The organism is Marinagarivorans algicola, from assembly GCF_001292705.1.
GTDB lineage: Bacteria > Pseudomonadota > Gammaproteobacteria > Pseudomonadales > Cellvibrionaceae > Marinagarivorans > Marinagarivorans algicola.
Window position 1 is genome coordinate 1 of sequence record NZ_LGAK01000013.1, and the last position, 57,671, is coordinate 57,671.

The 57,671-nt window shown below is 45.3% G+C and carries 42 protein-coding genes (1 of these 42 running past the window's edge); 27 read left to right on the forward strand and 15 right to left on the reverse strand.

Annotated features, from left to right (window positions below; genetic code table 11):
• Positions 1–231: 231 nt before the first annotated feature.
• Both AC438_RS05695 and AC438_RS05700 read left to right on the forward strand, forming a co-directional pair.
• A complete protein-coding gene (locus tag AC438_RS05695) occupies positions 232–804 on the forward strand; it encodes a YdcF family protein (RefSeq protein ID WP_053980285.1) in 573 nt (190 codons plus the stop codon).
• A 203-nt stretch (positions 805–1,007) separates the two neighbouring features.
• Complete coding sequence (locus AC438_RS05700) at positions 1,008–2,351, forward strand: Do family serine endopeptidase (protein WP_053980286.1); 1,344 nt, start codon at positions 1,008–1,010, stop codon at positions 2,349–2,351.
• A gap of 305 nt (positions 2,352–2,656) precedes the next feature.
• Here AC438_RS05700 and nth read toward each other — a convergent pair whose 3' ends face one another.
• The 4 genes from nth to map form a co-directional block, all read right to left on the reverse strand.
• On the reverse strand, positions 2,657–3,337 hold the full coding sequence (nth, locus tag AC438_RS05705) for an endonuclease III (protein WP_082353991.1): 681 nt from the start codon (positions 3,335–3,337) through the stop codon (positions 2,657–2,659).
• Between the two features lie 73 nt (positions 3,338–3,410).
• A complete protein-coding gene (gene dapC, locus AC438_RS05710) occupies positions 3,411–4,607 on the reverse strand; it encodes a succinyldiaminopimelate transaminase (RefSeq protein WP_053980287.1) in 1,197 nt (398 codons plus the stop codon).
• Positions 4,608–4,657: 50 nt separating this feature from the next.
• Entirely contained in the window at positions 4,658–7,363 is a 2,706-nt protein-coding gene (locus AC438_RS05715) for a [protein-PII] uridylyltransferase (RefSeq protein ID WP_053980288.1), read from the reverse strand.
• A complete protein-coding gene (gene map / locus AC438_RS05720; RefSeq protein WP_053980289.1) occupies positions 7,360–8,136 on the reverse strand; it encodes a type I methionyl aminopeptidase in 777 nt (258 codons plus the stop codon). Before map ends, AC438_RS05715 begins: the two co-directional genes overlap by 4 nt.
• 314 nt (positions 8,137–8,450) lie before the next feature.
• Between map and mpl the strand changes: the two genes are divergently transcribed.
• The 4 genes from mpl to pyk all read left to right on the forward strand — a co-directional run bounded on the left by mpl (position 8,451) and on the right by pyk (position 16,239).
• Complete coding sequence (mpl, locus tag AC438_RS05725; protein ID WP_053980290.1) at positions 8,451–9,836, forward strand: UDP-N-acetylmuramate:L-alanyl-gamma-D-glutamyl-meso-diaminopimelate ligase; 1,386 nt, start codon at positions 8,451–8,453, stop codon at positions 9,834–9,836.
• Positions 9,837–10,413: 577 nt separating this feature from the next.
• Positions 10,414–13,176, forward strand: a complete 2,763-nt coding sequence (locus AC438_RS05730) for a DUF1592 domain-containing protein (RefSeq protein ID WP_053980291.1) — start codon at positions 10,414–10,416, stop codon at positions 13,174–13,176.
• Positions 13,177–13,186: 10 nt separating this feature from the next.
• Positions 13,187–14,587, forward strand: coding sequence for a DUF1552 domain-containing protein (locus AC438_RS05735; RefSeq protein WP_053980292.1), 1,401 nt, complete (start codon positions 13,187–13,189; stop codon positions 14,585–14,587).
• 215 nt (positions 14,588–14,802) lie between these two features.
• Positions 14,803–16,239, forward strand: coding sequence for a pyruvate kinase (pyk, locus tag AC438_RS05740; RefSeq protein WP_274377605.1), 1,437 nt, complete (start codon positions 14,803–14,805; stop codon positions 16,237–16,239).
• A 110-nt stretch (positions 16,240–16,349) separates the two neighbouring features.
• Here the strand turns inward: pyk and AC438_RS05745 are convergent, their stop codons facing one another.
• The 3 genes from AC438_RS05745 to AC438_RS05755 all read right to left on the reverse strand — a co-directional run bounded on the left by AC438_RS05745 (position 16,350) and on the right by AC438_RS05755 (position 21,524).
• Positions 16,350–16,802, reverse strand: coding sequence for a hypothetical protein (locus tag AC438_RS05745; protein ID WP_053980294.1), 453 nt, complete (start codon positions 16,800–16,802; stop codon positions 16,350–16,352).
• An 80-nt stretch (positions 16,803–16,882) separates the two neighbouring features.
• Positions 16,883–18,073 (reverse strand): glycosyl hydrolase, encoded by a 1,191-nt coding sequence (locus AC438_RS05750; protein WP_053980295.1) that lies wholly within the window; start codon positions 18,071–18,073, stop codon positions 16,883–16,885.
• A 310-nt stretch (positions 18,074–18,383) separates the two neighbouring features.
• Positions 18,384–21,524 (reverse strand): response regulator, encoded by a 3,141-nt coding sequence (locus tag AC438_RS05755; protein WP_053980296.1) that lies wholly within the window; start codon positions 21,522–21,524, stop codon positions 18,384–18,386.
• Positions 21,525–21,886: 362 nt separating this feature from the next.
• On the opposite strand from AC438_RS05755, the gene cysM reads away from it, so the two are divergent.
• The 11 genes from cysM to AC438_RS05810 all read left to right on the forward strand — a co-directional run bounded on the left by cysM (position 21,887) and on the right by AC438_RS05810 (position 34,795).
• Positions 21,887–22,798 (forward strand): cysteine synthase CysM, encoded by a 912-nt coding sequence (cysM, locus tag AC438_RS05760; protein ID WP_053980333.1) that lies wholly within the window; start codon positions 21,887–21,889, stop codon positions 22,796–22,798.
• A gap of 419 nt (positions 22,799–23,217) precedes the next feature.
• Positions 23,218–25,470, forward strand: coding sequence for a GTP diphosphokinase (gene relA, locus AC438_RS05765; RefSeq protein WP_053980297.1), 2,253 nt, complete (start codon positions 23,218–23,220; stop codon positions 25,468–25,470).
• 103 nt (positions 25,471–25,573) lie between these two features.
• Entirely contained in the window at positions 25,574–26,383 is an 810-nt protein-coding gene (gene mazG / locus AC438_RS05770; protein ID WP_053980334.1) for a nucleoside triphosphate pyrophosphohydrolase, read from the forward strand.
• A 158-nt stretch (positions 26,384–26,541) separates the two neighbouring features.
• Positions 26,542–27,183 carry an adenylate kinase gene (gene adk / locus AC438_RS05775; protein ID WP_053980298.1) on the forward strand — a complete coding sequence of 214 codons (642 nt, stop codon included), beginning with the start codon at positions 26,542–26,544 and terminating at the stop codon, positions 27,181–27,183.
• A gap of 308 nt (positions 27,184–27,491) precedes the next feature.
• Positions 27,492–28,358, forward strand: a complete 867-nt coding sequence (locus AC438_RS05780) for a hypothetical protein (protein ID WP_053980299.1) — start codon at positions 27,492–27,494, stop codon at positions 28,356–28,358.
• Between the two features lie 152 nt (positions 28,359–28,510).
• A complete protein-coding gene (gene tsaB, locus AC438_RS05785) occupies positions 28,511–29,257 on the forward strand; it encodes a tRNA (adenosine(37)-N6)-threonylcarbamoyltransferase complex dimerization subunit type 1 TsaB (RefSeq protein WP_053980300.1) in 747 nt (248 codons plus the stop codon).
• Between the two features lie 32 nt (positions 29,258–29,289).
• Positions 29,290–30,087: an undecaprenyl-diphosphate phosphatase gene (locus AC438_RS05790; RefSeq protein WP_053980301.1), complete on the forward strand. Its 798-nt coding sequence runs from the start codon at positions 29,290–29,292 to the stop codon at positions 30,085–30,087.
• A gap of 68 nt (positions 30,088–30,155) precedes the next feature.
• Positions 30,156–31,445: a M18 family aminopeptidase gene (locus AC438_RS05795; RefSeq protein WP_274377606.1), complete on the forward strand. Its 1,290-nt coding sequence runs from the start codon at positions 30,156–30,158 to the stop codon at positions 31,443–31,445.
• A gap of 17 nt (positions 31,446–31,462) precedes the next feature.
• Complete coding sequence (trpS, locus tag AC438_RS05800) at positions 31,463–32,467, forward strand: tryptophan--tRNA ligase (RefSeq protein WP_053980302.1); 1,005 nt, start codon at positions 31,463–31,465, stop codon at positions 32,465–32,467.
• Positions 32,468–32,726: 259 nt separating this feature from the next.
• On the forward strand, positions 32,727–33,026 hold the full coding sequence (locus AC438_RS05805; protein WP_053980303.1) for an STAS domain-containing protein: 300 nt from the start codon (positions 32,727–32,729) through the stop codon (positions 33,024–33,026).
• Positions 33,027–33,043: 17 nt separating this feature from the next.
• A complete protein-coding gene (locus AC438_RS05810) occupies positions 33,044–34,795 on the forward strand; it encodes a SpoIIE family protein phosphatase (RefSeq protein WP_053980304.1) in 1,752 nt (583 codons plus the stop codon).
• A gap of 5 nt (positions 34,796–34,800) precedes the next feature.
• Here AC438_RS05810 and bioA read toward each other — a convergent pair whose 3' ends face one another.
• Both bioA and AC438_RS05820 read right to left on the reverse strand, forming a co-directional pair.
• The gene (gene bioA, locus AC438_RS05815; protein WP_082353993.1) at positions 34,801–36,117 is read right to left on the reverse strand and encodes an adenosylmethionine--8-amino-7-oxononanoate transaminase; all 1,317 of its coding nucleotides are present in this window, start codon (positions 36,115–36,117) and stop codon (positions 34,801–34,803) included.
• Between the two features lie 152 nt (positions 36,118–36,269).
• Positions 36,270–37,034 carry a PilZ domain-containing protein gene (locus AC438_RS05820; protein ID WP_053980306.1) on the reverse strand — a complete coding sequence of 255 codons (765 nt, stop codon included), beginning with the start codon at positions 37,032–37,034 and terminating at the stop codon, positions 36,270–36,272.
• Between the two features lie 329 nt (positions 37,035–37,363).
• Here AC438_RS05820 and ttcA point away from each other — a divergent pair, with 329 nt between their 5' ends.
• The gene (gene ttcA, locus AC438_RS05825; RefSeq protein WP_053980336.1) at positions 37,364–38,200 is read left to right on the forward strand and encodes a tRNA 2-thiocytidine(32) synthetase TtcA; all 837 of its coding nucleotides are present in this window, start codon (positions 37,364–37,366) and stop codon (positions 38,198–38,200) included.
• A 126-nt stretch (positions 38,201–38,326) separates the two neighbouring features.
• On the opposite strand, the gene AC438_RS05830 is transcribed toward ttcA, so the two are convergent.
• Both AC438_RS05830 and AC438_RS05835 read right to left on the reverse strand, forming a co-directional pair.
• A complete protein-coding gene (locus AC438_RS05830; protein WP_053980307.1) occupies positions 38,327–39,055 on the reverse strand; it encodes a UDP-2,3-diacylglucosamine diphosphatase in 729 nt (242 codons plus the stop codon).
• A gap of 2 nt (positions 39,056–39,057) precedes the next feature.
• On the reverse strand, positions 39,058–39,549 hold the full coding sequence (locus AC438_RS05835; RefSeq protein WP_053980308.1) for a peptidylprolyl isomerase: 492 nt from the start codon (positions 39,547–39,549) through the stop codon (positions 39,058–39,060).
• Positions 39,550–39,707: 158 nt separating this feature from the next.
• Between AC438_RS05835 and AC438_RS05840 the strand changes: the two genes are divergently transcribed.
• The 5 genes from AC438_RS05840 to AC438_RS05860 all read left to right on the forward strand — a co-directional run bounded on the left by AC438_RS05840 (position 39,708) and on the right by AC438_RS05860 (position 46,629).
• Positions 39,708–41,363 carry a glutamine--tRNA ligase/YqeY domain fusion protein gene (locus AC438_RS05840; protein WP_053980309.1) on the forward strand — a complete coding sequence of 552 codons (1,656 nt, stop codon included), beginning with the start codon at positions 39,708–39,710 and terminating at the stop codon, positions 41,361–41,363.
• Positions 41,364–41,451: 88 nt separating this feature from the next.
• Positions 41,452–42,825 (forward strand): cysteine--tRNA ligase, encoded by a 1,374-nt coding sequence (gene cysS / locus AC438_RS05845; RefSeq protein WP_053980310.1) that lies wholly within the window; start codon positions 41,452–41,454, stop codon positions 42,823–42,825.
• Between the two features lie 75 nt (positions 42,826–42,900).
• On the forward strand, positions 42,901–43,728 hold the full coding sequence (locus AC438_RS05850; protein WP_053980311.1) for an ion transporter: 828 nt from the start codon (positions 42,901–42,903) through the stop codon (positions 43,726–43,728).
• A 26-nt stretch (positions 43,729–43,754) separates the two neighbouring features.
• On the forward strand, positions 43,755–44,408 hold the full coding sequence (locus tag AC438_RS05855; RefSeq protein ID WP_053980312.1) for a DNA-J related domain-containing protein: 654 nt from the start codon (positions 43,755–43,757) through the stop codon (positions 44,406–44,408).
• A 262-nt stretch (positions 44,409–44,670) separates the two neighbouring features.
• Entirely contained in the window at positions 44,671–46,629 is a 1,959-nt protein-coding gene (locus tag AC438_RS05860; RefSeq protein WP_082353994.1) for an Ig-like domain-containing protein, read from the forward strand.
• 139 nt (positions 46,630–46,768) lie between these two features.
• Here AC438_RS05860 and hldE read toward each other — a convergent pair whose 3' ends face one another.
• From hldE to AC438_RS05875, 3 genes are all read right to left on the reverse strand, one after another.
• The gene (gene hldE / locus AC438_RS05865) at positions 46,769–48,202 is read right to left on the reverse strand and encodes a bifunctional D-glycero-beta-D-manno-heptose-7-phosphate kinase/D-glycero-beta-D-manno-heptose 1-phosphate adenylyltransferase HldE (protein ID WP_053980314.1); all 1,434 of its coding nucleotides are present in this window, start codon (positions 48,200–48,202) and stop codon (positions 46,769–46,771) included.
• Between the two features lie 45 nt (positions 48,203–48,247).
• Positions 48,248–48,814, reverse strand: coding sequence for a D-sedoheptulose-7-phosphate isomerase (locus AC438_RS05870; protein WP_053980315.1), 567 nt, complete (start codon positions 48,812–48,814; stop codon positions 48,248–48,250).
• A gap of 124 nt (positions 48,815–48,938) precedes the next feature.
• Positions 48,939–49,739, reverse strand: a complete 801-nt coding sequence (locus tag AC438_RS05875; RefSeq protein WP_053980316.1) for a hypothetical protein — start codon at positions 49,737–49,739, stop codon at positions 48,939–48,941.
• Between the two features lie 313 nt (positions 49,740–50,052).
• Between AC438_RS05875 and queA the strand changes: the two genes are divergently transcribed.
• From queA to secF, 4 genes are all read left to right on the forward strand, one after another.
• Complete coding sequence (gene queA, locus AC438_RS05880) at positions 50,053–51,105, forward strand: tRNA preQ1(34) S-adenosylmethionine ribosyltransferase-isomerase QueA (RefSeq protein ID WP_053980317.1); 1,053 nt, start codon at positions 50,053–50,055, stop codon at positions 51,103–51,105.
• An 8-nt stretch (positions 51,106–51,113) separates the two neighbouring features.
• A complete protein-coding gene (gene tgt / locus AC438_RS05885) occupies positions 51,114–52,274 on the forward strand; it encodes a tRNA guanosine(34) transglycosylase Tgt (protein ID WP_053980337.1) in 1,161 nt (386 codons plus the stop codon).
• Between the two features lie 264 nt (positions 52,275–52,538).
• Positions 52,539–54,419 carry a protein translocase subunit SecD gene (gene secD / locus AC438_RS05890; RefSeq protein ID WP_053980318.1) on the forward strand — a complete coding sequence of 627 codons (1,881 nt, stop codon included), beginning with the start codon at positions 52,539–52,541 and terminating at the stop codon, positions 54,417–54,419.
• A gap of 125 nt (positions 54,420–54,544) precedes the next feature.
• Entirely contained in the window at positions 54,545–55,465 is a 921-nt protein-coding gene (gene secF, locus AC438_RS05895) for a protein translocase subunit SecF (protein WP_053980319.1), read from the forward strand.
• Positions 55,466–55,944: 479 nt separating this feature from the next.
• Here secF and AC438_RS05900 read toward each other — a convergent pair whose 3' ends face one another.
• Positions 55,945–57,671: the 3' portion of a hypothetical protein gene (locus AC438_RS05900; protein WP_053980320.1), read on the reverse strand. 508 nt of this gene lie beyond the right edge of the window; 1,727 of the gene's 2,235 nt are visible here — the last part of the coding sequence; its start codon lies beyond the right edge, outside the window; it ends in the stop codon at positions 55,945–55,947.

The following is a 57,671-nucleotide window of genomic DNA, read 5'->3' on the forward strand; positions in this document are numbered from 1 at the left end:
TTCATCAGCACCTTGTTGAGAGATTTTTTTGGTTCGGCTGAATAGTTACGATAAATTTTAATGAAAGAGCACGACTGAGTCAGGTTGAACAAATGCTTCCGATAACGATATGCAAGATTAGATTTTTTAGGATATAAAACCGAAGAACGCAAGGTTACACAGGATTTGAGTAGGCGATTTAATGATTCATGAGTGTCTAACTTCGGTACCCCTGAATGAAGGTATGAAGGTATGAAGGTATTAGCTGTTCTTGCTCATCTTATGTCTAGTGATTGCGTGCTCGATGATGAATCGATCGCTCGAGCTGAGCTCGCAATACATAAATTTAAACAATACGTTTACCCATTAATAGTAACCAGCGGCTGGGCCTACAGATCCGATTGCTCAACGCCAATAGCCGATGTGCTGGCTAACTATATTAGCAGCCACTCTATTATCCCATCTCATAAGATCATAGCTGATACCCGTGCTCGTGATACAGTCGGCGATGCTTATTTTTTACGGAAGCTAGCGCATGAGCGTAATTTTACAGAGATCACTGTAATAACTTCTGATTACCATGTTAATCGATCGACTGTCATTTTTAAGAAAATATTCTGCAATACCGCTACGATTAAAGTGCTGGGCGCGAAGACGTGCCATACGCATGATTCTAAAATAATGAGCCATGAACAGCAATCAGTTCAGGCTTTTGAAAATACCTTTAAAGATACTGATTTTCATCAGCTTGAATCAATTTACCAAGTGATGGTCACAAAACACCCTTATTACAATGGTGATCGCTTCGATAAAATACGGTTTTAATCTGCATGACGATTAGTGTGTCTAGCTGAGCGAGAGCGGGTTAGATTCTATTAGTCAGTTTGACGTTTAGAGTCTGAATGTTAATTGATACAGTGCCTTTTTTAAACCTAAGAGTGTGAACTTTTACACAGTGGCTGAGTCTTTAAATTTCACCTAACGCCCATACTTTAGGGGCTTAACTGGATGACGGAGAGCCGTAATTTATGAAGTACTTTATTGCCTTATTGTTAACCTTGAGTGCCGGCCTGAGCGTCTATGCCTCGCCTGCATTAGCCTTGTGGCCTGCAGCTGATGGAGACGGTAAAGCCCTGCCAACTTTGGCGCCTATGCTAGAAAAAATAAATCCCGCTGTGGTCAACATTGCTACTTATAGCTCGGGAAATAATGAGAACCCTCTTTTACGAGACCCTGCTTTTCGGCGTTTTTTTAATATTCCAGAACAGCCCGAGCGACGCGAGCGTAGCGCAGGCTCTGGTGTAATTATCGATGCGAGTGAAGGTACGGTTGTCACTAACTACCATGTTATTAAAGGGGCCGATGAAATACAGGTATCACTCACTGATGGCCGTACTTTTAAAGCCGAGCTGGTGGGCTCGGACCCAGAGGTTGATATTGCAGTATTAAAAATTAGTAGTGATGGCTTAACCGAAGTAAAACGGGCTGACTCAGAAGTATTGCGCGTCGGTGATTTTGTAGTGGCCATTGGTAACCCTTTTGGCCTAGGTCAAACTGTGACAACAGGTATCGTCAGTGCATTAGGTCGCACGGGCTTGGGTATCGAGGGGTATGAGGATTTTATTCAAACAGATGCATCTATTAATCCCGGTAATTCCGGTGGCGCATTGGTCAACTTAAAGGGTGAGCTTGTAGGAATTAATACGGCGATTATAGCGCCAAGTGGCGGTAATGTAGGTATTGGTTTTGCTATTCCTATGAATATGGCAAATGTGAGTATTGAGCAAATTTTGCACCACGGTGAAGTGAAAAGAGGTCAAATAGGCGTTGGCATACAAGATGTTACGCCCGAGCTGCAAAAGGCATTTGATTTGGCTAATGGGCAGCAAGGGGTGTTGATTACTAATGTTAGCGATGGCTCCGAAGCTGATAAAGCAGGCCTATTGCCTGGCGATGTTGTGATTGCCGTTGACGGTAAAGAAACCAGTAGTGCAAGCCAGTTACGCAACCAAATTGGTATTCGTCGTATTGGTGATAAAGTAAAAATCACATTAATTCGTGAAGGTAAAAAACACACTATGAAGGTGAAGGTGGGTGACCCATTAGCAGGAGCTAACGGCCAATGGCATCCATTATTAGAAGGCGCTAGTTTTGAGCAAGATAAAGAGGGTTACGGCATACTGATTAAGCAATTAACCCGCGATAGTAAAGTTGCTCGCGCAGGCTTGCGTCCAGGTGATGTGATCATTGGTGTTAACCGTATGCGCACGCAAACTATTCAGGACTTCAAAGGTGCTTTGCAGCGTAGTCAAAAACAAGTATTACTGCATGTGCAGCGCGGTATGGGCACGTTTTATATTGTGATTCAATAATAGCTATTGCTCGTATTGAGCATACTACAATTGTACATAAGTACTATTGGTAGCGACTCATACCGGTACGCGTTACCGGTATGAGTAATAAATATCACAGCTATTCAGAGGTGCCGAAATGGGGCGTTAATAAATCATTAGCTGGGGCACTCAAGCTACCCAAGAGCGCTATTTAATGCTCTCAGTACTTCAATGTTCAAGAAATAACGCATCGGCACCCTACAGCGGTGAGGATTGTCAGCTTGGCTAAATAGTGACGAAATATTGACCATCGATAGGAGAGGTCAGCAGGCGCCTACGGTACTCTAAGGCTTTTTTATCATTTTTGCTCGTTTGCGGTTGGGGTAGCAGGCTTTGCACAATGGGCATACGGTGCCGTCACATCCGCGGGCAGTGCAAAACTCGCGGCCATAAAAAATGATTTGTAAATGCAGTTTATTCCATTGCTCTTTTGGGTAAAGACGCTTTAAATCCTTTTCGGTTTGTACAACATTTTTGCCGTTGGTTAAGCCCCAGCGTTGAGCTAAGCGGTGAATGTGAGTGTCCACGGGAAAGGCCGGCACACCAAAAGCTTGCGCCATGACAACACCGGCGGTTTTATGACCGACCCCTGGTAGCTCTTCGAGCGCCTCAAAATTTTGTGGTACTTGACCATTATATTTTTCGACAAGTATCTGCGACAACACGCTAATGGCTTTTGACTTTCGTGGTGATAAACCACAGGGTCGTATGACTGCTTGAATCTCTTCCACAGGAACATGTTGCATATCAAAGGGGTTATCGGCTAATTGCCACAGTAGCGGAGTAATTTTATTTACTCGCTCGTCGGTGCATTGTGCCGATAATAAAACGGCAACTAATAAGGTATAGGGGTCTTGGTGTGTTAAGGGTACTGGCGTTTCGGGATAGTGTTTATTGAGTGTTTTAAACACGAGATCGGCGCGCTCGGTTTTGGTTAAATTGGGTGTGCTTGATGGTGTTGTCATAAAAAAATATCAATGATCAATGAGTGAGGAGTATCGCTGAATGTTTATGATACACCTGCGTGTGCAATAGCGTTTACAAAGATTCAATAAAGTCTTTAATGCGCTGAGCTGCTTCAATACATTGCACAACAGGCGCTACCAAGGCCATGCGTATATGGCCTGCACCCGGATTGCCGGCGACCCCAGTGCGCGCTAAGTACTGCCCTGGTAGCACAGTAATATTTTGCTGGGCAAATAATCCTTGTGCAAAGTCAGTGTCATTGATTGGTGTTTGAGGCCACAAATAAAAGCTCGCCTGTGGAATGGTGACGGGCAAAACAGGGTTTAAAATACGGGTGACTTGGGTGAATTTTTGGCGGTATAAGTCTCTATTGGCTTTAACGTGCGCCTCGTCTTGCCAAGCGGCAATGCTGGCCAGTTGTGTCGGGATTGAAAGCGCGCAGCCGTGATACGTACGGTACTTCAAAAATGTCGCTAGAATATCGGCATCGCCTGCAATAAAACCCGAGCGTAAACCTGGTAAGTTAGAGCGCTTAGAAAGACTATGAAAAACCACTGCACGCTTAAAATTATGGCGTCCGCTATGACTGCAGGCTTGCAATAGGCCTATGGGGGGGTGTTCTTCGTCAAAGTATAGTTCGCTATAGCACTCGTCACTGGCAATAATGAAGTCATATTGCTCGGCAAGGTCTAAGGCTTTTGCTAAATAGGCTTCGCTCATCACAGTGCCGGTTGGATTGCCTGGACTGCATAAAAATAATAATTGGCAGTCTTGCCATGTACTGGGGCTAACGCTATCTAAATCAGGTAAAAAGCCATTGTGTGCTGTGCAATCTAAAAATACAGGCTCGGCGCCGGCTAAAATAGCAGCGCCTTCGTAAATTTGATAAAAGGGGTTGGGCATCAGCACTTTAGGTGCTTTTTGTGTACGATCGATCACTGCTTGAGTAAAGGCAAAGAGTGCTTCGCGAGTGCCTGCAACGGGTAAAACCTGACTATCGCTATCAAGTGTGTGCTGCAAATGAAAACGCGCACTTGCCCACCGTGAGATTGTGCTACGCAGTTCGGGTAAGCCTTTTGTTGACGGGTATTGGGTTAAGGCTTTTAAGTTGCTACTTATCGCTTCTAGCGCAAAATCAGGTGGTGTGTGTTTAGGTTCGCCAATACTCAATGCAATATGCTCGAGGTGTGCCGGCGGTGTTATGCCTGCTTTTAATGCGGCAAGTTTCTCGAAGGGGTAGGGCTGTAGAGCATTGAGGGCTGGATTCATAGTGCTGTCTTTATATCTTCAGTAGTGGCTGCGTGGTGTGAGTGGAAATCTTAAAGCGAGGCTTCAACTTCTTGATCTAATGCTTGGCAAATCGCTTTTTGTAATGCATCACCGGTTGTTTGGTTATTAATAGTATTGCCATTGGCATCGGTAATAAAAAAGATATCCTCAACTCGTTCACCCAGAGTAGAAATCTTCGCGTTACACACCAAAATATCATGATCTAAAAATACTTGGCCAATGGTTGCCAGCAAGTTATGACGATCGGGGCTAATTACTTCTAATGTTGTGTAATTAGCGCCTTCAGCGGTTTCCATTTTAGTGCGTGTAGGTATAGGGAATTGCTTCAATAAGCGTGGCGTACGTTTTTTGATAACATCAGAGTACTCTCCTTGAATCACATGCTTAAGTTCTTCGTGGAGTGCATCAAGAATTTTTTGCTCTTTAGTACTGCCTTCTTCGACAGGTTGATCATTTTCGTCTAAGACATAAAAGGTATCAATAGTATGACCGCTGTCAGAGTTGTAAATGCGCGCATCATGAATATTTAACCCCAATTGCGCAAAGACGGTTGCCGCTGCTAAAAACACATTACCTTGATCGGGCATGCGAATAAAAATTTGAGTAGCGCCGCCCCATTGTAAGGTGGTGTCATCACGGACTAATATTAAAGGTTTGTTGTGATCCGATTGCGTATTGTGTTCAATAATAGCTTCGGTTTGCCAAGCAATATCAATATGCCCTTCGCGGACAAAGTACTCACTGCCCATATCTTGCCAAAGATCTTGGGCTTTTTGTAAATCAACATTACGATCTTGCAGTTTATTTAAGGCATGTTGCTTAGTTTCTTCTATGTATTCGGCTTGATCAAGTGTGTTTTCGAGGCCGCGTCGTAAGGCGCGCTTTGTTTCGGTATACAGTTGTCGCATCAGGCTCGCGCGCCAACTGTTCCAAATGTCGGGGTTGGTGCCGTTCATGTCAGCGACTGTTAGCGCATAGAGATAGTCAAGATTGCGCTGGTTGCCCACCTTTAATGCAAAGGCGTGAATAACATCGGGTTCTGAGGTGTCTTGTTTTTGCGATACATAAGACATCAGTAAATGGCTTTGCACCAGCCAAGCTAACAGCTTGGTATCATTACTCGTAAGACCATGGCTTTGACCAAACTCTATAGCATCTTGTGCTCCGAGTGTCGAGTGATCACCTCCGCGGCCTTTACCAATATCGTGAAATAGCCCAGCTAAATAAAGAATTTCAGGCTTGTTTATGCGCTTTAAAATATGCGCAGCAATGGGGAATTCTTGTTCGGCACTGGGCAGCGTAAAATGTCGCATTTTTTGAATGACCAATAATGTATGATCATCAACGGTGTAGCGATGAAATAAATCGTGTTGCATTTGACCGGTAATTTTACCAAAGGCCGGTAAATAGCGACCCAATATATTATAGCGCTTCATACGTTTAAGCTGTGTGACTAGGCCGCGCTCAACTTTAAACAATTGTAAAAAAAGCTGCTTATTAATAGGGTTTTGTCTAAATTCTTCATCAATTAAAAAGCGACTTTCATTGAGCAGGCGAATCGTGTTGGTACGTACACCCTTAATACTAGGGTTGTTACCCAAGAGCACAAAAATTTCGAGTAAAGCTGGTGGGTATTCTTTAAAAACATTATTGTGTATGACTTCAATGTAGCCATCGCGCAATTGAAAATTGTCATTGAGCGGTTGTATGTTTTGTGCATTTTGATAGTCGTGAATTTTTTCGTTCAAACTTTGCAATAAAACATCATTGAGTTCTCGCAATGCTAATACCGCACGATAATAGGTGCGCATAAACTGCTCGACAGCAAGCCCTTTATCGCTGTCTTCGTAACCAAATAAACTGGCAAGTTCGCGCTGGTATTCAAATAGCAAGCGCTCATCGGCGCGCCCAGCAACATAATGCAGTGCGTAGCGAATTTTCCATAAAGTGGCTTCGCAGGTATTTAGCACACCGTATTCGTACTCGGTAAAAAAGTTCTTATTCTGTAGTTGTTGCAGCGTTTTAACACCGTAGTAGCGTTTGGCAACCCAGTGAATCGTTTGGATATCTCGCAGGCCGCCGGGTGATTTTTTGATGTTGGGCTCAAGATTGTATTCGCTGTCGTTGTGCTTTTTATGGCGATCAATTTGCTCTTGTAATTTGGCATGATAAAACGCGCTAGCGGGCCAAATATGATGCACATTGGTGAGGGTGTGTAGTTGGTCGCGCAGCGCATCACTACCGCATAATCGCCGACAATCTAATAGATTGGTCGCAACGGTAATATCATTTTTGGCCAGTTCTACGCACTGTGAGAGCGTGCGCACACTACTGCCGATATCAAGGCCAATATCCCAACATAGGGTAATAAAGGTTTGTAGCTGTTCAGAATATTTTGTCTCGGCACTATCATCTAGCAAAATAAGGATATCAACATCTGACTTCGGATGTAGTTCACTGCGCCCGTAGCCGCCTACAGCAATCAGGCTGATGTCATCATCAAATGTATTTTGATGCCAAGCGTAGTGCAGCAGTATATCGACAACGTGAGCGCGCTCGGCAATCAAACTGCGCACATCTTCGCCTTCTAAAAATCGATTATCTAGGTGTTCGTTAATTCCAGCGATAGCGTCTTTGAAAACTTTAATCAAAGGTTGGCGCGTTAAATTTTTGCGGAATAAGCGCTGATTGAAACACAGAGGTTGGCAGGCGTAAATGGGCACAGAGTGAGTCATAATGGCAAGCTTTCTTCTTTGCGCGTGGTAAACACTTCGACGCCGGTAGCTGTAACGCCCATGGTGTGCTCCCACTGGGCTGATAGGCGTCCATCTTTTGTTTCTACGGTCCACTGGTCTTTTTTAAGCTTGGTGGCGGCCTTACCGAGATTAATCATTGGCTCAATGGTAAACGTCATTCCTTCTTTTAAGGTAAAGCCAGTATTGGGTTTGCCATAGTGCACAATTTGAGGCTCTTCGTGGAAGACTTTACCAATGCCATGACCACAGTATTCACGCACAACGCTAAAATGGTTTTTTTCGGCATGCTGCTGAATAACATGGCCAATATCACCTAGGCGCACGCCGGGCTTGACCATCTCTATACCCATATATAAGCACTCTTGAGTGACTTTACACAGACGATCGGCAAACGCTGGCACCTTGCCGATATAAAACATTTTACTGGTATCGCCGTGGTAGCCGTCAAAAATAACCGTGACATCAATATTAATGATATCGCCTTCTTTTAATGTTTTTTTCTCGCTAGGAATACCATGACATACCACTTGGTTAACTGACGTGCAAATAGACTTAGGAAAGCCCTTGTAATTGAGCGGGGCGGGAATCGCATTTTGCACCTGCGTGATATAGTCATGGCAAATTGTATCGAGGTGCGCCGTTGTGACGCCAGGCTTTACATATTCGCCAATCATTTCGAGTACTTCGGCGGCCATGCGGCCTGCAACGCGCATTTTTTGGAATTCTTCGGGGGTTTTAATAGTAACAGTCATGGTAAACCTTGATATTTGGCTTGGTCCATCCAAGCACACTCTAAAATAAAATCGCGTACATTTTAAACGACTTGACCTTGCTTAGCACGTTTGGGGCACGCTTATTCCTATCTATTGCACCAGCGATGGCTGCGGGTTAAGGCACAAAGAGCGATAAAGCACTTTATGGTAAGCTCGCCGTTCATGCCTAGGGGCTATTTTTAGTCCTAGTTCTAGGCGCTATTTATAGTTTTATAGTCAATGTTTATCGTTCAATGTACACCTTATTATTATCGGTTGTACATCGATCAATCACTCTTCAACAGGGCATCAGTATGCAACACATTCATATATTGGGTATTTGTGGGACCTTTATGGGCAGTTTGGCGCAGCTTGCTAAAGCACAGGGGTATCGCGTCACAGGTTCGGACGTGAATGTTTATCCGCCTATGAGTACGCAATTGGAGGCTGCCGGGATCGACATTACCCAAGGCTGGGGGTTGGAACAATTAACACCGGTGCCCGATATGATTGTGGTCGGTAATGTCATTAGTCGTGGTAACCCGCTACTAGAGGCCATACTGAATAGAATGCTGCCTTTTACCTCGGGCCCGCAATGGCTTGCCGAGCATGTATTGCAGGGCCGTTGGGTCATGGCAGTGGCAGGCACGCATGGCAAAACAACAACTGCGAGCATGTTAGCGTGTATGCTCGAGTGCGCGGATATGGCGCCGGGTTTTTTGATTGGTGGCGTACCTAAAAATTTTGGAGTGTCGGCACGTTTAGGTGATTCTGATTTTTTTGTTATTGAGGCCGATGAGTATGATAGTGCCTTTTTTGATAAACGCTCAAAGTTTGTCCATTATCGGCCGCATACACTGGTGCTGAACAATTTAGAGTATGACCATGCCGATATTTTTCCTGATTTAGCCGCTATCGAGCGCCAGTTTCATCATGTTGTGCGCACTGTACCGCAAAATGGCTTGTTGGTAGCGCCTAATGATAATGCCGCTTTAAAGCGCGTATTTGCGATGGGTCAATATACCCCGATGCATACCTTTAACGGCAATACGCAAAGCACGGTAGCGCATGAGGCCGATTGGCAGGCGCACAATGTCGCAGCTGATGGTAGTTATTTTGATGTGTATTTTGAGGGTAAGTTAGTCGGTGCTGTGCAGTGGGGCTTAACCGGTCTACACAGTGTTAACAATGCATTGGCCGCCATCGCCGCTGCACGCCACGTGGGTGTTGAGCCTATCATTGCATGTGAAGCATTAGCGGCGTTTGAGAGTGTTAAGCGACGCATGGAGCTACTCGCACACGTTAAAGGTATTAAGATTTATGACGACTTTGCGCATCACCCGACAGCGATTAAAACCACGTTGCAGGGTTTGCGTGCCCAAGTGGGCGATGCCAAAATCACAGCCGTCATCGAGCCTCGCTCTAATACGATGAAGCAAGGCGTGCACAAACAGCAACTACTGGAGGCTTGTGAAGATGCTAGCCAAGTGTGTTGGTATCAGCCCACAGAGCAAGGCTGGTCGTTACGCACGCTCATTACACCGGCGTACCCTCAGCACCATTGCTTTGAAAACTTACAGGCTTTAATGACACACCTTATCCAAAAAGCAGAAGTTGGTGAGCATATTGTCATTATGAGTAATGGCAGCTTTGGTGGTATTCATCAAATGCTAATACGGGCTATAAGCGGCACTCCTTAATGCGCTTTATTGCATCTGTGTGTAGCGTTGCGCTTGGATACTCAGCGAGCCACAATATCAGAGCTGATCTTGAGGTGTTGGTATAAAAAGCCTTTAGAGAGCAACCTACGGGCAGGCACCTCAACAACCAAATCGGAACGTCCCTTTTTATCTTTTAATCCCTATGCCCTGTTAATGGGATCCCTTATCTTTTGATACTTCTTTTTTTAGTGTGAGATAGTTTGCAAAAGTATCAATATTTTTTTGGGACTTATTAATATTTTTTGGGGTTAAAATCACCTAATGTGTTTTTTTTATCGTGATTAATAGCACAATATTCGTTTTTTTGTATCAATAAACATAACGTGGTGTGTCTTTATACTATATGTGGGCTGTTTTTCAGCGTTCCGGTTTCCCTAATTGGGATATTGGTAACCTCTAATGTATGCAGTAAATGTGTATATTGATACCTGTCGACGCGGATATTTCTTATGAAATGACCGGTTTCGGGGCGTTTATTGTTATCACATTTATACGGCTTTTGTTGTAAGTGTGTTGACTAATAAGCAATTACTAGATTTTACAACAGGCCTACATTATGGGTGAGTTAACTCGTTTTAAAGTATTTGGCATTGGGAATCAGGTCGGGCATATGGCCCAAAGGACTTTATTACCTGCTGTTTTTATGGCCTCTGTGTTGCTATCCGCATGCGGCGGTCAAACAGAGCCCAAATCATCTTCACCGGCGGTATCGAGCGCGCCAGTTCAGTCTTCTTCGATCGCAAGCAGTAAGAGTTCGGTAAGCCCGTTGAGTTCAATGGGTCAGAGCTCGTCCGCGGCACCAACGCAAGGTAAAGCACTGTACGACGCGCAATGTGGATTTTGCCATGGCCCCACAGGCCTCGGTAAAAGCTTAAATCCTAACTTACTACCATCGATCAAAAACGGTACGTTTGATCATGCGACTGTGACGCGGATGCCACCACAAGACTTTGATGCCTGTAAAGCCGATTGTGCAGACCAAATTAAAACATGGTTAATTGATACTCATAGCATTACGGACGTAGGCATGGCCTCGAGTAGCGTGTCATCAAGTGCGGGTAATAATCAACCCGCCGAGCCCGATGATCGTTATGTCTCAGTGATCGCCATTAATGTTGGTGGCGGTAATGTCATTTCGAAAGGGGGTGTTAATTTTGCCGCAGATAATGGGTCGACTGGCGGTGATACATCCAATCAAGAGTCTGTTGTTGCCGATGTTGGCAATACCAAAGATGATGCTCTCTTTCATACCGAGCGCTGGGGCGCCTTTAGCTATAGCTTTGCGCTACCCAACGGTTATTACAATATCGAATTAGGCTTTGTTGAGCTAGTCAGTACACATAAAGCTGGTTCTCGGGTGTTTAATGTTGCGTTAGAAGGCGATGTTAAGCTTGAGCGTGTCGATGTAGCGGGCGAAGCTGGTGGACATTACAAAGCATTAATTAAAGAAGTAGCTAACGTTCAAGTGCAAGATGGCATGTTGAATATTGACTTTCAAAAAGTTACACATAATCCAACGGTGTCTTTTATTAATATAAAACGCGCCGAAAACGTGGCCGATCAATATGGCCGGTTGTGTCAATCTTGCCACGGTGGCCCCAATGGCGAGGGGCGCTCAGAACTAGGGGATGCGCTGATTGCCAGCCGTTGCACAAGTTGTGCTAACCGCGACGGGTTAGTGAATTATATCTCAGCCTTGATGCCTTTTCAGTTTCCGACCTCTTGTCAAGGGGAGTGCGCTGCTAACATGGCTGACTATATCTTAGAAAACTTTGCCGGTTACAACACGAATCCAGCCGTTACTTTGCCTGATTTTTTACAAAAAGGCGGTGATGCCGGTGCGTGTAATCAAGTGAATGTTGCGTTTAATGATATGCGTCGTATTGGTCAAGTGGATTACAATCGTATGGTATTTGACTTGTTTAAGCTAGAAGGTGACTTTTCACGCGGTTTTAGTGCTGATCAGTTGGTGGGTAATTTTTATATCAATACTTCGCGTACCCCTGAATTTAGCCAGGTTTCGCAGTATTTTGCTGTGGCTGAAAAAGTGTCTACGCAAGCACTGGCGACTAAAGCACAATGGATGCCGTGTACGCAAACCAATGATGCTTGCGCCACAAAAGTAATAGATACCATTGGTCGCAAAGCGTATCGACGCCCTGTGACTGCCCAAGAAAAAGAAGGGCTCATGCAAATCTACACTGCGGCTAAAGCGGCAGGTGGCTTTGATCGAGGCTTGGCGACACTGCTGCAGGGTCTGTTAGCTTCGCCACAGTTCTTATATTACGTTGAAGAGGGTGTTGGGCAAGGTGACATTGTCCCGCTGAGTCAATATGAAATTGCAGCGCGATTGGCCTTATTTTTCTGGCGTAGCTTGCCCGATGATACTCTATTAGATTTAGCTGAGCAAAATGCACTGACTACTGATGCGCAACTGCGCACTCAAGCTCAGCGTATGCTGAACGACCCACGCGCGCGCGATGTGGTGGGTTTGTTTCATCGCGAATGGATGAAAGTTACGCCCCCTAAACCCGGTACTGCAGACCATGCTGCGCAAAGTGCTGCTGTTGAAGATTTTTCACGGACATTACAGTCATTGGTTTTTGATGATAAGGCGACTTTTAAGTCATTATTTACGGTCGATTACGGCTATCTCAATGCCGATACTAAATCGTTTTACGGGGTGAATAGTCAGCCATTGAGTACAGGTGGCGGTGGGTTTGATAAATACGCGATGGCCGGTGATAAGCGCATTGGACTATTAACTCGCGCGCCTTTTTTACGCAGTAATCATACACCGACTGAGCGCGGTCTGTTTTTACGTGAACAAGTATTGTGTGGTGTTATTCCAAGCCCGCCAGCAACCGCTGCTGATGCTGAGCAAGCAATGGCTGATAATCTCAACCCACGCGAGTTATTTGCATTGCATACGCAAGACCCTGGCTGTGGTGGTTGCCATGCTTTGATGGACCCTCTGGGTTTCCCGCTAGATAACTATGATGAAGAGGGCCATTGGCAAGATCAATACGGTGATGGTTTTAGTGTTGATGCCTCGGGTGAGTTTATTTTAACGGACGTTGACGGTGCCTTTTCGGGCGGGCAAGCATTGCAAGCGAAGCTGGCCAGCAGCCAACAAGTCAAGGAATGTTACACCTATCAATGGTACCAATTTGCGGTGGGCCGTTCGGCCACGCCGAGTGATACCTGTTCACTTGGGCAGGTGAATACGGCGGCCGATGCGAGTGGGGGCTCTGTATTAGATGTAATGACCTCCATTGTTTTAAGTGATGGCTTCCGCCACCGACGTACCGCTCCTTGAGGAAATAACGATGAAAAAACGTGATTTAGTGAATAATTATTCTCGCCGCTCGGTTATTAAAGCTCTGGGTGTGAGTGCAGCAGCGCCTTTCATTCCCGTTTTAGGTGCTGAAGCGGCCGATAATGGTGCGCCCAAACGCTTTTTATTAATAACAACACCCAGTGGCTTGGGAAGTGGTGCCACACCCACAGGCGCCGGTACCAACTATCAAAATGGCCCTGCTTTTAAGGTGTTAGATGAGCATAAAAGTGATATTAATATTTTTAGAGGTATTGACTACAAAGCCTACCTACAGATATTAAAAGATGGCCGAACGTTCAATGTGACCAATAGCCACCCTGCATTAGCGCCGCATTTATTAACGGCGGCCTTTACTAAAAAGAAAGACGCGAGTGCTTTTGATGGTGACCAAGAGGCGGTGTACCACTCTGAAGGTTTATCGATCGATCAAATGATTGCGCAGCGTTTAAATGCTAACCCAGCGACTAAAACCGGTATGGAGTACATTTTTGCAGGTGTAAAAACGCCACAAAATGCATACTACCACCAAGTTTATGATAAGCCTGGAAACTCACTTTATCCGCAAGTGGATGCTAAGATTTTGCATGAAACGATCTTTAATGCCGCTTCTGGTGGTGGTGGCTCTAGCGATGAGGCATTTGCCCGCCGTATTGCTGAGCGCCGCAGTGTGATTGATTATGCAAAAGGTGAAATTACGAAAGTGAGAAAAGTGCTATCTAACGTCGATAAAATGAAGTTGGATGCTCACCTTGAAGCTGTGCGCAAAATCGAAGAGCAATTAGCCTTTCAAGAGCAAGCAGGCAGCCTGTCATGCTCAATACCGACACTGCAACAAGAAGCCGGTGTTTATGATGAGCGCTATCGTATTGATGGTGAAAACATGATGGACCTGATTGTGCAGGGGTTAGCGTGTGATCGCGCTCGTGTAGCAACATTAATGTGGTCGGGGGCGGCTGATAATACTGCTTTCACAACAAAAGGTGTGACAACGCCTCATCATGCGTTAACTCACGGCGGTATTTTTTCAGACGCCAAAGTACAAGCGCGCGATAAAGTCTCTGAGTGGTATGCCGAGCGTTTTAAGTATGTGATTGAGAAGCTTAAAGCGATACCTGAAGGTGACGGTACGATGCTGGATAACACCTTTATTGTGTGGACCAGTGAGCACTCTAACGATACCCGTGAGCATGATCGGACTAATATCCCGTATATCACCGCGGGAAGTTGTGGCGGCGCGGTTAAGACAGGTCAATTCTTTGACTTCACTTCTAACCGTAAGGGTCATGGCGATGTGTATGTCACTGCGGCACACGCCATGGGGTTAACAGATGTTGAATCGTTTGGTATACCCGATGCTTCCGAAGGGCCATTACCGGGTGTTTTAGCTTAATACTTTAATTAGTGACACGAACAAAAAAAGCCGGCCTTGCCCGGCTTTTTTTGTTTCGGCTATCAGGGTTTGTGAGGGGCCTGTTGATGGCGCTGTATGCCTTATATTAGGGGTGTACACGTATGTAATTGGCTTTCCCTTTTATGGTACACCGATTTTATAGCAGCATTTTAGTGCAAAATTGAGTACAATATGCGCCAATTATCCACCCTCTAATGCGCGAGCGGAATATGACTAAAAAGACAAAAATTGTAGCAACTGTTTCTGACCTTAAAGGCGATGTTAATTTTATTGGTGAATTGGCCAAGCGCGGGGTGAATGTGATTCGCCTGAATACTGCTCACCAAACTCCAGAAGATACCCGTAAGGTCATTGAAAACGTGCGCGCAGTTAGTGAGAAGCTAGCGGTATTGGTGGATACCAAAGGCCCAGAAATGCGTACCAATCTTAAAATTGAAGAAGACTTGAGCATTCAGACGGGTCAAAAAGTGACCTTTCGCTCGGACGGGTTAGACGTTGCCACGACTAAAGAGGCTGTGCAGGTTAATTACTTGGGCTTTGTGAACGATGTGCCTGTTGGCGCGCATATTTTGATTGACGATGGTTTACTGGAGTTGGTTGTTGATAGTAAAGATAGCGAAGCGCTTTACACCACAGCTCTTAATAACGGTAAAATCAAAAAGAAAAAAAGCGTCAATGTCCCTGGTGTCGCGATTAGGTTGCCCTCGGTGACTGATCGCGATAAAACGTTTATTGAGATGGCGATAGAAGCCGGCGTTGATTTTATTGCACACTCTTTTGTCCGCAATAAGCAAGATGTATTAGATGTCCAGAACATTCTAGATGCGAAAAAATCACCGATTAAAATCATTGCTAAAATTGAAAATCGTGAAGGTGTTGAAAACCTCGATGAAATTTTAGAGGTGGTTTACGGTGTTATGGTTGCGCGAGGTGATCTTGGGATTGAGATCCCGGGTGAAGAAGTACCTTTAGTGCAAAAATCAATGATTCGTAAGTGTATCGAAGCGCGTGTACCGGTAATTACGGCAACGCAAATGCTTGAGAGTATGATTCAAAACCCGCGCCCAACCCGCGCCGAAATTTCGGATGTGGCTAATGCGGTCCTCGACGGTACTGATGCATTGATGTTATCGGGTGAGTCAGCATATGGCGATTATCCTTTTGAAGCTGTTGAGACTATGGCGCGTATTGCTACTCACGTAGAAGAGCAAACCGCGTACGGCATTAACTTAGAAGGCAAAGCCGATAAAGGAAATTTACAAGAGTATATTTGTCAGCAAGTGGCTAAATCTGCGCGTGATTTAAATGTGGATGCGATTGTGGTGCCTACATCAACGGGCTCTACAGCGCGTCAAATTGCATCACATCGTCCATCGGCACCTTTATATGCTGCTTGCTATAAACCAGAAGCCCTACGCTTATTGTCGTTAAGCTATGGTGTAGAGTCATATTTAATTGAAGGTGCTGTACGTGATACCGTTGTAAAAAATGCGTTAACCCCTTTAATTGAAAGTCAAGCGTTAACGGGGGAAAGCCTTGTGGTGGTGGCTAAAAGTGCGCCCGGCTCACCTAAAGGTGAAACTAATCGCATGGAAATTAATACAGTGAATGCCTTCTTAAATCACGAATAAAAAGCTATGGCATATCCATTGAAATAACTATCGTCTTCGAGACCTCTGAGTGGTTAAAAGGACTTAAGGTTTAAGTCCTTTTGTTGTTTTTGTGTGGGATATTGCATGACTCAGCGCAATTTTGCCGTTTCCATAAGTGCAATAATAATATCATTGACGCATTCGGGTTCACTGCAAAATAATAATGACCCAATAACCCAATAAGAGGCTTTAGGGTGGCTAATAAGATGATAAATCAGTAACGAGCTATCATCGGGTTCACCCGCTCTATAGACTTTATAGCTAACAGGTACATTTTTGTTCGTAGTGTAAGTGTTGCTGTCGATCGTTTCAATGTGATCAAATTCACTGGTTAATGAGCTATCTAATACCGCCCAATGCTCATCATGGGTTTTAAAGGGGGGCTGTTCATCGATAGCGACGGTAAAACTCACTTGATCACCCTCCCAAAAGCAAATAACATTTTCTTCAATACCGAGCTCGGGTAAATTTTGAAATGAAAAGTGATCGCTGATGGAGGTATCTAACGATAAGTATTGAGCAATATTTACGCGGTTAGTCATAGTCTGTCATTTTTTGTTGGCTTAAAAGTAAAAATCCCAGCGTATTGCTGGGATTATATGAAATGATAAAGCGATTAATTTTATTCTTTAAGCCACTCTTTCTCAACAATAGTCTCTGCAGAGGCGACATCGGAAGCATTCATGAGCTTATTCGCTTCTTGGTTGCGATAAATAGAGCGCCGAATATTATCAGTACCTGCATCATCGCTATTATCGGTATCGTGCTCGGCTATCCAGTAGGCAATGTAAGGGTAGCGATCGGTCAGTTCGGTTACATATTTGCTATTATCGAAGGTGCCGTCACTGGTTGTAGGCGCTAAGCGTGTCATGCCCATCGGCTTATCTTGGTCGCGGTATTTATCGTAGTCACTGATGTTGACTTCATCGCTATAGCTAATGCCCGAAATAATATCGAGGTTGGCAGGGTAACCCCATAAAGCCGATACGCGCTGAGACGTGGTGCCCGAGCGCGGCGCATACACCCACAGTACATTGTCAACTTCAGCAGCATTAACGGTTTGGTAAACATGCTTCCAGAGTGCTTTAAATTTGACTTCAGTATTGTCGTCATGGGCACCATACCAATAGGTTTTGGTATTCATTTCGGGAAAGGGAGAAAAGAGTACAGGAATATTTTTATCTTTTAGGGCTTTAAGCTTCTCGATGACCAGTGTTAAGCGATCGTTGAAGGCGACATAGGCTTCGTTGGCGGTATCATCACCGTATAAAACGGCTAGGTCGGAGTCATCAATGGGAGAGAGCTTATCGGATTGTGTATCAACCCAAGGGTTTTGTGGTGTCCAGCTAATGCTAACAAGGCCGCCCTTATCGTGATGTTCAATCAGTACTTCGTTGGCCTCATCGAGTTCGCCACTGGTGAAAAGGGCCGTTTTTTCATAATCAACACTCACGATAGCAACTGTTTTGTCGGTATCGCTAGCAAGTTGCTTTACGAGGGTTTCGTAGTTACGGTATTCATCATTACCATCGGCTTCATTGCCAAAGCCGACGCTTTGACCCGAGAGCACGTAATCTTCTATTTTTTCACAGCTAAGATCAGAGATTAAGTCATACACTTTAACACCTGAGCTACTTAAGCGACTGTTACTGGGGTTACCTGAGCATACCGGAGCGTTCTCATCGGGGTCGCTGTCTTCATAAAGGCGGTTGTAGCCCGATTTACAGCTGAGCAAAAAAGCACAGCTAGCACTTAGGCCAATAGCCCAAAAAAGTTTTTTGAAGTGATCTTGAGTGATGCGGGGTTGTAGCATGCGATGGCTCCTTATAGATATTACGTATGATGCCAGATTGGCCGCTAATTTTCAGTGAATAGTTATGTTTGCGAAGCTTTGATAAAGAATAGAGTAAAAAAATGCGACTTGGTTGCATTGTGTATGCATTTGATACTTATTTCTTCGCTTTGAATGGCCCCTAGCCGTGTAGGGTCAGGTTGCATCATCGGAGCGCTGGTTAAAAAAACGTCATGTCTCGCTAGCCCTTATGCGGTAAGGGCTAGGTTGAGTTATCCACACCTTTTTAAGGTTTGTGTGTATGCTAAATGTGGATGGTTTTAGTGTTGTTTTATATCTGGGTGTCATCAAATAGTGAATCCAAATCGACGCTGTCTTTAAATTCGAGTGCCTTTTGTATTGCAGCGATGAGTATAGTGATAGTTGCTTTTTGCTCATGCGTGAGACCGCTATTGAACGATTGTAAGGCATCATCAGCCAATGCAGAGCTGCGTCTAACTTCCATGAGACCTGTATAAGCGCTACCCCCACGCAGCTTATGAATCACCTCTGACAATGCCACACTGTCGTTGCTGTTCATCGCGACCTTAATTTTTTTATGAGTGGTGGGCAGCTCCTCTAGCAGCATAATGAGCATATCTTTTGCGAGCGAGTAATTGTTTTTCGTTAGATCGAGGCTTTCTTTTAGGCTAAAAACCTTTGCGCTAGGCGCTGGCTCTGCAGCGGCATGCTCACCCACCGTTGTTATTGTCGGCGTCATGGTATACGCAGCGGTAGTACTTGGGTGGCCAGCAGTGGAGTGACGACTTGCGGTGTGGGCTGTGTGTCTGTGCTCGGTTTCGGTTATCGTCTCTTCCGGCGTGGCTTCTTTTGTCATGGCTTCGTCTTTTTTGAGTCCCCCCTCTTTGGTGTCATGAGTAATCGATGCGACAGTGACTGATTTAGTACGAGCTTGTTGAGACTTAGTAGCAAGGGTATGCTCATATGACGATGTGTTTTTGTTGCACCGAGAGTGTGTGTCATCCACGTCAAAATCACAGGGTTCCAGCGCGATGGCATTTGAGGCTTGTCCTGGTGGAGGGCTCATAGGGGCGCTGTGGTGTACATGCTGCCCCCAGCGTTTTAATGCGTTAAAGAGATCATCATCAGTGACGGGTTTGGTGAGGTAGTCGTCCATACCTGCGACTAAAATACGACTGCGTTGCTCGGGCATAGCGTTGGCCGTGAGGGCGATAATAGGGGTGCGTTTTTCGCTCCCTTCGATTTGGCGAATGGTACGCGTGGCTTCTAGACCATCAACATTGGGCATTTGTACATCCATGAAAATAATATCGGGTGCATGCGTTTTAAATTCATGAATCGCTTGCTGTCCGTTTTCGGCTGTTATAAGTGTGTGATTGGGTGAGGCTAAAAACGCGCACACTAATTTGCGATTAGCGGGGTTGTCATCAGCAATTAATATGGTGAGTGGTTGTGATGCTGTTTGAGAGCTGGGCTCACTAGGCAGACCTGATACTTGCTGCATTAACTGAATGACAGCGCTGTTTAGAAGGGGGCGGGTTAAAAAGTGGATCGAGTTCCAATCGCTGTGCTTTTCGAGCTGCCTGCGAATATTAGACGGTGCAATAATCGCAATGTGCAAATTCGGTGTTTCAAGTAGCGCAGTCACATGCTGCGCGAGCGTATCAATATTAAATCGTCGACCGTCTGTAATACAGTCAATAATCGCCAAGTTGATATTGTTGCGCTTAATTAAGCGGGTATAAACATCGGCCTTCGGTGGCTGGCTGCGGTGCTCAGCATTGGACATTAAATAAAAGCTGGGAATACCCCATTGATTGAGTTGTTCGGTAATTTCTTGGCGTCCCCAAGGGTTATTGTCACAGATAAGTGCTTTTATGGTGCGATTATTAAAGGGTAAGGCTAAATCGTAGCTGTTTTCTGTTTCGCCGAGCTCTACGGTAAATACAAAGCTCAAAATTTCTTCACCTTCTTCTATTTCAATAGCACCTTGCATGCGCTCTGTTAAGGCCCTAGCAATGGTCAATCCAATACCCGGCGCATCGCCAATTGATAAATGACTGTTTTGTTTGAGGGCGGTTTGCAACTGTTGTTTATTTTGCGGTGAAATAGGCGTAGTGGGGTTTTTGATAATAAAACGCAGCACCCATTTACTATCATTTTTTTGTTTGACTCGGCTTTCTATAATAAGGTTGCCATTGGGTGCTAAAGCAATCACACACTGGATAAGATTATTGATGACCTGCTTTAAGCGCAACGGGTCACCAAGTAGTGTGGTTGGTAATTTGGGATCGATAAGCTGTATGAGTTTTAAATGACTTTCGTTAGCGCTAGGGGCATAAATTTGCAACACTTCGCTAATCAGATTGCGAATATTGACAGGTTTATATTCAAAAGACATAGAGTCTGACTCTAAGCGTGAGTAATCGACAATATCGTTGATGACGGTGAGCAATCCTTGAGCAGATTGTTCAATAGTTGCAAGATAATCTTTTTGCTGATCGTTAAGTGATGTTTTGAGTAAGAGGTGGGTAAACCCTAAAATTCCGTTCAGCGGGGTACGAATTTCGTGGCTGGTATTGGCGAGTAATTCAGATTTGTTTTCAGAGATTTTAAGTGCATTTTTGCGGGCTAAATCTAGTTCAATATTTTGTATTTCAACGGTTTCTAGTGATTCACGGAGCTCTCTAGTAGCTTGATCGGTATAGCTTTGGATACCCTCTTTTAAGCCTTTATTAATTTCAAGTAGTTGTTGTGAGTGGTGAATCAAATCTGCATATAACGAGGATGTGGGCGGCGTAAGTTCTTGGAGGAAGTTACCGTCAGTCGCGCTTTTGAGTTCGGCAGCTAGTGTATTGAGTGGGTCGATTAGTTGATGGTAGCTGCGTAATGCCAAATACGTAATAAAAAGCCCCATCAGCAAAGCAATTAATAGTCCCCAAAAAAGCATTTGTGTCAAAAGTAGTGCTTTAGGGGTGTTATTAGTACTTGTCACTAACCAATAGCTTTGTTGATTGACGACATCAATCTTGATGGCTGAGTAAGTATGTTTATTGTGGGTTTTTTTCTGATTGTGCTGAGTTATCCATGCGAAGTTTTGCATATCATGAGGTAAGCCGGCATGACTGATGAGATTTTTTTGTTCATCCAGTAAGCTCAGGCTATCGAATAAGCCCATATGCAAAATAATGTTGGCATATGATTGGAAATTTTCTTGTGAGCGGGTGTTGAGTTTAAATACAGTGGTATTGGGTCCAGGTTCTAGTTGCAGTTGTTCGAAATAACTGAGTAAAAATTGATTGTTAGCATAGGTTAAATGTTGTGCGTACGAATTATGCAAAAAGGCCGAGACACTAATACATAACGCACAAGTGACTAATATAGGACTAATGAAGAGTCGTAAAATTTTCTTTTTAGGGGAATCCCATTTGGCTATTTGGGTCAAGGTCACTCCATGCTCCTTAAAAAGGCATAATGCTCAATGAGGGTTAGTATTGTAATAATGAAATGTTGGCTGTCATTAGGGCGCTATTCTATCGCATTATGGTTTTTGAGGTGACGCTGCTGTACTTGCGAGTGAGTGTTCCTTTCTTAAACGTTTCGTGCATTGTAGAATGCGCGGTTTAAATAGAAAAGGCGCCATTAATACTCTGCATAGGGTTGATGCACTGTACACAGAGGCAGCTTTCTTTTTATGATTCCTTTTATTGAGTGGCTTTGTCCGAGTCATCCATTAGCCGTGTGGTAATTTTTATGAATGAAATAACAAAAAAAGCGCAAACAGACGATGGTATTGACAAGCGTAAGTCCCCCATAGAGTTTGCCACCATAGATCAATATATTGGCCAAACGCCACTGGTGCGCTTGCAACGGCTCAACCCTAATGCCAGCAATACGCTCTTGGTGAAGTTAGAGGGAAACAATCCAGCTGGCTCTGTAAAAGATCGTGCGGCTTACTCGATGATTTCACGTGCACAGGCTCGTGGTGATATTTGCCCTGGCGATACTTTAATTGAGGCGACCAGTGGTAATACCGGCATAGCGTTAGCGATGGTTGCTGCGATTAAAGGCTATAAAATCATCCTCATTATGCCAGCTAATAGCACCGAAGAGCGCAAGGCATCGATGGCAGCATACGGCGCTGAGCTTATTTTAGTGAGTAAAGAGCAGGGTATGGAAGGCGCGCGTGATCTGGCTTTGGCCATGCAGGCTCGTGGCGAAGGCAAGGTGCTTAATCAGTTTGCAAATAATGACAATCCTATGGCACATTACACAGGAACTGGGCCTGAAATTTGGCGGCAAACTCACGGTACCGTGACTCATTTTGTCAGCTCGATGGGCACAACCGGTACGATTGTGGGAACCTCTCGTTACTTGAAGGAACAAAACCCTCAAATACAAATCATTGGCTTGCAGCCTGAGGACGGTGCAGCTATTCCTGGTATTCGGAAGTGGCCAAAAGCATATTTACCGTCTATTTTTGAGGATAAAAATATTGATCGCGTCGTCTCAATGGGGCAGCAACAAGCAGAGCGTACGACGTTAGATTTAGCTCGGCGTGAGGGAATATTTTGTGGTATTTCCTCGGGTGGTTCAGTGGCCGCGGCTATTGATTTAAGCCGTACAGTCAATAATGCGGTGATTGTTGCGATTGTCTGTGATCGTGGCGATCGGTATTTATCTTCGGGCTTATTTAATGCCCCTTCGTCGAGCGAGCAAAAATAAAGCGGCTGATACAAGTGTGGGCATCTCTAGTGCTGGCTCCTCTCTAGTACTAGGTGAGTTGCGTGACTAGCTTTTTATGACGAGAATATAGGGAGGCTCTCAAAGCCTAGAGGATCATTAGTATTGAGCCGCTGTCAGAATTCAATTCGGTAGTGGGATATAATAAATCTGTTAAGCATTGCTGAATCCCATTGTATGAGGGAACACTAGCTCTGAGTGTATTTGCGACTAATATGTGCCCTTTTGGGGTTTCGTTGGTGAGGGCATCGTTGATCATAGGCAAGCATTGCTTGATTACTGTTGTGTTATCTCGTTGGTTGTGATTGTAAGCGCATTCGGCAGTAGCGTCGCAATGCTATTGGTCGCTGCTCGGTTTTTGGGCAGTTCTTTATTCTGTGTTGATTAGGTTTGAGTTTTCAATGGTTCAAGTGAGAGAGGATAGACCCGCACTAGAAGACGGTTCATTAAATGTTGAGGCTTGGGTTGACCGAATCGTTGCCTTGGCTGAGCTAGATGTTAGTTATCGCGAAGTAGTGGCCAATGCTTGTTTGCTAGCGCAAAAGTTAGAAAACCAACCCGGTGATAAGCTGACAGGTTGGGGCGAAGGGTACAGTGCTTTTAGTGCCGGTTTAGAAATGGCAGAGATTTTAGCTGAAATGCAGCTTGATCATGAAACACTCGCTGCTGCTATTTTATACCGAAGTATTCGCGAAAATAAAATCAGTCTTGATGCAATAGCACAGCCGTTTGGTCCTGTTGTCAGCCGTTTAATTGATGGCGTGAGGAAAATGGCGGCCATTAGCAGCTTATCAAATAAAAGTGGCGATAAGGTATTTGGCAAAAATTCGACAGAGCATGCCGACAATGTTCGCAAAATGTTAGTCGCCATGGTCGATGATGTACGTGTTGCTTTAATTAAGTTGGCCGAGCGTACCAGTGCTATTCGAGCGGTGAAAACTGCACCCATTGAAAAGCGGCAGCGTGTTGCCCGGGAAGTTGCGGATATTTATGCGCCTTTGTCTCATCGTTTAGGTATTGGGCATATTAAATGGGAGCTCGAGGACGTCTCTTTTCGTTATCTACAGCCTTATGATTATAAATATATTGCCAAACTACTCGATGAACGCCGTTTAGATCGCCAAACCTATATCGATAGCGTGTTGGTGATTTTGCAGCGTGCTTTAGAGTCCGAAGGTATTCGTATTGCCGATATGGATGGGCGCGCAAAACATATTTACAGTATTTGGCGAAAAATGCGCCGCAAAGACATTGGGTTTTCTGAGGTGTACGATATTCGAGCGGTTCGCATACTGGTGGATACCGAGCAGGACTGCTATCGCGCTTTAGGTATTGTGCACTCGCTCTGGCATAATATTCCTAGTGAGTTTGATGATTATATCGCTAACCCCAAAGAAAATGGCTATCGCTCTTTGCATACCGCTGTTAAAGGCCCTGCAAATCAGGTTTTAGAGGTGCAAATTCGTACCGAAAAAATGCACGAAGAAGCAGAATTTGGTGTATGCGCACACTGGCGCTATAAAAATTCGGATAAAGATGACGGCACAGCTGGCTACGAGCAAAAAATTGCTTGGTTGCGTGAAGTGCTTGATTGGCACGATGAAGTCGGGGGTGTTGGCCTTGATGACAGTTTGCCAATGGGGATTGAGCAGGATCGTATTTATGTGTTTACCCCTGAGGGGCATGTGATCGATCTTCCTGAAAATGCAACGCCACTTGATTTTGCTTTTCGTATTCACTCTGATGTGGGTATTCATTGTAAGGGAGCAAAAATTAATGGCCGTATAGTTCCGCTGAATCGGGCATTAAGGAATGCTGACCAGGTTGAAATACTCACAGGTAATCGCGAAGCCCCGAGCCGTGATTGGCTCAATAGTTCGTCGGGTTACATTACAACATCGCGTGCGCGCAGTCGCTTGCAGGCTTGGTTTCGCGAGCAAGATCGCGAGCAAAATATTGATCATGGGCGCGCATCGTTAGATCGTGAATTTTTACGTCTAGCGGTTGATAATATCGATTACGAAAAGCTGGCGCGTAAACTCAACTTACAAACACTCGATGATTTATATGCAGCCGTGGGTACGGGTGATTTGACGGTTGATCGAGTCCTTCAAGCAGCCCAAAGGCTTTTTGCTCCTGAAAATCACTCGCAATTAGCCACACCTATGGTCGGCAAGGCAACACGCGAAGATACTTTTGATGGAGGAGATGTTTATATTAATGGCGTCGGTAACTTGCTGTCTTATATTGCACAGTGTTGCAAGCCTATTCCTGGCGACCGTATATCAGGTTACATTACGCAAGGGCGTGGCGTTTCGATTCATCGACAAGATTGCAGTAATATTTTTCAGCATAGCCAAGAAGAGCCTCAGCGGATTATTGAAGTTGATTGGGCTGAAAAACCCGAGCAAATGTATGCAGTCGAAATTTTAGTTGAAGCATTTGATCGGCATGGTTTACTGCGTGATATCACATCACTTTTGGATCGTGAGCGTATAAACGTCAGTGAAATGCGTACGTTCTCGGATAAGCAGCGTAATACCGTAGAAATGCGGCTTAAGATTGATGTGGCAAGTTTTACCTTGTTGAGTCGATTGTTGGCAAGATTAAGCCATATGCCCAATGTCACGTCGGTGCGCCGCCAGCAATCTTAAAAGATGCAATGAGATCGACTCACAGCGCAGACGGATGGTATGAAAGTCTTTGAAGGCCCGCAGCATTGTGGGCTTTTTTATTGATGCCAATAGGAGCTATTTTATGAACTCGACATATTCATTAGAGGATTTACGCTATTTGATGCAGCGCTTGCGCGATAAAGAAACAGGTTGTCCGTGGGATATTCAGCAGGATTTTCGCTCGATCACGGCCTCTACGATAGAAGAGGCCTATGAGGTAGTTGATGCCATCGAGTACGGCAGCAAAGAAGATGTCAAAGAAGAGTTGGGTGATTTGTTATTTCAAATAATTTTCTATAACCAATTAGCAGAAGAGGAAGGTAGCTTTGGTTTAGAGGATATTATTCACGCACTCACGGCCAAGTTAATCCGGCGTCACCCGCATGTATTTCCCCAAGGCAATTTAAACGCGAAGCGCACTACAGCATTAACTGAGGATGATATTAAAGCTCAATGGGAGGCAATTAAAGCGCAAGAGCGCCAGCAGAAAAAAAAGCCGTCCTTACTCGATGATATTCCCGTCGGTTTACCTGCCATTACTCGCGCGGTGAAACTGCAAAAGCGCGCGACGGCCGTGAATTTAGATTGGCCGTCAGCTTGGGCGGTCTTTGATAAAGTGGATGAGGAAATCACCGAGCTTAAAGAGGCGGTAGCAGCACAAGATGCGTGCGCTATTGAACAAGAGCTAGGTGATGTGCTGTTTAGTGTGGTGAATTTGGCAAGGCATTTAAAGGTGCAGCCCGAAGGCGCATTACGCGCAGCAAATAAAAAATTCAGTGTCAGGGTTGAAGGTGTGCATGCGTTGGCGAAACAAAAAGATATTGACTTGCTGCAAGCCTCAGCCAAAGTGTTAGATGATTTATGGCGGCAGGTGAAAGCAAGTAATCTCTAGGGTGACATTAATTGGCCCCTTTCAGCGGCCTAAGTGGCGCGTTGCTTGAGAATCCTTTGCTCGGAGTGTATCTTACGCGCCATTAACAGCCCTTAGTTAGCGTCACACGAATTAAGGGGAATATTTACCCATTGCGGGTTTTACTTGAGGAGATACTCATGCGGATCATTTTATTGGGCGCACCTGGTGCAGGCAAAGGTACGCAGGCGAAGTTTATTATGGAGGAGTTTTCGATTCCTCAAATCTCAACGGGCGACATGTTGCGCGCAGCGATTAAAGCTGGCACTCCATTAGGGCTTGAGGTTAAAGGTGTAATGGATAGCGGCGGTTTAGTTTCTGACGACTTGATTATTAATCTTGTTAAGGAGCGTATTTGCCAAGATGATTGTAAAAACGGTTTTATGCTTGACGGCTTTCCGCGCACCATTCCTCAAGCTGAGGCGTTGCAATCGGCAGGGGTTGAGATTGACCATGTCTTAGAAATCCATGTGGACGATGAAGAAATTGTTTCTCGCTTGAGTGGGCGTCGCGTGCATGAGGCATCGGGTCGGATTTATCATATCCAATATAATCCGCCTAAAACAGAGGGTGTCGATGATGAAACCGGTGAGACGCTTGTGCAGCGCAAAGATGATACCGAAGAAACCGTACGCAAACGCTTAGGGGTTTATCATGATCAAACGGAACCCCTCATCGCGTTTTATCAAGCCCTTAAAAGCGATAAATTGGCGTACACAAAAATTGAGGGTGTTGGTGAATTAAATGAAATTAAAGCCAATGTAATTGCCGCGCTAAAGTAATTTAGGTGCCGTTTATGGGTTTTTAAAAGCAGGCGAAGGCCTGCTTTTTTTATGTTTGTGATTTTTGATAGGGTTTGTGAAATATTAAATAGAGGGGTAATCAATTATTGTTTTATCTTTTAATGGCTATAAATATGGCCGAATAACTTCATAAAGACTAAAAAAATGATAATTAATCCCTTAAATAGTAAAAAGGACGTGCAAATATTCATTTTTTAAAATAATATTCGCGCAGTGTGCCTTGTGTTTGAAATTTTCTGCTATGGTTTCGAAGAGGTACACCCTATTTCGAGAGAGGAGAAATAATAATGGCGAATGTAGCAAAAAAACGTGGTCGCCCTGCTAAAGCAGCAGCGACTAAAACAGCCCCTAAAAAAATGGCTGGAAAAAAAGCTGGCCGCCCAGCAAAAGCGGCAGCAGCAACAGTCAATCCTGTTGTAGCAAAAGCAGAAGCAACAATCGTTAAAATTGAAGCTTCTATTGAAAAGACAGCAGCAAAACTTGCTGACTTACGTGTTAAAGCGGTTGCGGCTGCAGAAAAAGCAGCAAAAACCAAAACCGCAGCGGCAAAACGCACAGCCGCTAATGCAAAAGCAAAAGTTGCTCCACTCGCTGAGACCGCAAAAGAGTTACGTGTAACCTTAGCAGCAGCGAAACAAGAGTTAACAGTTGCTAAGCGCATGGCAAAGCTTGACGAAGTGAAAGCTGCAGAAGATGCTCGCGTAGAAGCGTTAGAGGCAAAGCTTGCCGCTGCCGCTGACGCAGATTTAGCCAAAGCTGTTGCCGCCTTTACGAAAAAGTGGAACGCTGTACGTGCAGCGGCTAATGCGAAAAAAGTTAAAATGGCTAGCGCAAAAGCAAAAGCAAAAATTGCTGCTGCGACTAAAGCTGCTGGCGCCAAGGTTAAGCCTGCATCAAAAGCTAAGCCGGTTGCAAAAACGGCAGCAAAGCCTGGCCCTAAAGCCGGTGCAAAACGCGGCCCTAAACCTGCGACTAAAGTTGCCTCTGCAACACCCGCTAAGCGTCGTGGTCGTCCTGCTAAAGCTGCAACAGTTAAACCTGCTGCTACGGGTTCAGTCACTAAACGTCGCGGTCGTCCACCTAAAGCTGCTGTCGCACCTGTGAGTGCACCGGTAGAAGCGACTACAACTGTAGAAGCCTCAAGCGCAGAGTAATTCTGATTGGTGTTATTTAAGGCCCGCCATACGGCGGGCTTTTTTGTGCCTGTCATTTTTAGCAGGTACAATGCGGCCTTTTTATCAGTAAGCAACCCATAAAGTGTTGTTGTGCTAAGCACAGTTTTAACTATGACTATTTAGGAGGCTTAATGTCTACAATCCTTGCTTTTGAGGCCAGTGGTGAACAATGCTCAGTCTCATTGAGTGTGAATCATAAGACACAGACTTTAGTCAGTCACCAGCCGCGTGCGCATGCAACGCATTTGCTACCCTTTACCGAACAATTACTGGCTGAGCATCAATATACTTTAAGCGATGTTGATGCTATTGCATGCGCGACGGGACCGGGTTCATTTACGGGTTTGCGCATTGCTTTAAGTGTCGCTCAAGGCTTGGCTTATGCCAGCGATAAGCCAGTGATCTCGGTCAATTCGTTAGCCGCGATGACCGTGCCGTTAAAAGAAAGTCAAGCCGCACTCGTATTACCTTTAGTCGATGCCCGTATGGATGAGGTGTATTGGGGAGCTTATGGTCTTGATGGTCAATCACGTATTGAGCAAAAGGCATTAATGGGAGCGCGAGCAGGTTTTGAAGATGCGTTAAATGCCTTGTTACATAACCTTACTGTCAACGCTTCACAGGTTTTAGCGACGGGACAGGCATGGCACAGTATCGATTATGCAAAAAATGCAGCGCAGGCTTTAGGTATTCGTTTGGCCCCAGAAGATACACGAGATAAGGTCAGCGCAGCGTATGTTGTGAGCTTGGCGCAAGTGGCCTGGGAAAAAGGTGATTATGTATCGCCTCAGGCGGTTGATTTATATTATTGTCGAGATTCTATTGCGTGGAATAAACGCACCCGTATTCGTGAAAGCTCAAGCTTAGTGGGTCATTAATGATGAGATATTATGGCAAGGTAGGATAATGTATGGACTTATTACAAACTTTATTGTTAGCGTTGATACAAGGTATTACAGAATTTTTGCCGATATCAAGTTCGGCGCATTTAATTTTGCCCAGCCAAGTATTGGGTTGGCCTGATCAGGGTTTGGCTTTTGATGTGGCGGTTCACTTAGGCACGTTGATTGCCGTGGTGGTCTATTTTAGGCGTGATATTACGGTGCTTTTAACGGCATGGTGCGGGCAGTTTGCAGGTCGCGTGAGTGATCACAATACGCGCTTAGCATGGTTTATTATTGCCGCGACCATACCTGCCGGGTTAGCGGGGCTATTATTTAAAGATCTAATTGAAGTGTATCTACGCTCGTCTTTAGTCATAGCGCTCACAACGCTAGTTTTTGGTGCACTGTTATGGTTTGCCGATGTTAAAAACCAAGGTGCTAAAACGCTGGCGCAATTTACATTGAAGGCAGCGATTATTATTGGCTGTGCACAGGCGTTAGCCTTAATTCCCGGAACCTCGCGCAGCGGTATTACCATCACCGCAGCCTTGTTATTAGGCTTTTCACGCGAAGATTCAGCACGCTTTTCGTTTTTATTATCGATTCCTATTATTGTATTAAGTGCCGGGTTAATGAGTTTAGACTTGCTGGAGGCTCCCTCGGTAGATTGGCAATCATTAGCGATTGGTACTGTTGTGTCAGGTCTTAGTGCCTATGCCTGCATCTATTACTTTTTGGCTTTTATTAACCGCTTAGGTATGTTGCCGTTTGTGGTGTACCGTTTAATTTTAGGCTGTATATTGCTATTTTTAAGCTTGAGTTAGATGACATGAAAGGCTGCCCGAGTCATTGACTAAAGAGTGACACATAATTTATCGAGGAGACTATTTGAGTGAATACCAAAATAACTGAAAGCTTTAATAATGAGATGTTGGATTTTATATCGCGCTCACCCACTCCGTACCATGCTGTTATCAATGTACGTAAAATGCTAGATGCCGGTGGTTTTGTTGAGTTAAAAGAAGCGCAATCGTGGCAATTACAGCCTAAAGGTCGATATTACATTGTGCGTCGCGATAGCTCATTAATTGCTTTTGTGCAGGGTTCACAGCCTATGGGTGAATCAGGTATACGGATTTTAGGGGCGCACACCGATAGCCCTTGTTTAAAAGTAAAGCCTAATCCTGATATCAATAAGCAAGGCTACCAGCAATTGGGTGTCGCGGTGTATGGTGGCGCTCTGCTTGCACCGTGGTTTGACCGTGACTTATCGCTTGCTGGGCGTGTGAGTGTTATTAATGCCGAGCAACAACTCGAACATCATATTATTGATATACGCCGCCCTATTGCAGTGATTCCCAGCTTGGCAATTCATCTTGATCGTACTGTCAATGAGTCTCGCTCGATTAATCCGCACGAACAAATGCCGCCTTTAGTGTGGCAGTTGGGTGAAGGCGCGCCAGAAAATTTTACAGCTTGGCTTAAAGGGTATATGCAAGCGCAAGGCGTCAATGCCACACAGATTATGGACTTTGACCTGAGCTTTTACGATGTGCAAGCCGGTAGTACGCTAGGGATTAACAATGAATTTATCGCGTGCGCGCGCTTAGATAATTTATTGAGCTGCTTTTTAACGGTGCATAGCTTATTACAAGCAAATAGTGATCGTACAAGTCTGGTTGTACTTAATGACCATGAAGAGGTCGGTAGTGGCTCTACGGCGGGCGCGGCGGGTAATTTTTTAACAGCAACGCTTGATCGTCTAATCACCGATAGCTCCGAGCGGCATCAAGCCGAAGCAAATTCATTAATGATGAGCGTGGATAATGCTCATGGTATCCACCCTAATTTTGCGACTAAACATGATGCTAACCTTGGACCGCAGCTTAATGCAGGCCCAGTATTAAAGTTTGATGTTAACCAAAGTTATGCTTCGCAATCAGATTTGTCTTCGCGGGTTAGGGTGCTGGCTAAACAAGTGGGCGTACCGTTGCAAAGCTTTATGATTCGTGCAGATATGCGTTGCGGCAGTACCATTGGACCTATTACGGCGGCTGCAACTGGCATAGAAACACTGGATATCGGTGTGCCGACTTTTGCGATGCATTCGATTCGTGAGTTGGCCGGCAGTAAAGATTCAGAAGCCTTGGCTAAGTTGCTAACGGCTTTTTTAAATAATTAATTGGTTGAGTAAGTTTTATGAATCAACGTGTTTTAACGGGTATTACGACAACAGGTACACCGCATTTAGGAAATTATGTAGGCGCTATTCGACCGGCTATTGCGGCGAGCCATAGCCCCGGCCAAGATAGCTTTTTCTTTTTGGCTGATTTGCACGCACTGATTAAATGCAGCGAACCCCAAAAAATTAATGATTCCACCCGCGAAATTGCAGCAACCTGGTTAGCATTAGGTTTAGATGTCGATAAAACCGTGTTTTATCGCCAATCGGACGTCCCTGAGATATCAGAGCTTTGCTGGGTACTTAACTGTATGGCTGCAAAAGGATTGATGAATCGCGCGCATGCTTACAAATCGGCTGTTGCTGCAAACCTTGAAGACAAACAAGACCCTGATTTTGGTGTAACCATGGGTTTGTATGGTTATCCTGTATTAATGGCGGCCGATATCTTAATGTTTGGCGCACATAAAGTACCGGTGGGTAAAGATCAAATACAGCATGTTGAAATGGCTCGCGATATTGCACAGCGATTCAATCATCATTTTGGGGAAGTGTTTACCCTGCCCGAGGTTGTTGTTGACGATAAAGTCGCTGTGTTGCAAGGTTTAGATGGCCGTAAGATGAGTAAAAGCTATGGCAATACTATCCCCTTGTTTCTACCTCCTAAAAAGTTACAAAAAAGTATTAATAAAATTAAAACTAACTTGCTTGAGCCTGGCGAACCTAAAGACCCAGAGACTTCAACGGTTTTCCAGATTTGGCAAGCTTTTGCCAGTGAGCAACAAACACAAGATATGCGCACCGCGTTTGCCGATGGCATTGCTTGGGGTGAAGCGAAAAAACAGCTGGGTACGCTAATTAATGAGCAGGTCGCCGAAGCGCGAGATCAGTACGAAGCATTAATGGCAGACCCTGTGCAAATTGAACAAGCGTTACAACAAGGTGCTGAAAAAGCTCGTACCTATAGCCGCAAGTTATTAGCTGAAGTAAAGCATGCGGTGGGTATCAAGCCTTTAATTTAACCAATACTGCCCCTTAATGCACTATTGACGGTTCAATGCGGTTATTTTTGGGGCTCGTCTTTGTCTGCTAATACCCTCTTCAGTTAGGTTAAGGGGGTATTTTTTTGTCTGTAATATTCTTTGGGGCGCTAAATTGGCGCACATGCTTATTCCTGTCTAACCTTAATTAATCAGGCGATCAATATCCTCTCTAAACCTCGGAGTTGGTGAGAGACTTTGCAGTCGCTTACCCTAGTGATTGTTGCGTGTGGAGGTTGATATGCTAGTAGAAGACGGTAAAAATGGTGAGTACTCTATTGTTCTAGATGATGTCTTCGACTTTAAGCGTGTAGAAGAATTTAGAAGTTGCTATGAAGGTATTGATTTGGCGCAGTGTAAAAGTGTGAATATTGACTTTACCTACACGCGTTATATGGATAGCTCGGCACTGGGCATGCTACTGAATGTAAAAAGTTTTTTTAAGGACACTAGCGCCAGTATAAAAATTGTCTCGGTGAATGAGCAAATTAGAAAAATACTGACTATCTCTCGATTTGATCAACGGTTTGTTATTGAATAGTTGGTGGTGCTGAGAGCGTGAAAATATTAATAGCTGATGATCATTCTTATAACCGCGAGTTACTTAATTTTATTTTAGAAGATGAAGGGCACGAATGTATTGATGCTGAAAATGGCAAACTGGCGATAGATGTTTATAGCCGAGATCCTGATATTCAGCTGATATTGATGGACGTCAACATGCCTGTAATGGATGGCATAGAAGCGACTAAAATCATTAAGGCAAAAGCAGCACAGTCAAAAACTTTTGTGACAGTTATCTTTGTGACGGCCTTAGATAATGCCGATGTCCTTGTGCAGTGCCTAGATGCTGGCGGCGATGACTTTGTCCCTAAGCCTATCAATGAAAACATTTTGTTATCTAAGCTCAAAGCACATAGTCGTAATCAAGCTATGTACGATAGTTTAAAAGCTGCCAAAGATGATTTGGAATATCATCAGCGTTTGATGGATAGGGAGCATCGCATTGTTGAGCATATCTTTGCGAACGATGTAGGCTTAAGTGAAACATCTTGTGAAAATGTGGAATCCTATACCTCGCCGGCTTCTTTATTCAATGGTGATTTACTGTTAACAGCTCCGTCACCTGCGGGAGGTGTTTATGTCTTGGTGGGTGACTTTACTGGGCATGGATTATCGGCTGCGGTAGGTTCGTTACCTGTGTCGAGCATTTTTTATGATAGTGCAGCCAAGCAAGAGAGCGTGAGCTATATTGTACGGCTAATGAATACGCGATTAAGGCGTTTATTACCTGATGGAATGTTCTTTTGTGCCGCTTTATTATATCTGGAACCTTTGGGTGAGCGTTTACAGGTATGGGCGGGGGGGATGAATGACATGTTGTGTCGTTGTCCGGATGCTGATCAATTAATGAGGATTGTCTCTCAGCACATGCCTCTCGGTATTATGGAGGACGACGAATTTGATCATAGCCTAGAGCTGTACGAACTACCTGTTCATTCTAAACTGTATATTTACACCGATGGTATTAACGAGGCAAAGGATATTCACGGGAATGAACTAGGGCTTGCACGCGTTGAAGAAACTGTACTGCAAAGTACATGTGTTATTGATGATTTAGTCACACAGGTTCGCCAATTTACTCAGGGCTGTGAGCAGGCAGATGACGTGTCTGTTTTAGCATTAACGTTAGCGCCCGTTAAACACATTGAGAATAAAACAGGCGCTTATATTGATGTGGGTGCCGATTATCGCAACGCTCAGAGTTTTGCATGGGAGCTGGATATGCGGCTCGCGCCCGAAGATTTACGATCTAGCGATATTGTGTTGCAGATCGGAAAATTTTTAGGGACCATTCAAGGTATTGAGCTGCATCAAGATAAAATCTTCACCATTATTAGTGAACTTTATTCAAATGCCTTAGAGCACGGTGTCTTACAGTTGAGCTCTAAACTTAAGTCATCTCCTGATGGCTTTGATGAGTATTATCGTTTGCGTGCGCAACGTCTAAGCCGTTTAAAGTGTGATGCTTTTGTTAAGGTTAAAATGGCGTATATTCGTAGTGAGCAAAGCGCTAAAATGATAGCCGAATCCAGTGTGAATAAACTTTTAATAGTGATTAGCGACAGTGGTAATGGTTTTGATTATGCTTCTCTAGAGGGCTTCAGTAGTCTGGGGCAAGGTGAGGAGAGTTGTCAAGATAACGATAAAAGTCATGGGCGCGGCTTATCATTGTTAAAAACGTTTTGTGAAAGCCTCACCTATAGTGATGGCGGGCGCACAGCAACCGCTGTGTACCCGTTTTATTAGGTGACTTAGGTTTTATTGTGGCGGCTATTGTAGTGGCTATTATGAAATTGGCATGTCTCGAGCATTGCCTGTGAGATAGTGGCTAATTCGTGAGCATTGATACAATAAGGTGGCATGGTATAGAGTAATTTACCAAAAGGCCGCAGCCAAACACCTTGGTCAACAATAAAGGGCTGTATACGCTGCATATCAACGGGCCGCTCTAATTCAATAACTCCGATAGCACCTAGCGTGCGCACATTCTTCACGCCCTCTATTGCTTTAGCTGGGGCTAAGGCCTGAGTCAGTTGTTGCTCGATAGCGGATACCTGTTGGGGCCAATGGTTTTGTTCGAGGAGTGCAATACTCGCGTTGGCCACCGAGCACGCTAAAGGATTCGCCATAAATGTTGGCCCATGCATTAATACGCCACAATCGCTGTCACTGATGCTCTGGGCAATATCATCGGTACACAACGTTGCTGCAAGTGTCATATAGCCGCCGGTGAGGGCTTTACCTAGGCATAAAATATCGGGGGTAATATCGGCATGTTCACAGGCAAACCATTTACCCGTACGGCCAAACCCCGTTGCAATCTCGTCGGCAATCAATAAAACATTGTATTCAACGCACAGCTGTTTAATACCTTGCAGTGTTTGTGGGCTGTAAAAGCGCATACCGCCAGCACCCTGCACAATAGGTTCTAAAATAACAGCGGCTATCTCGTGATGATGTTTTTTTAGTGTGTTTTTGATGTCGCTTAAGTGGATATCAGGATTAAAGGTATTGCCCCATGTTGGTAAGGGAGCAGCGCAAAAATGTTGCTGAGGCAGTTGGGCTGAAAAAAGCGCATGCATGCCATTGTCGGGGTCGCACACGCTCATGGCACCAAACGTATCGCCGTGGTAAGCATGACTAAAGGCTAAAAACTTTTGCTTTTTGGGCTGTTTTTTGGCGAGCCAATATTGCCGCGCCATTTTTAAGGCAACCTCAACACTCACTGACCCCGAGTCGGCTAAAAAGACACGGTTTAGCCCTTCTGGTGTTAAGCGGATAAGGTTTTGAGCCAGTTGAATCGCTGGTTCATGCGTTAAGCCGCCAAACATCACATGCGCCATTGATTCAAGCTGTGTGGTTATCGCCTGATTTAAAGTGGGGTGATTGTAACCATGAATGGTGCTCCACCAAGAGGCCATACCATCAATTAATCGGCGGTCGTCGGCCAGTGTTAATGTACAGCCGCTAGCTGATTTCACTGCGTACAGTGGGTTATCTTTAGAGGTATTGCTATAAGGGTGCCATAGCGTGTTGCGATCGGCTGCGAGTAACGCGGTGTTATCCATGCTAGGTGTCATCATCTTAAGAAAAGGGCGTTAAGCCTAACAGCCACTGACTCTTAGGTGCAATAACAGGTGTGCAGCTTTTATAGGGTGTATCCTAATAGCGTTATTGGCTGACTGAGGTATGCATGATTCGTTATTTTATTCTGGATGTTTTACGCCGTCTCGATTGATTTTTGTGTGAGTGCGGCGAGAATATGCTCTTGACTGGAGGTAAGCTGTTTGAATTTAGCACGTACTCGAGTATGCAAATACGGTTTTTTAATGACTTGCATCGCGAGTACTTCAAGTTCAACGCACAGCTTATCATCGCTATTGAGTTGAATGGCAACCGGAATAGATGACTTACGGCCTTGGTAAGCCATATAAAAGGCATCGCTTTGTTGCAAGTTTCCACGTGCATTAAAGCATATACCGCCTAAGCTGATATTATCGAGATCTCCGTAAATAGGAGGCTCCATCGCGGGTGTACAGCAAATCTCTGCTGTGTTTTCTTTAAAGTGAAAGCGTTTTTGGCGACGGCGGTCATTGCAAAATTGCATGTGATTAATGTGTAACTTAAAATAAGGTCCATCATTGGCTTGCGCTCGCTCAATTAACTCACCTTCAATTTCCCAGTGTCGGTAGCTTCCCGGAGCCTTAATTACCGCATAAACGCGTTTAGGTAATACTAAGTGGTCACTGGGTAGTGCTGGGTGAGGCATATCAATACTGCAGGTATTGTTTTTGGCATGGGTTTTTAATAAAAGACTTTGATAACCTTGGCCATCATGCTCGGCTGTGGTGTACAAAATCAGTGGGGTGCGGCGGCGTCTAGCCTCATTGAGGACCTGCCATTTTTGCGTACTTAGCGATGCCGTAATAGGGTCTTCGCTAATGCTGCTACTTGGAAGCCATTGTAATAAAGATGCTAAACCCATGGGTCACCTCAAATGATATCATTGCGACTGTTTTTTGCCGTTTTGTCGTGTATTAAAGCTATTGGCAACATTCATGCCTATACACTATTTGAGCGACGATGGGCTATGTGACTTCTAGGGTTATTGCAGTTAGGACTAATCACCGTACAATAGCGTTTTTTTTGGAGTGAGTTGTTTTGTCATTTGTTGCCCCCCCTCACGATGCCGCGAAAACTGCGGCTATGGCCGAGCCCCCCATTACCCCAGTCGATGATAGTGTGACCCAAGTACGCCCTCGTGAGAATGGGCAAAGCGGTCCTATCAATTTACCCGAGGAGTCGCCGCTGGAGATGAAAAAACTGCAAAAAAAACTGCGGCGTTTGGTAGGCACTGCAATTACCGATTTTAATATGATCGAAGAAGGGGATCGCGTGATGGCGTGCCTTTCCGGTGGTAAAGACTCTTTTGCGATGCTGGATATTTTGCTGCTCCTTAAAAAGATTGCGCCTGTGAACTTTGACGTAATCGCCGTCAATATGGATCAGAAACAGCCGGGGTTTCCAGCCCATATATTGCCGGAATATCTCGATAGGCTGGGTATTGAGTACCATGTTGTCGAAAAAGACACTTACAGTATTGTAAAATCGGTCATCCCTGAGGGTAAAACCACGTGTGGTTTGTGTTCGCGCTTAAGGCGCGGAACTCTGTATGGTTTTGCTGAGCATATAGGGGCTACCAAAATTGCTTTAGGGCACCACAAAGATGATATTGTCGAAACGCTATTCTTAAATTTATTTCATGGGGGGCGCTTAAAAGCCATGCCGCCTAAGCTACGTGCAGATGATGGCCGCAATATGATTATCAGGCCATTAGCCTATTGTCGCGAATCTGATATCGAGCGCTACGCTAAGCAAAAAGGCTACCCTATTATTCCATGCAATTTATGTGGCTCCCAAGAAAACTTACAACGCCAAAATATTAAGGCGATGCTGCAAGGTTGGGATAAGGAGCACCCAGGGCGCGTGGATACTATTTTTACCGCGTTGCAAAAAGTCTCGCCTTCGCAATTGGCCGATCAAAATATTTTTGATTTCATTAATCTGAGTATTGATCGCACTGTGCCGCTTGCCAATAATCCAAAACATAACGACGGGATGAAGATACATACGGTGACGGTTGTTGATTAAATATTATGGATGCTAATAAGGGAAGGTTGCGAGTGATGAACAAGGCGAAAAAGGCACGCAATACGTATTGAGTGCCTTTTTTGTAGGTTTTTATGCGGGCTCGACTATGGCGTCATCACAGTTGATTTAGCGTGTTAATGTCAACTCTTTGAGCTCAAAGCCATTTTCATCGGCACGTAAGTAGTGAGTATTGTTGTGCCAATCCCCCAGTACCCAGCGACTATGCGGTTTGCCTTTTTCTTCAAATTGATGATGCGCAGGGCGATGGGTATGCCCGTGGATGAGCGTTTTTACGCGATACTCATCCATAATGGTAGCAACCTCAGATAAGGTGACATCCATAATATCTTCGGCTTTCATGGCGTTCATCGATTGACTTTTACTGCGCAAATCGGCTGCCATGGCACGACGCTGATTCAGAGGTAGTGCCAAGACCTGTTGTTGCCACACAGGGTTGCGTACCATTTTGCGGAACTGTTGATATTCCACGTCGGCAGTGCATAAAGTATCGCCATGCATAACCAGTACACGCTTACCGTATAGCTCGATGACAGTTTCATCTTCAAGTAAGGTAAAGCGACAGGCGTTAGCTAAAGCTTCACCGATCATAAAATCGCGATTGCCACGAATAAAAAACACCTCAACGCCACGCTGGCTAATGCTGCTAAGGAGGGTTTTTAGTTGACGGGCAAACGCGTCGTTGTCGTCATCACCAACCCAAGCGTCAAAAAAATCACCTAAGATGTAGAGTTTTTTAGCATCTTGCGCTTCGTTGTTTGAAAAATGTTCAAAAGCGGCGGTAATTTCTGGGCGCTCTGGGCTTAAGTGTAAGTCAGATATAAAGTAAGTAGCCATGTTTATGCGACTGTAACTCGCTCAATAACAACGGCTTCTACAGGCACATCTTGATGCCCGCCTGCACTACCGGTTTTGACTGTTTTAAGTTTTTCGACAATATCCATACCCTTGGTGACTTTACCAAACACAGCATAGCCCCAGCCTTGCGAGTTTTTGCCGCTATGGTTTAAGAAGTCATTATCAGCTACGTTGATAAAAAACTGCGCTGTAGCGCTATGGGGGTCCATAGTGCGCGCCATGGCAATGGTGCCCTTGTTATTCTTAAGGCCGTTATCCGCCTCGTTCTCGATGGTTGCGCGGGTAGTTTTTTGCTGCATATCCTCAGTAAAACCGCCGCCTTGAATCATGAAGTTGTTAATAATACGGTGAAATATAGTCCCGTTGTAAAAACCGTCTTCTGCATATTGCTTGAAGTTGGCTGCCGATTTGGGTGCCTTGTCAAAATCTAGTTCAAGCTCTATATCACCGTAATTGGTGTGCAGTGTAATCATCTCTTGCTCCTGTACGCGAGAATGCAATATGACCAGCCGTGTTTACTCCCTAAAGGTAGTATTTAGCTGGCTAACGTCAAAAGGGCCGCTATAATACGCGTTTTGCTTGTAAACCGGAACCTTACAGGCTATTTATTACGCATTTAAACAGGCGAGATATGACTGAAGCGGCCAAACCTACGAATTTTTTACAACAAATACTCCAAGCTGACCTCGATAGCGGCAAGCACGTTAAAATAGTGACACGCTTCCCGCCGGAGCCTAATGGTTATTTACACATAGGCCATGCAAAGTCGATTTGTTTGAATTTTGGCCTTGCGGAGGCGCTAGGTGGCGAGTGCAACCTACGCTTTGATGATACCAACCCTGCTAAAGAAGAGCAGCAATACATCGATGCCATTAAAGAAGATGTGCGGTGGTTGGGGTATAGCTGGGCGGGCGATGTGCGTTATGCATCGAGTTACTTTGATACGCTTTTTGAGTGGGCTTGCCAACTTATTAAGCAAGGCGATGCTTATGTCTGTGATTTATCTTCCGATGAAGCGCGCGCTTATCGCGGCACCTTAAAAGAACCCGGTAAAAACTCGCCCTATCGCGAGCGTACTGCTGAGGAAAATCTCGCGTTATTTGAACAAATGAAAAACGGCGACTTTGACGAAGGCGCCTGTGTACTGCGTGCAAAAATTGATATGAGCAGCGGTAATATCAATATGCGCGACCCCATTTTGTACCGTATTCGTAAGCAATCACATCATCAAACGGGCGATAAGTGGTGTATTTACCCTAACTACGACTTTGCGCATGGGCAAGAAGATGCCATTGAGGGGGTGACTCATTCAATTTGTACCCTAGAGTTTGCCGATCATCGCCCTTTATATGAATGGCTTTTGGAGCATCTACCGGTACCGAGTAAGCCCAAGCAGTATGAATTTGGTCGTTTAAATTTAAATTATTCGGTCACTAGTAAGCGTAAACTAAAGCAACTCGTCGATGAAGGGTATGTTGACGGATGGACCGATCCGCGTATGCCTACTATCGCCGGTTACCGCCGTCGAGGTTATACCCCAGCAGCGCTGCGTAAATTTTGTGAAATGATTGGCGTTACCAAAAGCGACGGGGTGGTGGATGTTGCCATGCTTGAGCATGCCATTCGCGATGACTTAGATAAAAACTCGCCACGCGCCATGTGTGTATTGAAGCCATTGAAGGTTATTTTAACCAATTACCCTGACGACAAAACCGAGTTGCTCGAGGCGCCGGGTCATCCTAATCACGATGATTTGCCTGCTCGTCAATTGCCCTTTGGGCGTGAAGTATATATTGATCAAGATGACTTCCGAGAAGAGGCCAACAAAAAGTATAAGCGCTTAGTATTGGGTAAGCGTGTGCGCTTACGCAGTGCGTATATCATTGAAGCGGATAAAGCGATTAAAAATGATCAAGGTGAGATTATTGCCGTTGAGGCGCGCATTATCGAAGGTACCGTCGGCAAAAATCCAGAAGACGGCATTAAAGCGAAAGGGGTTATTCAGTGGGTTGCCGCCCATGATTGCGCAAAATTTGAAGTGCGTTTATATGACAGGCTCTTTACGGATGCTGCCCCTGACAGCGGTGATAAAAACTTTTTAGACAGCATTAACCCACACAGCTTAACGACAGTTGATTGTGCTGTAGGCGAAAAAGGTTTGCTCAACGCTGAAGTCGGAACCACTTACCAGTTTGAGCGCGAAGGGTATTTTTGCCGTGATAGCCAAGCGCCAACCTTAGTGTTTAACCGCACGATTGGTTTGCGTGATACTTGGGTTGATAAATAGGCGTAGTCAATAAAAGCGCCAGCGGCGCACGTTACAGTGCGCGATTTAGGTATGTTTAATCAAGCAATAATACATAAAGGGAACTCCCATGAGTTTAGTGGTTTACAACACACAAACCCGCACTAAAGAAGCCTTTAGCCCAATAGATGCTAATAATGTAAAAATGTATGTCTGTGGGCCAACGGTCTACAATTTTGTCCATATCGGTAATGCTCGGCCGGTTGTTGTGTTTGACACATTATTTAGAGTACTGCAAAGCCAATACCCTAAAGTGACCTACGCGCGCAATATTACCGATATTGACGATAAGATTATGAAAGCGGCAGGCCAAAGTGGCGAAACCATTGCCGAGCTAACGGCACGCTATGCGAGCGAGTTTGAAAAAGACATGGCTGCGCTCAATAATTTACAGCCTACCATCGTGCCGTATGCCACCCATCACGTGCCCGATATGATTGCCATGATTGCTGAATTAGTGGATAAAAACCATGCTTATTCGGCGCAAGGCCACGTACTTTTTGATGTTAAATCAATGCCTGATTACGGCAAGTTAAGTAATCAAGGTATTGATGCTATGCTCGAAGGCGCGCGCGTAGAAGTGGCGAGCTATAAAAAGTATGCCGGCGATTTTGTATTGTGGAAACCTTCGAGCGAGGGTGAACCCGGCTGGGATAGCCCTTGGGGGCGCGGCCGTCCAGGCTGGCATATAGAGTGCTCGGCGATGATCGAAAAGCATTTAGGCAATACCATTGATGTGCACGGCGGCGGTCGCGATTTGATTTTTCCGCATCATGAAAACGAAGTGGCCCAAAGCGAATGTGCCCATGGTGGTGAGCAGTATGTGAAATACTGGATGCACAATGGTTACATTAATATTGGCGGCGAGAAGATGTCAAAAAGCTTAGGCAACTTTAAAACCGTACGTGATTTATTAGGCCGCTATAAAGGTGAAGTGATTCGCTTTGCTTTATTATCGGCGCAGTATCGCAGCGAGCTTGATTTTTCGGTTGATTTACTCGACCAATCAGCTGCCAGCTTGGATGGTATTTACGGTGCATTACGTAAAGTTGAGGCACTTGAAGAATCCTGCATTGAGCTTAGCCAAAGCGCGGCGTATCAAGCATTATTGGATGATTTGAATAGCCCGCAAGCGATTAGTGAATTACATCAACTCGCCAAACGGCTTAATAAAGAAGGCGATGAGGATTTGGCCTTAGTCAAAGGTGAATTATTAGCGGTTGGCAACCTCATGGGGTTGTTACAGCAAGATCCGGAAGAGTGGTTTAAATCCAGTGTGAGCGCGGGTATTACAGCCGATGAAATTGAGGCGCTTATTGCCGAGCGTTTAGAGGCGAGGGCCAGCAAAAACTGGGCACGCTCTGATGAAATACGTGATTTATTACAAGCGCAAGGCGTTGTTCTAGAAGACGCTAAAGCGGGTACCACTTGGCGCTTTGAATAGCGTCGTGCATTTTTAACCTGGGCCGGTAGCTATCGCTGACCGGCCTTTTTTATACCTAATAATTGATATATCTTTATGAGTGAAGTAACGGCGCACCCTAGCCATAATTTATTTTTTCGTATTCGCCATAATAAAATTTTTGAATGGTTTGTAATTAGTATTATTGTCTTTTCGGCCGTGGTTATTGGTGTAAAAACCTACGCAATACCACCGTTTGTCAATCAATTAGTGATTGTGCTTGATTGGCTGATTACCTTTATTTTCTTGGTTGAGCTGATAATACGGTTTTTGGGCGAGCCGTCCAAAAAAGACTTTTTTAAAAATGGTTGGAATATTTTTGATGCGACTATTGTTGCGGTTAGCCTGATCCCTATTGATGACAGTGAGCTGGCTATTGTTGGCCGTCTCATTCGTATATTTAGGGTGCTCCGAATGATATCAATCATTCCAGAGCTACGAGTATTACTTAATTCTTTGCTAAAAGCATTGCCTCAGTTAAGTTACGTTATGCTGTTAATGTTCATTATTTTTTATATTTATGCGGCAGTTGGGAGTACTTTTTTTGCCACGATAAACCCTCAGCTTTGGGGTGATATTGCTATTAGCATGTTAACTTTATTTAGGGTGATGACCTTTGAAGACTGGACTGACGTTATGTATGAAACGCAAGTGAGCTACCCATTTAGTTGGGTGTTTTATTTGTCGTTTATTTTTTTTACAGCTTTTGCTTTTTTAAATATGGTGATTGGTATCGTGGTCAATGTATTAGAGGAGGAACGTGGTAGGCTGGCGAAAAGTAAGGCCAATGAACTGGAGCAAGAAAAGACTAATCAGTTGCATGCCATTCGCTCGGAGTTGGCAGAGCTTAAAGCATTAATTAAAGCGCAACAGTCACAGACTTAAATTCACAATCGTCGCCGTTAATACTTATGCCTCTCACTCAATGGTTACAAATATCTCAGCATGATTCGATCGCCCTTTTGCTGCAACAGCATATGCAGTCTGTACTGGTCGAGCGGGTTGCGGGTGGCTTATCGGGCGATCATACTGAATTTGAAGAGTATGCACTGATTCAGTGGCTTGATACACAAGGCTGCTGGGCAGGCTTAGACTCTGTGTCGGCGAGTTTAGCTTTATTTGCTAAGCATTTTTTAACGCGGCGTGGCTTGTACCAAAGTCAACAATATTGGCGGACTAATGGATGCCGGTTAGAGTTTGGTTTGATGCGAATAACCGTAGTGTATTGCGTCACCCCCTCTTCACACACGGCGGCGGTCGCCATCCCTTTAGCCGATCAGGCAATTGCTGATTTTTATGGTGACCTTAGTGTGCTTGAAAAAGCCACGCAAGCTTCAGTTTATCGATTGTTGGCGGGTTTTTGGCGGCGCTATGAGGCTTTTGTCGCAGCCGATAGCGCTTATGCGGTATTAGGGGTGGAGCCAGATGCGAGGTGGGAGGTTATTCAAAGAGCCTATCGCCAGCTTGCTGCTAAGCATCACCCCGATAAAGGTGGCGACCCTGAACAGTTTTTGCTGGTTAAAGCGGCCTATGATCAACTCAAGGCGGTTAAGCGCACGACATAAAATACAGGAGGGCTCAGTGGGTGCAGGACTATATATTGGAAGCTTTCACCCAGATGTAATCGTAAAAATGAGCACCAAGTAGCACTTTATTGTTTTGATATGTTAAATCGTATGGCGATTATTGTGATCTGTTAGCCTATTCTAGTGCGCTTGTTTGGGGCCTAGCGTTGCTCCTTAGTATTACGCACACTTTTTTCTAATTAAAGCCCCTTTTTGGGTAACACAGTGATTTCTTGATTGCGACTTTTGGGCGCTTAGACTTATGAATATGAAATTGGCAGTATATGGATCCTTGTTGGCGGTATTGTTGGGCGCTTGCGTAGGTAAAGACCCTGTGCTCAATGCGCCGAGTACGTCATCGTCGAGCCCTGCTAGCAGTATTGATCACAGTAGCGTTGCCACAAGTAGTGTTGCCATAAGTAGTACTCCTATAAGCAGTACTCCTAGCAGTAGTGTATCAAGTAGTCTGGCCCAAAGCAGTTCGGTGATAAGTAATACGGCACCTACTGTCAACTGGGTGAGCCCCGAGGCCAATTATACGGTGATTGATGGCCTTGCTGCGGTGATGATCGAAGCGAATGTGGTCGATAGCGAAGATAATGTATCGAGCGTGACGCTGTCTATTAATGGTCAAAAACAAGCGATGCTAACGGGATCACCTTATCGCTGGCCTGCGAGTCTTATTGAGTCTTTGAGCGTCGGTGAGCATGCCCTAACAATAGAGGCCACGGATGAGGCGGGCGCTAGCACCGTTGTTGAGCGCACAATTACCGTTGACCCGTCCCAGAATGTGTTGCCCACCGTGACGTTTGTGAACCCTATGGCCGATGACTTATTGCCCCATCAATCGAGCCTGGATGTACGTGTCAATGCGGCCGATGTCGATGGTGATATTATCAGCGCGATATTATATGTGAATAGTCAGCAAGTGGCTGAAATCACACAAGCGCCTTTTGAGTGGCCTGCGCGCTTATTACCAGCACTTAATCAATTAGAGGAAGGCCTTTACACATTAAAAGTGGTTGTGACAGACAATCGTGGTGATACTGCGGAGGCGCAAATTAGCGTGACGGTATCGGAGCCTAATGATTTCCCTGTGGTCGATTTTGTGAGCCCTGCAAATGCCTTGGTATTGGCGGCAGGTGCGCAGATTGACGTGATTGCCGACGCGAGTGATAGCGATGGTCAAATTGCCGAGGTAATTTTGAGTATCAACGGCATAGATATTGGCGCGCCTGATAAGACCATGCCTTACGAGTGGTTTGCAACGCGCAATGCTGAACTTAAAGATATCCCGACAGGCGAGTACACTTTAAGGCTGACTGCTGTTGATGATAAAGGCGGTAAAGCACATGTAGAGCGCCAATTAACAATCACCAACGATGCCGATACTGCAGCAGGAGATCCTGCGCGCGGTCAAGTTCAATATTTTCAAAATTGCCTCGAGTGTCACGGTCAGTTTGGTGAAGGGACCAGCCGCGCAAAAGCGATTATGCCACTCAAAGCCAGTTATACCAAAAATGGCAAAAGTTACTCTTTGTTTTCTTTGATTGATGAATTAATGCCTGATGGTTATGTTTCAGCTTGTGCCGATCAATGCGCTAAAAATGTGGCTTCATACATGAAAGAAGGTCTGACCGCAGCGGCACAAGAAAAAAACACATTAAGCGCTGGTGATATTCAAACGGGTAAAGTGGAGTTTGAACTGCATTGTGCGAAATGCCACGGTAATGACGGTTTAGGGGGGGATGAAGATGTGGTTTTATTCCCTGTGCGCAGCGGTGACGACTATGCTTTATCAACGTTTTATTTTTATGCCAAGGTAAGCCTATGGAGCTTGATTGACTTGGGGATGCCCTATGGGCCTACAGGCTATCCTGAAGGCTATGCTGAAAAATGTTCCGGTCAGTGCGCGGCAGATGTCATTAGCTACATTAAAGATTTAGAAAGCAAGTTGACCGAGCAAGAGCTATTACAGGTGCAAATAGCGGCAGGTAAAAAGCAGTACGCAACGTATTGTGCTGGCTGCCATAATAACGATGGCCGCCGACGTGGTATTATTCCGCTTACGAATGCCGAGCGCAATAATGATAGCCTCGATGATAGTGATAAGCTCTTTAAATATAATCGTGATGCGATGCCGCCAAGCGACCCGCAAAGCTGTGGAGATCAATGCTCTAAAGATATTACAGTGTATATTCGCGCCGTACTGGATCAATGATAAGCACATTAGTTAGACACAAAAAAGCCGCTATTTCAGCGGCTTTTTTGTGTCTTTCAGCGTTTAGCTGCTGTTGTAAGCGGCCATGGTTATAAACGTTTATGACCGTGATGAGATTATGACCGTGATGAGATTATGGCTATGAGGGGTTGTTGCGAATCTTTTCAATCGTTTTAGTCGTTGAGCAGTCATTAATAAAATCAATAATTGTCACATCGCCACCGTGCTGCAAAACTTCGTCGGCGCCTACAATGGTTTCAATACGATAATCGCCGCCTTTGACTAAAACGTCGGGTTTAATGGCATGAATTAAGTTCAGCGGCGTGTCCTCATTAAAAGGTATTACCCAGTCAACGGCTTTTAAAGCGGTTAACAGTGTCATGCGATGCTCTAACGTATTGATAGGGCGACTTGGCCCTTTTAAACGCCGAATACTCGCGTCGCTATTTAACCCAATAATTAAGCGCTGCCCTAAGGATTTAGCCTTTTCTAAATAACTAATATGGCCAGCATGTAAAATATCAAAGCAACCATTGGTGAAAACGAGTTTTTCACCGGCGCGACGGGCCAGCGCAATATGCCTTAGCACTTGATCCTCTGGGCATTGGTAGTGCTGGCCTTGATGTAACAGTTGCTCATTCACTGCGCCTGCAAGCTCTTCAGGGGTGACCACCTCGGCGCCGAGTTTAGTGACCACAATACCGGCGGCCAAGTTGGCCACTTCGGCTGCGGTTTCATCGCTTTGCCCGAGTGCTAACATAACCGCCATGGTTGCAATGACAGTATCGCCTGCACCGGTGACATCACTCACCTCACGGACTTTCGCGGGAAAGTCTGTTTTATCGTTGGGAGTAATAACGGACATTCCCTGCTCACTGCGTGTGAGTAGCATGCGGTCGATATTGCATTGCTTGAGCAGGGCACGCGCACTGCTGGCGATCGTGTATTCATTAGCGTTATCGCCACCGGCTAATAAAAATTCGCTGAGATTGGGGGTAATAAGATCGGCGCCGCTGTATAAGCTAAAATCGAGTTGCTTGGGGTCAATTAATACAGTTTTACCCGCTTTTTTGGCGCAGGCAATTAATTGTGAGACGTGTTGTAAAGTGCCTTTATTGTAATCAGAAAAAACAACTAAATCATAGTGCGGCAGCAGTGTTTCGAGCTGTTGTTGTAAGGTCTTAGTATCACTGTGCTCAAAGGGCGTTTCAAAATCTAAGCGCACCACTTGTTGATTGCGACTAATGACGCGTAATTTGGTGATTGTGGGTTTGTTGCACGGTATAAGATGCGCGGCAATACCTTCTTCGGCGAGTTGTTGGGTAACGCGTGTGCCATTATCATCATTGCCTATGACACCGAGTAAGCCAACATGCGCATCAAGGTAGCGAATATTACGTGCAACATTGGCTGCGCCACCGAGCTTGCTATCTTGATGGTTGACTTTAATAATCGGTACCGGTGCTTCGGGCGAGATGCGCTGTGCATCGCCGAGCATATAATGATCAAGCATAATATCGCCCACCACTAAAATGCGGGCGTGGTTAAAGCGGTTAAATACAGAAATATCCATGAGGTTTCTCGGGCTAAAAATACTGTTCTGTTGATCTGTTTTTTATTACAGCGCTTGATCAAAGGCTTCGCAGAGCCAGTGGCCCATAAATAAATGAGCCTCTTGAATGCGAGCCGTTTCATCACAGTCGATAATAAGGCTTAAGTGTGCGATGTCTTTGGCTTTACCCCCATCGCGGCCGGTAAAGGCAATGGAATACGCGCCGAGAGTGTTGGCCGCTTGTAGGCCTAAATTAACATTAGGGCTATTACCTGAAGTACTTAAGCCAATGACTACATCTTTAGAGTCTGCTAGGCCTAAAATTTGTCGTTCAAAGACAGAATCAAAGGAATAATCATTGCTGTGTGCGGTGAGAATAGAGGTATCCGTGGTTAATGCAATCGCGCGAATGGGCGCGCGCTCAGCCTTATAGCGTACCATCAATTCGGCGGCCAAATGTTGACTGTCTGCTGCGCTACCGCCATTGCCAAAAAATAAAATTTTGCCACCGGCATTGACTGCTGCTTGGCATTGCTCAAAAACGCTAATCAGTGCATCTGCATGAGCGTCTAGCGTAGCGAAGAGTTGACGGTGTCGCGCGAGGCTAGCCGTATATGAATGACGTAAAGACATGGGTAAACCTTAAAAAATCGGCATCGTGCAATCATTGCACGAGTATTGTTTTGCTGGGTTGTTTGGAGCGCTTTAATGCGCCACGGCACTGACATTGTGGGCGTTATTGCTTATAGGTTGAGACCTAGCCTCGCGTCAGTTGCGCGCGGAGGTTCAGTATAACCTTGTGCCATTGCGCGCGTAGGTAGGCTTGAAAGTTTCCTTGGCTATTGCTGATTTTAAGTGTGCTGTAAATTTTGAGTGGCGAGACTGTGTTACGGGTACGATGAGTGACCTCAGGCTTATTAACGGTAATAGGTTGGCTTGCGCTAACCGGTGCCCCATCAATGATGGCAATTGTATTGTGTCCAGAATTATCGAGCTGCGCCACCCATTGCTGCGCCAAACTGCGCGTATTATTGTGATTGGTTAATGTCGGGTGCAGTTGAGCGAGAGTCGTACTACTCATAATGGGCGCTGTCGCATCAACACCATTGGTAAAGCGCATAAGCATGCGAGGGTGTTGTAAAAATAATGCGTTGTGATGGTGCGAGTCGAAGGTAAAGGCTGGGTGAGCTAGCGCTAATTGGTGGCCGCTGAACAGCGCAAATAATCGATTGATATTGGTTGCATTGGTAAGCAACGTCTCATCCGCAAACCAAATGGCCTCATAAGTACTAATAAGCTCCCAGTATTGCTCGACGATTGTTGCTATCACGCTCCAGCGCTCGCCTTTTTGTTGGTCGTAAAAAGTACATGCATTTTGGTAAGTATTAGGCGTGTCGCCACTGTAACTTAAAAAAGTATCAAAATGTGGGTGTCCGCTTTCGAGCCATGTAGCATGATGTGATTGATCGCTTACGCGCGCAATAATTAAAAAACGGTTATCCACTGCTGAGCCTTCTTTGGGTACTGTTAGCGTGTTAGGTGCTAGGCTACTCTGCATGATAGCCGCTGTGTTTTATAGCGACTTCGCTTGATAGCTGCATCGGTTAAATCATTGCGGTACGACAATGATGACTCGTGTCACATGCTCGCTTTTTAGGTGCTCTTATAGCTGCTCTTATGCTGCTCTGAGGATCCATAAAAGCGCCCTGATCGCTATGACGCGTTAGTATTTACGGTGTTTTGGTGTGAAGCGCAAACTATACCAGAGCACCGCCGCTGGCTACAGCTTGCGTTTTACGCTAATCTGCGCGTTTTTTATTCGTACATTGCCCTGTTTGTGGGGTGTGACGATACTACTTTGATGTTGAGTTATGCAATTATCCGATTTTGATTATGATCTCCCGCCACATTTGATTGCCAAAGCCCCCGCTCAAAAGCGCACCGGTAGCCGCTTATTGTGTCTTGATGGCGCTTTAGGTGAGCTGAGCGATCAGCAGTTTCCTGACTTGTTGGCTAAGTTGGAGCCAGGCGATTTAATGGTCTTTAATAATACCCGAGTTATTCCTGCGCGTGTATTTGGTGCCAAACTGACTGGCGGTAAAATAGAAATGCTCGTTGAGCGAGTGATTAGCGATACCCGTGTACACGCTCACTTGCGCTCGAGCAAATCGCCTAAAGCGGGTACGCAATTGCGCTTAGAGGGTGATGTTTTAGTGACTGTAGCTGGCCGTGAGGGCGACTTATTTGTGGTCGACTTCCCGTCTGAGCAACCAGCGATTGATGTCTTAGAGCGCATTGGCCACATGCCTTTGCCACCGTATATTGATCGTGCAGATGATGACAGCGACAAAGAGCGCTATCAAACAGTTTACAATCAGCACAAAGGTGCTGTTGCCGCGCCAACCGCGGGCCTGCACTTTGATGACGATATGCTCGCGGCTATTAAAGCAAAGGGTGTAAATATTGCGTTTGTCACTTTGCATGTGGGTGCGGGTACGTTTCAGCCTGTGCGCGTTGATAACATTAAAGAGCACACTATGCATGCTGAGTACATGGTAGTCGATGACGCTGCCTGCGAAGCGGTGAAGGCAGCAAAAGCTGCAGGTAAGCGGGTTATTGCCGTAGGCACCACGAGTGTACGTAGCTTGGAGACTGCCTCACTAGGCGGAGACATCAAACCTTATACTGGGGACACTGAAATATTTATTTACCCAGGGTTTGAATTTAAAACTGTCGATGCGTTATTAACCAACTTTCATTTACCCCAATCGACCTTGCTTATGCTGATCTCAGCGCTCGCAGGGTATGAGCACGTTCAGCAGGCTTATCGTCACGCGGTTGCTAATGAGTACCGCTTTTTTAGTTACGGTGATGCTATGTGGATCACTAAAAACCCCAACGCCAAAGACCAGGGGCCTTTGTAATGTCTTTTATGCAATTTGAGTTAGATAACACCAGTACCGAGCCTAGTAAGAACGCACGTGCACGTCGCGGACGCTTAAAGTTCCCACGCGGTATTGTAGAAACCCCCGCTTTTATGCCGGTAGGTACTTACGGTACTGTTAAAGGAATGACGCCCGCCGATATCGAGGCGACGGGTGCACATATATTATTGGGAAATACATTTCATTTAATGTTGCGCCCAGGCACCGAAGTCATTAAAGCCCATGGCGACTTACACGACTTTATGCAATGGGATAAGCCCATTCTCACGGATTCGGGCGGTTTTCAAGTGTTTAGTCTTGGCGCCATGCGTAAAATCACCGAAGAAGGCGTTGTGTTTAAGTCCCCCATTGATGGCAGCAAAGTGGAGCTAAACCCCGAAATTGCGATGCAGGTACAGCGTGATTTAGGCAGTGATATCGTTATGATCTTTGACGAATGTACCCCATACCCCGCCAGCGAAAAAGAAGCACGTGACTCTATGGAATTATCTTTGCGCTGGGCCAAGCGCAGTAAAGATGCGCATAGCGACAATCCCAGTGCGCTTTTTGGTATTGTGCAGGGCGGTATGTATGAGCATTTGCGCAAAGAGTCGCTCGAGGGCTTAGCGAAGATCGATTTTGACGGCTTTGCGATTGGCGGCCTAAGCGTTGGCGAACCTAAAGAAGACATGATGCGAGTGTTGCATCATTTAACCCCCATTATGCCAAAAGATAAGCCGCGCTATTTAATGGGCGTTGGTAAACCCGAAGATATTGTCGAGGCGGTGCGCCGCGGCATTGATATGTTTGATTGCGTTATGCCAACGCGCAATGCCCGTAACGGCCACTTGTTTGCGCATGATGGCGTGATCAAAATTCGCAACGCCAAGCATCGCCACGATACCAGTCCGCTCGATAGCGAGTGCGATTGCTATACCTGTAAAAATTTCAGCCGCAGTTATTTGCATCACCTTGATAAGTGTAACGAGATATTAGGTGCTCAGCTCAATACGGTACACAACTTACGCTTTTATCAAAAATTGATGAGTGATTTGCGTGAGGCAATAGGGCAAGATCGCCTCGAGGAATTTGTTGCGCAGTTTTATGCTCGTCAGGGTCGAGAGGTGCCGGCTTTTACTGATTCACCTTCGCCCAGCGCACAGGCGTAGTGAGCCTAAAGTGAGAAGCTGCACCGCTAAATGTTGCGGCTTCTTGCATTCGATTCCTTGAACTCAGTACTTTGTACCCCATTAACAGCATACTGCGTGTCAAACCGTTATAATCATACGCCAGAATGCTGTTGCTCTTTATGAAGGTCGTTATTCTGTGTAAAGGCTTGGGTCTTTCTCAGTGCTGGGCGCTTTTATAATCGTTTTTAATATTATCGTGGCCATGCGCCTTAAAACACAAGAATTAACCCACTGGATAGACTCATGAACCGCTACCCCTTATGGAAATACCTGCTTTTACTGGTTGTCTTGGGCTTAGGTATTGTTTACGCAATGCCCAATTTATATGCCCCCGACCCTGCCGTACAAATTAGTGGCTACTCTGCTGATTTTACTGTTGATGAAAAAGCCCTTAAAAAAATCACCACAGCACTCGATAATGCCAATATTGGCTATAAAAGTGCAGCCTTAGAAGAGGGCGGCTCGGCCTTGATTCGGTTAAACGCGATCGGTGATCAGTTGAGTGCGCAGCGCACCATCGAAGAGGCGATTAACCGCGGGACGAACCAAGGCGATTTATACATTGTGGCCTTAAACAGCGCGCAAAATACACCGCAGTGGCTAGCCGACTTGGGTGCTAAGCCTATGAATTTGGGCTTAGATTTGGCCGGTGGTGTGCATTTTGTGCTTGAAGTCGATACGCCTAAAGTCGTGAATGATCGTTTGCACGACAGTGAAGAGGTGATTAAAAAAGCGATTCGTAAAGCGCGTATTTTTAATACCAAAACCGCCATCGATAAAGGTGCTTTGGTGGTTACCGCCGAAACACAAGAGGCGCAAACACAAGTAGCGACCTTAATTAAAGATGAGTTGCCGCGCATGCAACGTAAGTCGAGCGAAGAAAACGGTAAATTTGTGGTTCGCGCCAATTTAGCGCAAGAGGCCATCAAAGAAATTGAAGATCTTGCCGTGATTCAAAACTTAAGTACTTTGCGCAATCGTGTTAACGAATTGGGCGTGGCTGAGCCGTTGGTGCAACGCTTGGGTCGTAACCGTATTATTGTAGAGTTGCCGGGCGTACAAGACACAGCGCGCGCTAAAAAGGTGATTGGTAAAACCGCAAACCTCGAGTTTCGCTTAGAAGCTAAACCCGATGCCGGTTTTAGTCAGCGCCAAAAATTTAATCATCGCCAAGAAGACATGCAAGCGCGCACAGGTGGCTCATACCTTGAGCGTCGCCCCATCATCACCGGTGAAAGCGTGACGAATGCAACACGTGGCTTTGATCAAGAAACAGGCCAGCCACAAGTGAATATTTCATTAGATGCCGATGGCGGTGCCGCCATGCACCGTGCGACACGGAATAATGTGGGCCGCCGTTTGGGTGTTTTATTTATTGAATACCGCCCCAGTACCCGCACTGTTACAAATGCTGATGGTGTTGAAGAGCAAATTGTTGAGCAAGTTGCGATTAAAAATATTATCAGCTTAGCGACGGTACAGAGTGCTTTGGGTCGCGAGTTTCGCACAACAGGCTTAAGCGAAAACGAAGCCGGCGAATTAGCATTATTGCTACGCTCCGGTGCGTTAGCGGCACCTATGGTTTTTGTTGAAGAGCGTACTATTGGCCCCTCACTGGGTGCCGAAAATATTGAGCGCGGGATATTATCTATACAGTTAGGCATGTTTTTAGTCGTTTTGATTATGCTGGCTTACTACCGCGTGAGCGGTGTCGCTGCCAATATTGCACTGGCGTTTAACGTGGCCTTACTGGCTGCAATTATGAGCCCCTTTGCAACACTTACGCTGCCTGGGCTTGCCGGTATTGTATTGACCGTAGGTATGGCTGTTGATGCTAACGTGCTTATTTTCTCCCGCATTAAAGAAGAAATAGCGGCCGGTATGCCCGTGCAAAGTGCGATTAGTACAGGTTTTGACCGTGCGTTTACCACCATCTTAGATGCTAACATCACCACTTTAATTGTTGCCTTAATCTTGTTTGGTATTGGCTCTGGACCTATTAAAGGTTTCGCTGTAACACTGTCGATAGGTATTTTAACCTCAATGTTTACCGCTATCGTTGTAACACGTGCCGTGATTAATTTAATTTACGGTGGTCGCGACATTAAGAAGCTATCGATTTAGCATCGATGATTGAATACTGCCTCTTTAATGTTCAGTGATCGCCTGAAGCTGTCACTAAGCCATCTTATTAATACTAGTGTGCGCCGACCAAAGCGGGCGATACACCTTGATTAGGAAGTCACACCATGAGTGATTTAAAAGTTTTAAATTTTATGCGTTATGCCAAAGTAGCGGCCATAACATCCATTGTTTTGCTGGTTGTCTCAATAGGCTCTTTAGCGGTTAAAGGGCTCAATTTGGGATTGGATTTTACTGGCGGCACCTCGATAGAATTGGAGTATGCGACCGCTCCCAATATTGAGCAGGTGCGCTCAGATTTGGTGGCAGCGGGCTACCCGAGTGCCGTTGTTGTCGCCTATGGTGCAGACACCGATATTATGGTGCGCATTCAAGGTGACGCGGCCAACTTGGCCGAGGATGTGAGTCAGGTACTTAATAGCGGTGAATATGATGTCACAATTAAGCAAGCATCTTTTATTGGTCCGCAAATCGGTGAAGAGTTGCGTGACGACGGCGGCTTAGGAATGCTATTTGCCTTGGGCGTTGTGATGGTTTATGTGGCATTACGCTTTCAATTTAAATTCTCGATAGGCGCTGTCGCGGCTCTGGTTCACGACGTTATTATTGTGTTGGGTGTATTCTCTTTATTGGGTTTAGACTTTGATTTGACCGTATTGGCGGCCATTTTGGCGGTTATCGGTTATTCACTTAACGATACTATTGTGGTGTATGACCGCGTGCGTGAAAACTTTCGCATAATACGCGATATGACCGTACCAGAAGTGATTAACTATTCATTAACGCAAACATTAGGTCGTACATTAATGACATCGGGTACGACGGTTGTGGTTTTACTTGCTCTATTTTTTGTGGGCGGCGAGATGATTCACAATTTTGCAACGGCACTATTAATTGGTGTGGGTGTGGGTACTTATTCTTCTATTTATGTCGCATCGGTTATTTTGTTGGCTATGAAAGTCACCCCCGAAGACTTAATGCCGCCTAAGGTTGAAGTTGAAGGTGAAGAGTTTGAAGAGCTACCTTAATAGTTGTCAGTAGTGAGTGAAATGTAAAAAGCGGCTGTGGCCGCTTTTTTTATCTGTGTAATAAAGTGACGCCCTTAGGGGCGAGGCAATAATAGTTTGTCTAATTAGACGTAGCGTTCTGTTTTCTCGGCAAGGCGCTCGAAGGGGCGCATGCTGGGGCATGTAACGCTTTGAGCAACGCAGGAGAGGAAGCAGAAAACAAGTATTATTGGATAGTGTATTTTTTCCTTGTCCCTTATTAAATCGCTTGAGGAATAATGGATTGGCAGCCTCGTTTAATCGTTACTATTGAGCCCAGCTCATAAGCTTCACCTGTAGTGTGCTGATGGATTATTTTCTGGGTGTTTATGGTTTGGTATTTCTCAATAGTGACGCTTAATCTTTATGCCAAGGCATAAAAAAATGCCGCGAGCGGGCGGCATTTTCAGAGAGGTATTTCTAATATAAACGCTATTCAATTCGACCCGTGCTATTTCGTATTATAGATAGCGTGACCAGAGTACTGATGTGCTGGCACGTTGACTGTTACAAGCTTGTGGATCGTTACCCCCGTTATTAGTCACATGCTCGTCGTTTATTCTTATTTTGCCTTGTAAATAGTTTTGAGCGACTACTTTTGTCTCACGCCGTGCTTCAGAAGACATGTTGCCCAATAATTGAAAATTGGCCCCTTGAATAAGGTTTACAGTATTGCCCGCAACAATGCGACCAAAGATATCCAGCGTACTCTGAACATAAAAATCGCCACCTTGATACGTAGGCTTGGGTGTATCGGCGTCATTTTGTTGGCCGATCATGAAGGCAAAATGCCCTGGGAAGGGTAAGTCTTTTTTGGGTGTCGCGGTGGCTTGGGTGGCTGACTGGCAGTACGCTGTTGGATAAGGATATGGAGCGCCATCTGTGGTTTTAAAGCGCGCTCCACCGGTAGTGCGTATCGTCCCATCGATTTTATCGCCGGTTTGAATAATATCGAGTGTGTAGTTTTCGTTACCGCATAGCGCCTCTACCGGTGCGTGAACGGGGGCCACTAATGCCATAGCTCCAGTAACCTGAGTATCACCAGCGGCCAAAAAGCTATTGATAAAGCGAGAGCTTGCGCCTGCGCGTATACGTAGATCCCGATCAAAATACAGCACGCCAGGCGGTAATCCGATAGCATTGGTGGTAATAACCCAAATGCCATCGGGGGCGTCTTTGGCTAAAACAGTCCGCTGATCGTCAGGTACCGAGTTTGGGTTTGCGGTTAGTTCGCCACCATTGGCTAATCTCAGTATAAATTGTTGGTCGGTGTCAGTGGTGATGCGTAAGTTAGGTAAAAATTTAATGCACGCACTACTGGCATCGCGCCCGAAGCTGTTGCAAAGCGTGGGGTCATTTTTTGAGGGTGCGGCACCTTCAGCGTGTAATGTGTTGAGGTTAATCTCATTGCCATCGTCAGGCTTGCCGGTAAATAAAATATAATCGCCATCGGCGATACCGTGAACTTTTTTGACTTTTACTTTAATTTTTTGGCTAGTGGCATCGTAAGTAAAAGCGTAGTTGGTATCTGGCAGGTATTGATCGGCATCGGCAATTAGGCTTGGTGGCACATCAACGGGTGTATAGGTATCAATAGCCGGCAATGAGGCTTTGACCGCTGGGCCGTTACCAATGTTTTGCGCATTATTGGCATTATTGCAGTTATTGATTTCTTGGCCTGCAACTAATAGCGAAAAGACCCTACCGTTTTGGCCGCAAGTAATCGCATTTACCGCAGTGGCTTTGTCGGATTTAAGGTTACGCTTAAAGTCGATATTATTGTAGCTGTAAACAGTATTCACAAAAGTGTTGTATCGTGTGATCAGGGTGTCATTGCCTGAAATAATTTCTTCTACGTTGCCGTTATTGATGGTGACATCGTTATGCGCTTGCAGCTTTTTCACGGTGGCCGACGAGCCATAACTAATATCGCGCATAGCTAAAATGTAGTCAATGTGCGGGTTGGTGTAGTCTTCAATAATAACGTCCTTACCCGCTTGAATATTAATAATTCGGGCAGAGGCGCTGATTCGAACATCGCCGTTAGCTTTTACAATATCGATAATGTCATTATTGCCTGTGCCTTGTAAGTGAATATCGCCAGTGGCTTTAATGTTAGTGACACCATGAATGGAGCTAGCGGCGCTAGGGTTACCAATTGAGCCATCGACAAACAGTGAGGTATTAG

Excerpts from the sequence above, each read along its gene's own strand:
- AC438_RS05695 (WP_053980285.1), top strand. The coding sequence starts at position 232 with ATGAAGGTATTAGCTGTTCTTGCTCATCTTATGTCTAGTGATTGCGTG.
- AC438_RS05700 (WP_053980286.1), top strand. The coding sequence starts at position 1,008 with ATGAAGTACTTTATTGCCTTATTGTTAACCTTGAGTGCCGGCCTGAGC.
- nth (WP_082353991.1), bottom strand. The coding sequence starts at position 3,337 with ATGACAACACCATCAAGCACACCCAATTTAACCAAAACCGAGCGCGCC.
- dapC (WP_053980287.1), bottom strand. The coding sequence starts at position 4,607 with ATGAATCCAGCCCTCAATGCTCTACAGCCCTACCCCTTCGAGAAACTT.
- AC438_RS05715 (WP_053980288.1), bottom strand. The coding sequence starts at position 7,363 with ATGACTCACTCTGTGCCCATTTACGCCTGCCAACCTCTGTGTTTCAAT.
- map (WP_053980289.1), bottom strand. The coding sequence starts at position 8,136 with ATGACTGTTACTATTAAAACCCCCGAAGAATTCCAAAAAATGCGCGTT.
- mpl (WP_053980290.1), top strand. The coding sequence starts at position 8,451 with ATGCAACACATTCATATATTGGGTATTTGTGGGACCTTTATGGGCAGT.
- AC438_RS05730 (WP_053980291.1), top strand. The coding sequence starts at position 10,414 with ATGGGTGAGTTAACTCGTTTTAAAGTATTTGGCATTGGGAATCAGGTC.
- AC438_RS05735 (WP_053980292.1), top strand. The coding sequence starts at position 13,187 with ATGAAAAAACGTGATTTAGTGAATAATTATTCTCGCCGCTCGGTTATT.
- pyk (WP_274377605.1), top strand. The coding sequence starts at position 14,803 with ATGCGCGAGCGGAATATGACTAAAAAGACAAAAATTGTAGCAACTGTT.
- AC438_RS05745 (WP_053980294.1), bottom strand. The coding sequence starts at position 16,802 with ATGACTAACCGCGTAAATATTGCTCAATACTTATCGTTAGATACCTCC.
- AC438_RS05750 (WP_053980295.1), bottom strand. The coding sequence starts at position 18,073 with ATGCTACAACCCCGCATCACTCAAGATCACTTCAAAAAACTTTTTTGG.
- relA (WP_053980297.1), top strand. The coding sequence starts at position 23,218 with ATGGTTCAAGTGAGAGAGGATAGACCCGCACTAGAAGACGGTTCATTA.
- mazG (WP_053980334.1), top strand. The coding sequence starts at position 25,574 with ATGAACTCGACATATTCATTAGAGGATTTACGCTATTTGATGCAGCGC.
- adk (WP_053980298.1), top strand. The coding sequence starts at position 26,542 with ATGCGGATCATTTTATTGGGCGCACCTGGTGCAGGCAAAGGTACGCAG.
- AC438_RS05780 (WP_053980299.1), top strand. The coding sequence starts at position 27,492 with ATGGCGAATGTAGCAAAAAAACGTGGTCGCCCTGCTAAAGCAGCAGCG.
- tsaB (WP_053980300.1), top strand. The coding sequence starts at position 28,511 with ATGTCTACAATCCTTGCTTTTGAGGCCAGTGGTGAACAATGCTCAGTC.
- AC438_RS05790 (WP_053980301.1), top strand. The coding sequence starts at position 29,290 with ATGGACTTATTACAAACTTTATTGTTAGCGTTGATACAAGGTATTACA.
- trpS (WP_053980302.1), top strand. The coding sequence starts at position 31,463 with ATGAATCAACGTGTTTTAACGGGTATTACGACAACAGGTACACCGCAT.
- AC438_RS05805 (WP_053980303.1), top strand. The coding sequence starts at position 32,727 with ATGCTAGTAGAAGACGGTAAAAATGGTGAGTACTCTATTGTTCTAGAT.
- bioA (WP_082353993.1), bottom strand. The coding sequence starts at position 36,117 with ATGGATAACACCGCGTTACTCGCAGCCGATCGCAACACGCTATGGCAC.
- AC438_RS05820 (WP_053980306.1), bottom strand. The coding sequence starts at position 37,034 with ATGGGTTTAGCATCTTTATTACAATGGCTTCCAAGTAGCAGCATTAGC.
- ttcA (WP_053980336.1), top strand. The coding sequence starts at position 37,364 with ATGAAAAAACTGCAAAAAAAACTGCGGCGTTTGGTAGGCACTGCAATT.
- AC438_RS05830 (WP_053980307.1), bottom strand. The coding sequence starts at position 39,055 with ATGGCTACTTACTTTATATCTGACTTACACTTAAGCCCAGAGCGCCCA.
- AC438_RS05835 (WP_053980308.1), bottom strand. The coding sequence starts at position 39,549 with ATGATTACACTGCACACCAATTACGGTGATATAGAGCTTGAACTAGAT.
- AC438_RS05840 (WP_053980309.1), top strand. The coding sequence starts at position 39,708 with ATGACTGAAGCGGCCAAACCTACGAATTTTTTACAACAAATACTCCAA.
- cysS (WP_053980310.1), top strand. The coding sequence starts at position 41,452 with ATGAGTTTAGTGGTTTACAACACACAAACCCGCACTAAAGAAGCCTTT.
- AC438_RS05850 (WP_053980311.1), top strand. The coding sequence starts at position 42,901 with ATGAGTGAAGTAACGGCGCACCCTAGCCATAATTTATTTTTTCGTATT.
- AC438_RS05855 (WP_053980312.1), top strand. The coding sequence starts at position 43,755 with ATGCCTCTCACTCAATGGTTACAAATATCTCAGCATGATTCGATCGCC.
- AC438_RS05860 (WP_082353994.1), top strand. The coding sequence starts at position 44,671 with ATGAATATGAAATTGGCAGTATATGGATCCTTGTTGGCGGTATTGTTG.
- hldE (WP_053980314.1), bottom strand. The coding sequence starts at position 48,202 with ATGGATATTTCTGTATTTAACCGCTTTAACCACGCCCGCATTTTAGTG.
- AC438_RS05870 (WP_053980315.1), bottom strand. The coding sequence starts at position 48,814 with ATGTCTTTACGTCATTCATATACGGCTAGCCTCGCGCGACACCGTCAA.
- AC438_RS05875 (WP_053980316.1), bottom strand. The coding sequence starts at position 49,739 with ATGCAGAGTAGCCTAGCACCTAACACGCTAACAGTACCCAAAGAAGGC.
- queA (WP_053980317.1), top strand. The coding sequence starts at position 50,053 with ATGCAATTATCCGATTTTGATTATGATCTCCCGCCACATTTGATTGCC.
- tgt (WP_053980337.1), top strand. The coding sequence starts at position 51,114 with ATGCAATTTGAGTTAGATAACACCAGTACCGAGCCTAGTAAGAACGCA.
- secD (WP_053980318.1), top strand. The coding sequence starts at position 52,539 with ATGAACCGCTACCCCTTATGGAAATACCTGCTTTTACTGGTTGTCTTG.
- secF (WP_053980319.1), top strand. The coding sequence starts at position 54,545 with ATGAGTGATTTAAAAGTTTTAAATTTTATGCGTTATGCCAAAGTAGCG.